A 55252-nucleotide genomic window follows, 5' to 3' on the forward strand; every position below is an offset into this window, starting at 1 on the left:
CCCCCCCCCCCCCCCCCCCCCCCCCCCCCCCCCCCCCCCCCCCCCCCCCCCCCCCCCCCCCCCCCCCCCCCCCCCCCCCCCCCCCCCCCCCCCCCCCCCCCCCCCCCCCCCGGGGAGGGACCCCGGCGGGTCAGGCCGGCTGCGGCCCGTCGTCCTCGGTGGTGCCGGCCGCGCTGGCCAGGCCCGGTTCCTCGTCGACGACGTCGAGCAGCTGCACGATGTTCGTCGTCTCGATGAGGAACTTCACGACCGCCGGCGGCCGGATGAGCGTCACCCGGTGCGCCTTGGAGCGCGAGGCCAGCCGGGCCAGGAACGCCAGGCCCGTCGAGTCCATGAAGGTGACGTGGTGGGCGTCGACCTGCAGCGGGCGCCCCGAGCTGAGCGCGTCCTCGGCGGCCTCCAGCAGGTCCGGTCCGAGCTCGGCGTCGATCTCCCCGGTGAGCACGACGCGGGTGGCCCGCGGTTCGTACAGGACGTGCACCGAGCCCGGGTCCACCGAGCGCACCTGCGGCACCCGGGGCGCCTCGCCCGGCGGTGTGGCGTCGTTCGTCATGGATCCTCCGCAGTACGTGCGCTGCATCACCGCGCCCGGCTCCCACCGGCAGCGGATGTCCGTCCCGCACGGCCTCGTTCCGCACGGGTGGGCCGCCGCACCGGCGCCACCCTCGACGCGCGGTCCGGTGGACCCCCCTGCATGCTAGCCACGCCGGGACCGCGCCGACCCCCGCAGGTCGGCGCCCCCGCGACCAGCGGCGGCCGCCTCGGCCGCCCGCGACCCCGAGGAGCCCCGTCCCGATGCCCGGCCGCACTCTGCAGGCGCTCGCCCTGCGCGAGCCCGCCGCCGCGCTGCTCCTGCGCTCCACCCCCGGCCGGCCCGCCGGCGCCGTGCTGGCCGTGGACGACGCCGGCCGCGCGCGGGCGGGGCTGGGGGCCACCGACCCGCTGCCCGCCGACCTCGACGCCTTCCGCGCCCGGGCCGCGCTGCCGCCCGCCCCGGCCTGGGAGCGGGTCGCGGCCGGGGGGACGGTCGCCGGGGAGCTGCTGCCCGGCGACCTGTGGCTGACCGCTGACCGCGTGCCCGGGCGCGACGAGCTGCTCGTCGTCCTCGCCGGTGTCGCCTCCGGGGTGGAGCACCCCGGCGGGCCCGGCGCGGGAGCCGTCGTGGCCGCCGGGCCCGGGGTGGCGCTGTCGGCGGTCCGCGACGGCGGCCTCGTCGTCGACTGGGCCGACGGCGGGTACGCCCGCACCACCGGCACCCCCGTCGCCGAGGTCCTCGGGCGGCCCTTCACCGACCTGCTGCGCAGCGCCGACGACCAGGTCCTGACCGCGCTGCGGCACGACCTCGACCGCGGGCTGCCCGCCACCGCGACCGTCCTGGACCACCGCGCCGACGGCCCCGACTTCCTGCACCAGGTCAGCGCCGTGCCGCTGCGGGACCGGACCGGGGCGGTGTCCCACGTGCTGTCCCGGCACAGCGACGTCACCCGCCGCACCGCCCTGGACGGCACCGCCGGCGCCCGCCTGGACGCCCTGACCCGCCTGGACGCCCTCGGCGACGGCCTCGGCGACCTCGGCGGCGACGACCCCGGCGAGGCCCTGCGCGCCGTCGTGCGCGTCCTGGGCGACCAGCTCGTCGCCGCCGCGCTCGTCGCGCAGGTCCACGAGCGCCCCGGCGGCGGCCCGCGGGAGCTGCAGGTGGCCGCCGCCCACGGCCGCCACCTGCACGAGCTCGTCGGCCGGCGGCTGCCGCTGCCGCGCCAGCGGAGCGGGCCGGACCCCGTGCTCGACACCGGGCCCGGGGAGCTGCTGGCGCTGGACGGCCCCGCGGCCCCGCCGGGGTCGGTCACGCACTGGCTGCGGGAGCTCAGCGGCCCCGACCACGACCCCGCGGGCACTCCGGCGCTGTCCGTGGCGTTGCGAGGACGGGAGGGCGTCCTGGGCGTCCTGCTGGTCCGCCCGCACCCCGCGGGGCTGAGGGCGCAGGACCGGGCCGTCATCGCGGGCGCCGCCCGCCGGACGGGACTGCTCATGGAGAACGCACGACTGCACGCACGGGAGCACGCCTTGGCAGAGACGTTGCAACGCAGCATGTTGCCCGACTCGACGGGTCTGGAGGGCATCGACGGCCTCGACGTCTGGACGTTCTACGCCTCCAACGCCGACCACGCCCAGGTCGGTGGCGACTGGTTCGACGTCCTGCCACCCGCCGCCCACGGCGGGCAGGTCGCCGGCGTCGTCGTCGGCGACGTCGTGGGCCACGACGTCGAGGCCGCCGCGGCGATGGGCCAGATCCGCTCCGTCGTGCGCACCGCCGCCCACGAGTTCGACGACCCCGGCAGCGTGCTCATGCGCGTGGACCAGCTCGCCGGCGGCATGGGCATCGGCCGGATGGCCTCGCTGGTGTTCGCCACCCTGCAGCGCCTGGAGGACGGCGAGTGGGAGATGGCCTGGTCCAGCGCCGGGCACCTGCCGCCGCTGCTGCGGCGCGGCGCGCACGTGGAGGTGCTCAGCGAGGCCACCGGCACCCTCGTCGGCCTCGGTGAGCGCCCCCGCCCGACCCGCGAGCGCGCGCTGTCGCCCGGCGACGTCCTCGTCCTCTACACCGACGGCCTCATCGAGACCCGCTCGCGGCCCATGCGCGACGGCCTGGAGGTCCTCGTGGAGGTCCTCGCCACGTCCCGGGCCCGCGACGCCGCCGGCATCGGGGAGGAGCTGCTCGCCGGGCTCGGCGAGACCCCCGAGGACGACACCGCCATCGTCGTGGTCCGGGTGCCGGAGGAGTCCGAGCTCGGCGGCGACCCGCTGCCCACGGCCGACACCCCGCGCCGCCGCCGCTGGCAGCTGCCGTCCGAGCCGTCCTCCATCGGCAAGGCCCGGCACGCCACGCTGCGCGCGTGCGCCGTGTGGGGCCTGGACTGCGGCCCGAAGGCCGAGATCGTGGTGTCCGAGCTCGTCGCGAACGCCGTCCTGCACGGCTGGGGGACCGTCGGCCTGCGGCTGTTCGACCTCGAGGGGCAGCTGCGCATCGAGGTCGAGGACGACAGCCCGGAGGAACCCCGGGTCGTGGAGGCCCGGCCCGACGGCGCGGGCGGGCACGGCATGCGCCTGGTCGCCTCGCTGGGGCGGTGGGGCAGCACCCGCACCCGCCGGGGCAAGATCGTCTGGGTCGAGATCAGCCACTGACCGGCCGCTGACCGGCCACCGAGAGGAGCACCCGTGACCACCGGGACGAACCTGCTGGGCGGGCCCCCGCCCACCCACCTGCCCGCCGACGCCGCGGTCGACGCCGCGCTCGCCGCCGGCACCGACCCCGACGCCGTCGCCGCCGCGCACCCCGCGGCGTCGCTGCCCTGGGCCCTGCTGGCCGAGGGGGCGCTGGAGGAGGGCCGCACGATCACCGCCTACGCCTTCGCGCGCACCGGCTATCACCGCGGGCTCGACGCGCTGCGCCGCGCCGGGTGGCGCGGGCACGGCCCGGTGCCGTGGTCCCACGAGCCCAACCGCGGGTTCCTGCGGGCGCTGGCCGTCCTGCAGCGGGCCGCGCAGGCCATCGGCGAGACGGAGGAGGCGGTGCGTTGCACCACCTTCCTCAACGACTGCGACCCCGTCGCGGCGCGCGAGCTGCTGCCGTGACGACCCCGACCCCCGAGCGGCCGGTCCTGGTCGTGGGCGCCGGGATCTCCGGGCTGGCCTGCGCCCGGGTGCTGGCCGACGCCGGGGTCCCCGTCCGCGTCCTGGACCGCGGCCGGCGCATCGGGGGTCGCATGAGCGGCCGCCGGGTCGAGACGAGCGCGGGGACCCGCGTCGCCGACCTGGGGGCGTCCTACTTCACGGCGTCGGGGACCGGCGGGTTCGCCGACGTGGTCGCCGACTGGGAGCAGCGCGGCCTGGCCCGGCCGTGGACGGACACGTTCGCGGTCGTCCGCGACGGGCACCTGGCGGGGACGTCGCAGGGGCCGGTCCGCTGGGGCACCCCCGGCGGGCTGCGGACCCTGCTGGACGACCTGGCCGCCCCGCCGGGGCGGGCGCCGCTGGACGTCGTGACCGGGATCGAGGTCGACGCGGTCTCCGCCGGCCCCGAGGGGCCCGCGGTCGACGGCCGCCCCACCCCCGCGGTCGTCCTGGCCATGCCGGACCCGCAGGCCGCGGACCTGCTGCCGCGGATGGTCGCCACCCGCCTGGACGTCTCGGCGCGCTGGAACTGGCGGCCGTGCATCGCCGTGTACGCGGCCTGGGAGCAGCGGTGGTGGCCCGACGTGAAGGCCGCGTTCGTCAACGACTCCGACCTGCTCGTCTTCCTGGCCGACGACGGCTCGCGCCGCGGCGACGGGGCACCCGTCCTGGTCGCGCACGTCGGCCCGGACCGCTCGGCCGACCACCTCGACGCGCCGGTCGAGGTCGTCCCGGAGGTCCTCGCGGCGCTGGGGCCGGTGCTGACGTCCGCCCCGACCCCGCAGGCGCAGTGGGCGCGGGCGCACCGCTGGTCGCTGGCGCAGCCGCTGCGCCAGCACGCCGACGACGCCTTCGGGTGGGACGAGGAGACCGGCATCGGGGTGTGCGGCGACGCGTGGGGGCAGCGCTCGCGGGTGCAGACGGCGTGGGAGTCGGGCACGGCGCTGGGCCGGGAGCTGCTCGGGCGGTTCGCGCGCTGAACCCGGGGCAGCCGTGAGCCGGTAAGCTCCCCGGTGGTCTGCGGCGACCGCCCCCGCGTGCCGGAGCGTTTTGCGGGTGCGTGGCCCGCGGCGCCAGCAGCACCCGGACCGTCACCGCAAGTCACCAGGAAGCAGGGGATCTCATGCCCGCGATCGTGCTCGTCGGCGCCCAGTGGGGGGACGAGGGCAAGGGCAAGGCCACCGACGCCCTCGGCGCACGCGTGGACTACGTGGTGAAGTTCAACGGCGGGAACAACGCCGGCCACACCGTCGTCGTCGGCGACGAGAAGTACGCCCTGCACCTGCTGCCCAGCGGCATCCTCACCCCCGGGGTCACCCCGGTCATCGGCAACGGGGTCGTCGTCGACCTCAGCGTGCTGTTCGAGGAGATCGACGCGATGACGGCCCGCGGGGTCGACTGCTCCAAGCTCCTGGTGTCCGCGTCCGCGCACGTCATCGCCCCGTACCACCGCGTGCTGGACCAGGTCACCGAGCGGTTCCTGGGCAAGCGCAAGATCGGCACGACCGGCCGCGGGGTGGGCCCGTCCTACGCGGACAAGATCAACCGCGTCGGGATCCGGATCCAGGACCTGTTCGACGAGTCGATCCTGCGGCAGAAGGTCGAGGGCGCCCTCGACCAGAAGAACCACCTGCTGGTCAAGCACTACAACCGCCGCGCGGTGTCGGTCGACGAGACCGTCACGACGCTGCTGTCCTACGCCGACCGCCTGCGCCCCATGGTGACCGACGTGTCCCTGGAACTGTCCCGCGCGCTCGACCGCGACGAGATCGTGCTGTTCGAGGGCGGGCAGGCGACGATGCTCGACATCGACCACGGCACCTACCCGTTCGTGACGTCCTCGTCCGCGACGGCCGCCGGGGCCTGCACGGGCGCGGGGATCCCGCCGAACCGCGTGGACCGGATCGTCGCCGTCGTGAAGGCGTACACGACCCGCGTGGGCGAGGGCCCGTTCCCGACCGAGCTCCTCGACGCCGACGGCGAGAAGCTGCGCCAGGACGGCGGTGAGTTCGGCACCACGACCGGCCGTCCCCGCCGCACCGGCTGGTACGACGCGGTGATCTCCCGCTACGCCGCCCGCATCAACGGGGTCACCGACTTCGTGCTCACCAAGCTCGACACCCTCACCGGCTGGGAACGCATCCCGGTGTGCGTCGCCTACGACGTCGACGGCGTCCGGCACGACGAGATCCCCATGTCGCAGACGGACTTCCACCACGCCAAGCCGGTGTACGAGTTCTTCGACGGCTGGACCGAGGACATCTCCGGGGCCCGCACGACGGCCGACCTGCCCAAGAACGCCCAGGCGTACGTCGAGGCGCTGGAGGCGATGTCGGGGGCGCGGATCTCCGCCGTCGGCGTCGGCCCGGACCGCGAGCAGACCGTCGTCCGGCACGACCTGCTGGGCTGAGCGGCCCGTGACGACGACCGTGGTGCGGGAGGCGGCCCTGGCCGACCTCCCGCCCGCGACGCTCTACGCGCTGCTGCGGCTGCGGGTGGACGTGTTCGTGGTGGAGCAGGAGTGCGCGTACCCCGAGCTCGACGGCCGGGACACCGAACCGTCGTGCGTGCACGTGTGGGCCGAGTCCGGTGGCGTCCCGGTGGCGACGCTGCGGGTGCTGCGCGACCCCGACGGCCGCGGCCGGATCGGCCGCGTCGCCACGGCGCGGGAGTTCCGCGGGGCCGGGGTCGCGGCGGTGCTGATGGGCCGGGCGCTGGAACTGCTGGCGGGCTCGGAGGTCGTGCTCGACGCGCAGGCCCACCTCACCGGCTGGTACGCGCGGTTCGGTTTCACCCCCCGCGGTGAGGAGTTCTCCGAGGACGGCATCCCGCACCGGACGATGGTGCGCCCGGCCTGACCCGCTCCCGCCGCCGGCCGCGGTGGGCCCGGGACCGACGGTGGCGTCGGTCCCGGGCCCCGCGGGTCAGGAGCGCGAGGGTTCCTCGTCGGGGTCGCGGCGCACGGCCCCGCCCAGCCGCACCTCGACCTCGCGGTGACCGCCCTCGGGGACGTCGACACCGGTCGCGACGGGGGAGTACCCCGCCGCCGTCAGCGTGTACCGGCCGGTGGACAGGTCGTCGAAGGCGAAGGCCCCGTCGCGGTCGGTGGTGGCCGCGTCGACGACCGTCCCGCCCTCGTCCGCGAGCGTCACCGACGCCTCGGGCACGGCGCTGCCGTCGGAGGCGGCGCTGACGGTCCCCACGAGCCGGCCGCCGCGGCTGAGGTCGACGTCGAGCTCGACGTCGCCGTGGCCGACGTCGAGGTTCTGCGCGACCGGCCGGTACGACTGCGACAGCACGCTCAGCACGTACGACCCGGCGACCAGGTCGCCGAAGCGGTACCGGCCCGCGCCGTCGGTCCGGGTGGTGGCGACCACCGCCCCCTGCACGTCCAGCAGCGTCAGGACGGCCCCGCCCACGGGGTCGGTCCCGCTGCGCAGCGTCCCTTGCAGCGCGGAGCTGCCCACCAGTCGCACGTCGTGCCGCACGGGGTGGTCCGAGACGGCCACGAGGTGCGCGACGGGCCGGGAGTCGGCGGCGGCCACGATGAGCACGAACGTCCCCCCGGCCTCCAGCGGCAGGCCGTAGGCCCCGGCGCCGTCGGAGCTGGTGCGGGCGACCTGCCGCCCGGCGTGGTCGGTGACGGTCAGGACCGCGCCGGGCAGCGCGCCGCCCGCCGGGTCGGTGACGAGCCCGACGATCCCCAGGCGCAGGTCGGCCAGCAGCCGGTCGACGCGCTGCTGGGCGCTGACCCCGTGCGGCGGCGCGTCCAGCGCCCGCTCGGGGTCCTGGCGGCGCTCGGCGCGCTGGGCGGGGACCGCCTGCTCGCCGCCCGCTTCGCCGCCGCCCGCCTGCTCGCCGCCCGCCTCGCGGGCGAGCACCGCCTCCAGGCCGCGGCCCTCGGCGTCGACGTTCGGCACGAGGCGCTGCATCCAGCGGGGCATCCACCAGGCGGCGTCCCCCAGCAGGGTCAGCGCCGCGGGCATGATGACCATCCGCACCACGAGCGCGTCGGCGAGGACCCCGACGGTCAGCGCCGTGCCGATCGAGCCGATGATCTGGTCACCGCTGGTGGCGAACCCGATGAAGACGCCGGACATGATGAGCGCCGCCGCGACGACCACGGGCGCCGAGCGGCGGAACCCCGACAGGATCGCGTCGACGGGCCGGCGGCCGTGGGCGTGCTGCTCGTGGATCGCCGAGACGAGGAACATCTGGTAGTCCATCGCGAGGCCGAACAGGATGCCGACCACCAGCACCGGCATGAAGCTCAGCAGCGGCCCGGGCTGGGCGACCTGGAAGACGTCCGAGAGCCACCCCCACTGGTAGATCGCGACGACCGAGCCCAGCGAGGCGCCCAGCGACAGCAGGAACCCGACCGTCGCCAGCAGCGGCACCGCCAGCGAGCGGAACAGCATGATCAGCAGGAGCAGCGCCAGGACCACGATGAGCGCGATGTACACCGGCAGCGCGTCGTTCAGGGAGTCGGTGACGTCGATGTCGAGCGCGGTCTGGCCGGTGACGTAGACCTCGGCGCCGGTGGTGCCGTCGGTGGCCGAGCGGATGGCCCGCACCAGGTCCGACGTCGCCTCGTCGGTCGGGCCCGAGCCCGGGACGACCGTGATGAGCTGCGCGCTGCCGTCCGGGGCGGGCACGGCGGGGGTGACGGCCACGACGTCGGGCAGGCCCTGGACCGTCGTGGCGACCTCGCCGGCGACGGCCGCGGAGTCCGGGCCGTCGACCAGGACGACGAGGGTGGACTGCGAGCCGGGGCCGAACCCCTCCACGAGCAGGTCGTACGCCTGGCGCTGGGACGTCGCGGGGTCGGCGTTCTCGGCCGACGGCAGCGCGGTCCGCATCGAGGCGACGGGGATGGCCACGACGCCGACGGCGACGATCGCCAGGAGCAGCGCGACGACGGGGCGCGCGGTGACGGCGCGCGCCCAGCGGCCCAGCGGGCCCTTCCCGGCGAGGTCGACGGTGGCGTGGTCGTCGCTGTCGGCCACGGCGCGCAGCCCGGCCCGGTCGCGGTGCCGCTCCCCCTTGGGCAGCACCCGCAGGCCCAGCACCTTCAGGAACGCGGGCACCGCGGTGAGCGCCACGAGCACGGCGACGGCGACGGTGGCGGCCGCGCCCAGGCCCATCTGGGTCAGGAACGGGATGTCCACGACGGCCAGGCCCACGAGCGCGATGACGACGGTGGTCCCGGCGAACACGACGGCGGTCCCGGCGGTGCCGGTGGCCTTGGCGATGGCCGCGTCGAGGTCCTCGCCGCGGCGCAGCTCGGTGCGGGCGCGGGCGAAGACGAACAGGGCGTAGTCGATGCCGACGGCCAGGCCGAGCATCCCGGCCAGGGCGGGCGTGGTCGTCGACAGCGACACGACCTTGCCGAGGGCCAGGATGCCCAGGGCGCCGGCGCCGACGCCGAGGCCGGCGGTCAGCAGGTTCGCGCCGGCGGCGGCGAGGCTGCCGTAGGTGAGGATCAGGACGAGGAACGCGACCGCGACGCCGATGGCCTCGCTGACGTGGCCGGCCTCGGTGGTCTGGGCCTGCGAGCTGACCTCGACCCGGACCGGCCCGCCGTCGGCGGTGGCCTCGGCGAGGGCGTCGAGCTGCTCGGTGGTGACGTCCCCGATCCCGCCGTCGAAGGTGGCGGTGGCCGCGGCGATGCGCTGGTCCTGCGACACCATCGGCATCTGCGGGGCGAACGGGTCGCTGACCGAGGCGATGCCGTCCACGCCCCGGACCCGCGCGAGGACGTCCTGCACGGCGGTCGCGTTGCCCCCCGTCAGCGTCTGGCCCTCGGGGGCCTGGAACACGACGGTGGCGGTGGCGTCGTTCGCCCCGGCGGAGAACTTCTCCGCCAGCAGTTCCAGGCCGTCGCTGGCCTGGGTGCCGGGGATGGAGAAGCTGGTGTCCTGCGCGGCGGTGCGTTCCAGGCCGACGGCGAGGCCGCCGAGGACGGCGAGCAGCAGCGCCCAGACGGACAGCACCAGCCAGTGCCGGCGGGCGCTGAACCTCCCGAGTCGGTAGAGCAGGGTGGCCATCGGGGCGGGCTCCTTCGCGGTGGGGGGCCGTGGGGTCCGTCGGCACCGGTGGCGACGTTCTGGGTGGGCGCCGGGCGTGCTGCCGGCTCGTCGAAGGTACCCCGGCGGGGAGCGCCTGCCAACGGTTCGGCACTAGTCGATCGGCTAGTTGTAGCCGGCCCTGAGGTCCGTCGGAAGTCGTAGCGCCGGGTTAGAGTGCGAGGACACCGCGAGCGAGGAGACCCATGACGACGGTCGAGGAGGCGCGGCCGGCCGGTCCCGGGCGGCAGCGGCTGCACGAGGCCGCGGTCCGGCTCTTCGTCGAGCACGGCGTCAGCGGCACGTCGCTGCAGATGATCGCCGACGAGATGGGCGTCACCAAGGCCGCCGTCTACTACCACTACCGCACCAAGGACGAACTGGTCGTCGGGGTCGTCGCCCCGTTCATCGACCGGGCCTTCGAGGTCCTGGACGCCGCCTCGGCGCGGCGGGGGCGGCGGGCGCAGGTCGAGACGCTCATCGACGGTCTCGTGGACGTCATCGTCGACGTGCGCCGGCTCTACGTCGTGGCGGCCGTCGACCCGGTCATCGCCCACCTGCACGAGAACTACCCGCGCCTGCGCGAGCTCGGGGACCGCATGAAGGACCTCCTGGCCGGCCCGGACGCGGACGACGAGCGCCGGGTCGCGGTCGTGTTCTTCCTGTCCGGGCTCGTCGGGCCGATCGGCGACGAGTCCTGCCGGGGAATCGCCGACGACCGCCTGCGGGCCCTGCTGTCGACGATGGGGCGACGCTTCCTGCTGCCGCGCAGCAGGTCCCGGCCGGTCACCTGATGGACTGGATCCTGATCGCCGGTGCGTTCCTCGCCGTCGTCGACTACGCCGTGAAGATCGTCGCGATCGGCGTGGTGCCCGAGGACCGCCGCCCCGGCTCGTCCTCGGCGTGGCTGCTGCTCATCCTGTTCCTGCCCGTCGTGGGGGTCCCCGCGTTCCTGCTGCTCGGCAGCCCGTTCGTCGCCGGCCGCCGCCACCGCGTGCAGCAGCAGGCGAACCTCGCCATCGCCGAGGGCGTCCTGCACCTGCCGGCGGTCCCCGAGGGCCTCGTCGCCGACGACCACCTCGCGTCGCTGCTGACGCTGAACCGGCGGCTGACGTCGCTGCCGTGCGTCCTGGGCGAGCACCGCCGGCTGCTGCCCGACGGGCGGTTCGTCGCCGCGCTCGTCGACGCCGTCGACTCCGCCGTCCGCACCGTGCACGTCGAGTTCTACATCGCCGCCCTGGACCCCACGACCGAACCGTTCTTCGACGCCCTGGCCCGGGCCGTCGCCCGCGGGGTGAAGGTGCGCTTCCTGTACGACCACCTCGGGGCCCGCGGGTACCCCGGGCACGCGCGGATGAACGAGCGGCTCACCGCCGACGGCGTCGAGTGGCACCGCATGATGCCCATCGACCCGCTGCGCCGCCGGTGGCGGCGGCCGGACCTGCGCAACCACCGCAAGCTCGTCGTCGTCGACCGCCGGGTGGGTTTCTGCGGGTCGCAGAACCTCATCGACCCCGGGTACCTGAAGCGCCGGCACACCCGGCGCGGCCGGCGCTGGGTCGACCTCAACGTCGAGCTCACCGGGGCGGTCGTGCAGACGCTGGAGGCGGTGTTCGAGACCGACTGGTACGCCGAGACCGGCGAGGTCGTGGGGGAGGTGTCGATCCCCGCGCTGGAGGCGGGCCCGGGCGGTTCCCCGGGGGCGTTCCAGGTCGTCCCCTCCGGCCCGGGTTTCCCCACCGAGCCGAACCTGCGGCTGTTCACCGGGCTGCTGCACTCCGCGACGGTGCGGGTCTCGATCGTCAGCCCTTACTTCGTCCCCGACGAGGGGCTGGAGCAGGCCATCACGACCGCGGCGTACCGCGGGGTGCAGGTCGAGCTGTTCGTGTCCGAGCGGGCCGACCAGTTCATGGTCCACCACGCGCAGCGGTCCTACTACGGCTCGCTGCTGCGGGCCGGGGTGCGGATCCACATGCTGCCCGAGCCGCTGGTCCTGCACAGCAAGCTGCTCGTCGTGGACGGCCGGTTCGCGGTCATCGGGTCCAGCAACATGGACATCCGGTCCTTCAACCTCGACTACGAGGTCTCCCTGCTCGGCCTCGAACCGCGGTTCGTCGCCGACCTCGACGCCGTCGTCGACGACTACCGCTACCGGTCGCGGGAACTGACCCTGGCCGAGTGGGGGCGGCGGCCGCTGCACCAGCGGTACCTCGACAACGTGATGCGCCTGACCGCCGCCCTGCAGTGACCCGGCACGACCCCGGGTGACCCGGGGGCCGCTGCGCGCCGGTCAGGGGGTCTCGGCGACCTTCACGGTGAGGTTCTCCAGGTAGGACCGCACGTTCGCCCGGACCTGCTCGACGTTGTCGCCGCCGAACTTCTCCAGGACCGCGTCGGCCAGCACGAGGGCCACCATGGCCTCGGCGACGACCCCGGCCGCCGGCACCGCGCACACGTCCGACCGCTGCGCGATCGCCTGCGCCGCACCGCCGGACGCGGTGTCGACGGTGTCGAGGGCGCGCGGGACCGTGGAGATGGGTTTCATCGCCGCCCGCACGCGCAGGACCTCGCCGTTGGTCATGCCGCCCTCGATCCCGCCGGCGCGGTCGGTGCGGCGGCGGACGGTGAACCCGTCCCCGCCGTCCCCGCCGTCCTCGACGCGCTCGATCTCGTCGTGGGCGGCCGACCCGCGGCGGCGGGCGGTCTCGAAGCCGTCGCCGACCTCGACGCCCTTGATGGCCTGCACGCCCATGAGGGCGGCGGCCAGGCGCGCGTCGAGCTTGCGGTCCCAGTGCACGTAGGACCCCAGGCCCGGCGGCAGGTCGTGGACGACGACCTCGACGACCCCGCCGAGGGTGTCGCCCTCGGTGTGGGCCTGGTCGATCTCGGCGACCATGCGGGCGCTGGCCTCGGGGTCGGCGCAGCGGACCGGGTCGGCGTCGACGGCGTCCCGCGCGCCGCGGCCCGGCACGGTGCCCTCGGCGACGGCCTGGGTGCCGATGGAGACGACGTGCGAGAGGACCTCGGCCCCGACGGTCTGGGCCAGGAACGCGCGGGCGACCTCGCCGAGGGCGACGCGGGTGGCGGTCTCGCGCGCCGAGGCGCGCTCCAGGACGGGGCGGGCGTCGGTGAAGCCGTACTTCTGCATGCCGGTCAGGTCGGCGTGCCCCGGGCGCGGCCGGGTCAGGGGGGCGCCGCGGCCGCGGGCCGGGATCCGGCCCGGTTCGTCGTAGCGGCGGCCCTCGGCGTCGGCCGGGTCGGCGGCCATGACCTCCGACCAGCGGGGCCACTCGCTGTTGCCGATGCGCAGCGCGACCGGCCCGCCCTGGGTGACGCCGTGGCGGATGCCGCCGATGACCTCCAGCTCGTCCTGCTCGAAGTTCATCCGCGCGCCGCGGCCGTGCCCGAGGCGGCGGCGGGCCAGGGCCTGCCGGATCCGGGCGCTGTCCACCTCGACGCCCGCGGGCAGCCCTTCGAGGATGCCCGCCAGCGCGGGGCCGTGCGATTCACCAGAGGTCAGCCAGCGCAACACGGAGCCGATTCTGCCGTACCCGGCGGCCCCGCCCGCGCGGGCGGTCAGTCGGCGAGGTCGCTCAGCAGCGGGTCCACCCGGTACGGGACGAGCTCGCGCATCGCCAGCGACGTGCGGGTCCGGACGACGCCGGGGATGGCCAGCACGCCCTGCCCGACCCGGTACAGGTCGTCGGCGTCGCGGGCCACGATGCGGCACATCAGGTCGCCGTCACCGGTGATCCCGTGCACCTCCAGGACCTCCGGGGTCTCCCGCAGCCGGCGCAGCGTGTCCTCCTGCTGGCCCTGGTGGATCTCGATCATCACGAACGCCGACACCGAGAACCCCAGCGCGGCCGGCGCCAGCCGGCGGGAGAAGCGGTGCAGCACGCCGTCGGACTCCAGGCGCTCCAGGTGGGCCTGCACCGTCCCGCGGGCCAGCCCGAGCCGGCGGGACAGGCCGAGCACGGTCGCACGCGGGTCCTCGTCCAGGGCGAGCAGGATCCGGGCATCGATGGTGTCGAGACGGCGCACGGACGCCATCTTGGCGCATCGGCGGCCGGGTGCGGCGGACAATGTGCGCACCCGCGTGTGGCTTCCCTGTGCACCCGGCGGCCCGCGGGGGCGTCCGGTGCCGCGCGCCGCCGCGCCGGGCCCGGGCCTGTGGTTCGCTGGCCGCCGTCACGCACCCGTGACGGGTCGGGCGGCGGGGAGGGGTCGGGGAGCGTGGTGCCGGAGGGGCCGGGGAGCACCGGGGAGCTGTCCCGGCGGCTGGGGACGTCCGACGCGGTCGTCGTCGGCCTCGGGTCGATGGTCGGGGCGGGGGTGTTCACCGTCTTCGCGCCCGCCGCCGCCGCGGCCGGCCCGGCCGTCCTGCTCAGCCTGGGCCTCGCCGCCGTCGTCGCGTTCTGCAACGCCACGTCCTCGGCGCGGCTGGCCGTGCGGTACCCCTCCTCCGGCGGCACCTACGTCTACGGCCGCGAACGGCTGAGCCCGTTCTGGGGCTACCTGGCGGGCTGGGGCTTCGTCGTCGGCAAGACCGCCTCGGCCGCGGCGATGGCGCTGACCGTCGGGCTGTACGCCTGGCCGGAGCACGCCCACGCCGTCGCCGTGGCCGCCGTGGTGCTGTTGACGGCCGTGAACTACGTCGGGGTCCAGCGCTCGGTGCAGCTGACGAAGGCCGTCGTCGCGCTGGTCCTGCTGGTCCTGGCCGGGGTCGTCGCCGTCTGCCTCACCTCGGGGCGGGCGCCCGGGACCGCGCCGCTGACCGGCGGCGGGGGAGCGGGCGGGGTCCTGCAGGCCGCGGGGCTGCTGTTCTTCGCCTTCGCCGGGTACGCGCGGATCGCCACGCTCGCCGAGGAGGTCCGCGACCCCGCGCGCACCGTGCGGGTGGCCGTGCCGCTCGCGCTGGGGCTCACCCTGCTCGTGTACCTCGCGGTGGGGGCGGCGGTCCTCACCGTCCTGGGCGGCGGCCTGGCCACCTCCGGCGCGCCGCTGGCCGACGCGGTCACCGCGGCCGGGCACGGGCCGTGGGTGCCGGTGGTGCGGGTGGCCGCCGCGGTCGCGGCGCTCGGCGCCCTGCTGGGGGTGATCCTCGGGATCTCCCGCACGACGCTGGCGATGGCCCGCGACGGGCACCTGCCGTCCGCCCTGGCCGCCGTGCACCCCCGGTTCGGGGTGCCGCACCGCGCGGAGCTGGCCGTGGGGGCCGTCGTGGCCGTCGTCGCGGCGGTCGCCGACGTGCGCGCCGTCATCGGGTTCTCGTCGTTCGCGGTGCTCGTCTACTACGCCGTCACCAACGCCAGCGCCTGGACGCTGCGCCCCGACGAGGGCCGGCCGCCGCGGGTCGTGCCCGTCGTCGGGTTCGCCGGGTGCCTGGCGCTGGCGTTCTCCGTCCCCGCCGGGTCGCTGGTGGCCGGGGCGGCGGTCCTGGCGGCCGGCGCCCTCGTGCACGCCGTGCGCCGCCGGTCCCGCCGCCCCTGACCCCTGCTGCTCCTGACCCTCGCTGCCCCTGACCCCGGTCTCAGAGGGGGGTGACCGTCACCGGGGTGTCGAGGCGCCGGCCGGCGCCCACGACCCGCCGCGGCCCGGTCACCTCGACCGTCCCGGCGAGCGGGGCGAGCGCCGACGTCCCGACGAACAGCTCCACCTGCCCGGGGTCGACGACGCGGTCCCCGGAGCGGTCGGTGAAGGCCAGCCGGTCGGCGTGGACGCGGAACTCGACCCGGGCCGAGCTCCCGGCCGCCAGCGGCACCCGGGCGAAACCGGTGAGCTCGCGCACGGGGCGCGTCACCCGGGCGACGACGTCGTGCGTGTAGAGCTGCACGACCTCGGCCCCGTCGCGGTCCCCGGTGTTGCGGACGACGGCGCTGACGAGCAGCTCGCCGTCCGAGGCGACCTCGGCGGCGAACTCGACCGCGCCCACCTCGAAGGTGGTGTACGAGGTCCCGTGCCCGAACGGGAACGCCGGGGTCGGGTCGAGGTTGGAGATCCCGTGGCTGTCGGCGGCCAGCGGCGGCGCCAGGTACGTCCCGGGCTGGCCGCCGGGCCCCTGCGGCACCTGGACGGGCAGCTTGCCGGAGGGGTTGACCCGCCCGGACAGGACCCCGGCGAGGGCGGTGCCGCCCTCGACGCCGGGCATGAACGCCTGGAGCACCGCCCGCGGCGCGTTCTCGTGCGCCAGCAGGTCCCCCAGCGCGTACGGGCGGCCCGACACGACGACCAGGACGACGGGGCGGCCGGTGCCGAGCAGTTCGGCGACGAGGTCCTGCTGGACCCCCGGCAGCCGCAGCGACTCCGCGTCGCAGCCCTCGCCGGAGGTGCCGGCCCCGAACATCCCGGCGCGGTCGCCCACGGCGACGACCACGACGTCGGCCGCCTGCGCGGCCCGCACGGCCTCGGCGAAACCGCTGCGGTCGTCGGTGCGGACGTCGCACCCGGGCGCGAACCCGACGGTCGAGCCGGTGGCGGTGAACTCCTCCCGCACCTCGTCGAGCAGCGTCGGGACGGGCATCCCCAGCCCGAGGTCGGGGTAGCGCGGCAGGACGTGGTTGGCGAAGGCGTAGCAGCCCATGAAGGTGTTCGGGTCGTCGGCGCAGGGGCCGACGACGGCGATCCGCGGGGCCCGCAGCGGCAGCGTCCCGTCGTTGGCGAGCAGGACGACCGACTCCTCGGCCAGCCGGCGGGCGAGGGCGCGGTTGGCGGGGGAGTCCAGGTCGCGCCCGGCCCCGGCGGCGACGGAACCCTCCGGGGTCCAGCCCGGGTCCAGCAGCCCCAGCTCGGCCTTGTGCCGCAGGTGGCGGCGGGCGGCGCGGTCGACGAGCTCCTCGGCGACGCGGCCGGCGCGCACGGCCTCGACGAGCCGGTCGCCGAAGCACAGCGTGTCGGGCAGTTCCACGTCCAGGCCGGCGGTGAGGGCCTGCACGCCCGCGTCGGTGGGGTCGGTGGCGGTGCGGTGCATGGTCTCCAGGAACGCGATGGCGGAGTAGTCCGACACGACGGTCCCGGTGAACCCCCACTCCCCGCGCAGCAGCTCGTCCAGGAGCCACTCGTCGCTGGCGGCGGGGACCCCGTCGACGTCGGTGTAGGAGTTCATGACCGACCGCGCCCCGCCCAGGCGCAGCGCCGCCTCGAACGGCGGCAGCACGACGTCGCGCAGTTCCCGCCGACCCATCGAGACGGGCGCGTGGTTGCGCGCCGCGCGGGAGGCCGAGTACCCGGCGAAGTGCTTGAGGGTGGCGATGATCCCGGCCGACTCCAGGCCCCGGACGTAGGCGGCGCCGAGGGTGGCGACCAGGTGCGGGTCCTCGCCCATGGTCTCCTCGACGCGGCCCCAGCGGTAGTCGCGCACGACGTCCAGCACCGGGGAGAGGGCCTGGTGGACGCCGACGGCGGCCATGTCGGCCCCGATGGCGGCGGCCATCTCCTCGACCAGCTCCGGGTGGAACGTCGCGGCCCACCCCAGGGCCGCGGGGTAGCAGGTGGCGCCGTAGGCGGTGAACCCGGTGAGGCACTCCTCGTGCACGATCGCCGGGACCCGCAGCCGGGTGCGCTCCACGATCGAGCGCTGGAGCCGGACGACCTCGGCGCGGCCCTCGTCGACGGTCACCGGACGCGACCCGTAGACCCGGGTGAGCTGGCCCAGGCCGTGCCGGCTGGCGTCCTCGAACTCGAGGGCGCCGCGGGAGAACACGTCCTGCAGCGGGGCGACGTTCCCGGTGCCGGTGACCTGGGCGTCGGACCCGCCGCCGTCGCCGGCGTCGCCGCCGTGGCTGTTGCCCACCCACCGGGACCCGAGCTGGGCGACCTTCTCCTCCAGCGTCATCGCGCGCAGCAGCGCCTCGACGCGCTCGTCCAGCGGCAGGGTGACGTCCTGCCAGGGGCCGGGCGGTTCGGCCGTGGGCGGGTTCTCGGTGAGGTTCTCGGTCACGTGGTTCTCCTCCGGGCGCGGGGCGGGGTGGTCGGCGAGGCCGGCCGGTGGTGGGCCGGGACGGCGCGCCGGCGGCGGGGACCCGCGGGTCGGGCACGCCCCGGTCGGCCGCCTCTGGCTCCTCTGCCGTCGGACCACCGCCGGGACATCGCGGTTATATCGATACACGGACCGTACGGAACCGTGCTGCGAACGTCAACGCCGTCCCCGGACGGGGACGGCGCCGACCGCTCGCGGGACGACGGGGTCAGCGCGGGCGGGGGGTGCCGACCTCGACGACCACGTCCCCGTCGACCACCTCGACCAGGTGCGTCCGCACGGGCGTCAGGGCCGGCGGGCTCGACGGCACCCCGGTCCGCAGGTCGAACGCCGACGCGTGCCGCGGGCACTCCACGGCGCAGTCCTCCACCCACCCGTCGGCGAGGGACTCGTCGGCGTGCGTGCAGGTGTCGTCGATGGCGAACAGCTCCCCGTCGACGTTGAAGACCGACACGGGGGCGGGCAGCTCGGGGCGGTCCACGCGGACCACCTCACCCGGCGGCAGGTCGGTCGCGGCGCACGCGACGACCCTGGTCCCGGAAGCCATCGCGGGGTTCCTCTCGTCCCGGGGCCGGCGGATCGGCCCCTCGGCCCGCCATGCTGCCACCGCCGGGCCGGACGGCACCCCGGGCCCTCAGGCGCTCTTGCGGGTCCGCGTCGTCCCCTTCGCCGCGGTCTTCCCGGCCGGGGCCTTCTTCGCGGCGGTCTTCTTCGCCGCGGTCTTCTTCGCCGCGGTCTTCTTCGCGGCGGTCCCCTTCGCCGCCCCCTTCGCGGGGGCCCCCTTCCCCGCGGTCCCCTCGGTCGCCGTCCCCGACCCGCCCCGGGCCCGCTCCACCGACCGCTGCAGCGCGGTCAACAGGTCCACCACCTCGTCGCCGGCGTCGCCGCCCCCGCCGTCGGCCGCGAGGGAGGAGGGGGCCGCCCCGGCGTCCTCCAGGCGCGCCTCGACGAGCTCCTTCACCGCGACCGCGTACTCGTCCTCGAACTCCTCGGGGTGGAAGTCGCCGGCGAGGGACTCCACCAGCGAGGCCGCCATCTTCAGCTCCTGCGGGCGCAGGGCCACGTCGGCCTCGAGGACCTCGAACTCGGCCGGGCGGACCTCGTCGGGCCACAGCAGCGTCTGCAGCACGATCGCCTTGTCCCGCACCCGCAGCACCGCGATCGACTCCCGCTGGCGCAGCGCGACCTTCACCACGGCGACCCGGTCGGTCTCGGCGAGGGCCTCGCGCAGCAGGACGTACGGCTTCGCGGCGCGCGCCTCCGGTTCCAGGTAGTACGGCTTGGACAGCAGCAGCGGGTCGACCTGGTCGGCGGGCACGAACTGCACCACGTCGATCTCGTGGCCGCTGGCCACCGGCAGCTCGTCGAGGTCCTCGTCGGTGAGGACGACGAGCTTGCCGTCGGCGCTCTCGTACCCCTTGGCGACCTCCTCGTAGGGGACCTCCTCGCCGTCCACCGAGCAGGTGCGGCGCAGCTTGATGCGCCCGCCGTCGCTACGGTGGACCTGGTGGAAGCGGATGTCGTGCTCGCCGGTCGCGGCGTACAGGCGCACCGGGACGTTGACCAGGCCGAAGGACACAGCGCCCTTCCAGATGGCGCGCGGCATGACGTACCCCTCCCTGAGGTCGGGTCCCCACGGTACGGCGCGGACCCCGTCCCCGCACGGGAGCCGTCGGGGGTCCCGCCGACCGTGCTGCCCGCCGCCGAGTGGCGGGCCCGCGCGCACGCCCACGCCGAGCGCGCCCGCGCCCTGACCGGGGACGCCGCCGCCCGCCGGGCCCGCGGCGAGGCCCACCCCGTCGAGGACTTCCTCTACACGTACTACAACTGGGCCCCCGGCAAGCTCCTGCGCTGGCACCCGGGGGTGGGGGTCGTGCTGGCCGGCGCCGACGAGCGGGCCGGCTGGGCGCACTACGTCGCGGTCCCCGGCGGGGTGCGGGTCGACGCCGCGGCCCTGGCCGCCCAGCGGCGCGCCACGATCACCCTCGCGCGCGACGTCCTCGCCGCGACCCGGACCCGGGCCCCGCAGCTGGCCTGCTTCGGCCTGCACGAGTGGGCCATGGTGCACCGCACCCGGCCCGAGCAGGTCCGCCACGCCGGGCTGCCGCTGCGCCTGGGCCACGCCGGGACCGACGAGGTCGTCGAGTCGCACCGCATCCGGTGCAGCCACTACGACGCCTTCCGGTTCTTCACCCCGACCGCGGTGCCGCGCAACGAGCTGCAGCCCACCCGCACCGGTCAGCCCGGCCAGGAGCAGCCGGGCTGCCTGCACGCCACGATGGACTGCTACCGGTGGGCCATGAAGCTGTCCCCGGCGGTGCCGGGGGACCTGCTGCTCGACTGCTTCGAGCTGGCCCGCGACGTGCGGGTCCTGGACATGCGCGCCTCCCCGTACGACGTGTCGTCGCTGGGGCACGCGCCCGTCGCGATCGAGACCCCCGAGGGCAAGGCGCAGTACGCCCGCGCCCAGCGGGAGTTCGCCGAGCGGGCCGACCCGCTGCGCGCGGCGCTGGTGCGGGTGTGCGAGGCGCTGCTCGCCGCCTGAGGGGACCTGGGGCCCGGCTCGTCGCCCGGCCCCCGCGCTCAGACCCCGGCGGTCGCGTCGTCGCTCTCGGTCGCGGCGGCCCAGTCCTTCTTCTCCGAGCGCCACCCCTCCTCGGTGCGCCCGCGGCGCCAGTAGCCCGAGGCGGACAGCAGCTCCCGCGGGACGCCGAGGTCGGTGCGGGCCCAGCGGCGGACGGCGCGGACGGTGTCGGCCTCGCCGTGGACGAAGGCGTGCGGCGCCCCCTCGGGCAGGTCCAGGCCGCGCAGGAACCCCAGCAGGGCCTCGGGGTCCGGCGCGGTGCGGTGCACCCAGTGCAGCCGCAGGTCGCCCGGGCAGGTCAGGGGCAGTTCCTCGGCGGGGGAGTGGACCTCCACGACCGCGACGGCGACCGCACCGGCCGGGACCCGCTCCAGCGACGCCGAGATCGCCGGCAGCGCGCTGGCGTCCCCCACGAGCAGGTGCCAGGGGGCGTCGGCGCGGGGGGTGTACGCCCCGCCGGGACCCATGATCCACAGCTGGTCGCCGGGGGAGGCCGTCGCGGCCCAGGGACCGGCGAGCCCCTCGTCGCCGTGCACGACGAAGTCGACGCTCACCTCCCCGCCGGCGACCGAGCGCACCGTGTAGGTGCGCTGCGCGGGCCACTCCTCGCGCGGCCGGGTCTTGCGGATGCGGTCCACGTCGAACGGCCCGTCGTGCACGACCCCGGGCAGCGGGAAGACGAGCTTCACGTACGAGTCGGCGTGCTCGACGCCGAAGTCGGCGAGGTCGTCCCCGCCGAACACCACGCGCACCATGTGCGGGGCGAGCCGCTCCACGCGCTGCACGACACCGAGGCGCTGGCGCCGCGGCGCGGGCTCGGGCTTCCTGAACGGGTTCCGCACGTCCTGCTCCACCTCACTCACCCTCGGCGCGACCCTCGCGCCAGTACCCCATGAACGCCACCGAGGTCCGCGGGACGCCGACCTCGCGCACCAGGTGGCGCCGCAGCGACTTCACGACCCCGGCCTCCCCGGCCAGCCACGCGTACAGCGCCTCCGGCCCGGCGGCCTCGGCGTGCTCGGGCACCTCCCACAGGATCCCGGTGTCGAGGTCCACGTCGTCCAGCGCGTCGTCCAGCGCAGCGTCCAGGGCGTCGTCGAGGGGGCCGGACACCTCGTCGACCAGCGCCGACGCCACCTCGTGCACGCGCCGCTGGAGCAGTTCCCCCGGGGCGTGGGACCCGTTGCGCGGCAACCACTCCACCGTCAGGTCGGCGGCCGAGGGCAGGTCCAGCAGGTCGAGCGCGTCGGGGACCTCCAGCAGTGCCGTGGCCCGCACCCCGGCGGGCAGCCGCTCCAGGATCGCCGCGACCGCCGGGACGGCCGTCTCGTCCCCGGCCAGCAGCAGCGTCCGCGCCTCGGCCGGAGGCGCCCACTCCACGCCCCACATCCGGCCGGTGCCGGGGGAGGAGGGGCCCACCACGCCGAGCCGGTCACCCACCGCGGCCCGCGCGGCCCACTGCGAGGCCGGGCCCGGGCGCCCGCCGTGCACCCCGTGCAGGACGAAGTCGACGTCCAGCTCGGCCCATGCACCGGCGGTGGCCGGCCGGAACGCGCGGACGGTGTAGGTGCGCATCACGGGGCGGACGTCGTCGGGCAGCTCGCGCCACCACGAGTACCAGTCGCCCGCGGGCGGGTCGTAGTCGGCCAGCGGGCGGTCCAGCAGCAGGACCTTGAACCGCTGGTCGTAGCCGCCGGCGCCGAAGCCGCCGAGCTCGGGCGAGGTCAGCGTCACCCGCGCGAAGCTCGCCCCGACCCGCTGCACGGCGGCGACCCGCACCTCATGGAGGGCGTACGCGGCCCGCGCGAGCGCCGCCCGCGTCGCCGTGCCGGTGTCGGTCGTCATGTCCCCAGAACCCCTCCGTCGATGTGAGGCCAGCCTAACCAATGGAAGGGGGTCCTCGGCAACGCCGCGGTGGCCCGCACCCCCGCCCGGCGCCACAGTGGTGACGTGCTCCCCATGCTGGCGACCGCCGCACCGGCCGCCGACGAGGTGCCCGCCGACGGCGAGCGCTGGGCCTACGAGGTCAAGTGGGACGGCATGCGCGTCCTGGCCGACGTCCACGACGGCCACCTCGCCCTGCGCTCGCGCACCGGCCGCGACGTCTCGGCCACCTTCCCCGAGCTCACCGCCCTCACCGACGCCCACGCCGACGTCCACCTCGACGGCGAGGTCGTCGCCCTGCACGACGGGCTGCCCTCGTTCTCGGCGCTCGCCGACCGCATGCACGTCACCGACGCCCGCGCCGCCGCCCGGGCCGCGGCCCGCACCCCCGTCACCCTCATGGCCTTCGACGTCCTGCGCCTGTACGGCGTCGACCTGGTGGACCGGCCCTGGCAGGAGCGGCGCGAGTCCCTGGACCGGCTCGTCCCGTCCGGGCGGGCCTGGCAGGTCTCACCCGTCTACCCCGACGCGGCCTCGCTGCTGGCCGCGACCCGCGAGCAGGGCCTGGAGGGGGTCGTGGCCAAGCGCCGCGCCTCCCCGTACCAGCCGGGCCGGCGCAGCCCCGACTGGGTCAAGCACGCCCACCGCCGCCACCAGGCGTGCCTGGTCGTCGGGTGGCGGCCGGTGGTGGGGACCCCGGCGCGGATGGGGGCGCTGCTGCTGGCCGTCCCCGCCCCCGGCGGCCGGCTGCGGTACGTCGGGCGGGCCGGCAGCGGGCTGGGCGCCGGCGCGGAGGAGGAGCTGCGCGCGGCCCTGGCCGGGTGCGAACGGCCCCGCCCCGTCGTGGACGTCCCGCGCCCCGACGCCGCGGGGGCCACCTTCACCGAGCCCGTCGTCGTCGTGGAGGTCCGCCACCTCGGCCGCACCACCGGCGGCCGGCTGCGCCAGCCCACCCTGCGCGGCCTGCGCAGCGATCTCGCCCCCTCCGACGTCCGGGAGGAGTGAGGTGGCGCAGCGCCCCGCGCAGGACCCCGGCCACGGGGACACCGTCGTCGACGTCGAGGGGCGGCGGCTGCGGCTGCGCCGCCTGGAGAAGGTGCTCTACCCCGCGACGGGCACCACGAAGGCCGAGGTCCTCGCCTACGTCACCGCGGTCGCTCCCGCGCTGCTGGCCCAGCTGCGGCAGCGGCCCCTGACCCGCAGGCGCTGGCCCGACGGGGTCCGGGGCCCGTCCTTCGTGGAGAAGAACGTGCCCCGCGGGGTGCCGGACTGGGTGCGCAGCGTGGAGCTGGAGACCCCCGGCAGCACCCGGGACCGCGAGACGGCCCGGTACCCGCTCGTCGACGACCTCGCCGGGCTGGTCTGGCTGGTGAACCTCGCCGCCCTGGAGCTGCACGTCCCGCAGTGGCGCGTCGGGCCGCGCGGGGGCACGCGCCACCCCGACCGCCTCGTCGTCGACCTCGACCCCGGCGAGGGGGCCGGGCTGGCCGAGTGCGCCGCGGTCGCCCGCGCCGTGCGGGCCCGGCTGGCCGCCGACGGGCTGGAGTGCCACCCCGTGACGTCGGGGTCGAAGGGCCTGCAGCTGTACGCCGCCGTCTCCGGGGAGCAGTCCGCCGACGTCCTGCGCGGCTACGCCCACCGGCTGGCCGAGGAGCTGGAGCGGGACCGGCCCGACCTCGTCGTCAGCCGCATGACGAAGGCGCTGCGCGGCGGGAGGGTCCTGCTGGACTGGAGCCAGAACAACGCCGCGAAGACGACCGTCGCGCCGTACTCCCCGCGCGGGCGCGAGCGCCCCTGCGCCGCCGCGCCCCGCACCTGGGACGAGCTGGCCGACCCGGCGCTGCGGCAGCTGACGCTCGCGGAGGTCGCCGACCGGTACGCCCGCGAGGGGGACCTGCTGGCGGCCCTGGCCCCCGGCGCCGACCCCGGGCCGCGGGTCCCCACGTCATGACCCGGGTGGCACGACCCGCGCGACCCGCAGCTGGTCGCGGTGCAGGCTGATCCGCGGGGAGTAGCCGAACAGGGCCGTGGCGGTGAGGAACTCCTCGGGCCCGAAGTCGACCGACGTCAGGCTGACCTGCAGGTACCCGCGCAGCCCCACGAGGTGCTCGTCGGCGACGACGGCGTACCAGGGCCGGTTGCGACGGCTCATGAGCTGCACGTCCGCGTCGCACCAGCCCGCGTCGAGGGTCCGGTGCCGCCCGTTGACCAGCCCGATGCCGGCGTACCGGCGCAGCTCGGCGTCCAGGTGCAGGTTCACGCTGCACGTGGGGGCCGCGGCGTCGTTGACGTCCTGCACGGCGGTGACGAGCCAGTCCGCGAGGGCGCCGGCGGGCACGTCCTCGACGTCGGCCTGCGGGACCAGCCGTTCCAGGCAGGCGTGGTCCACCGCCCCGGCCAGCGACAGCAGGGCCTCGGTCTCGGCGCGGGTGACGTCGTCGAGGTCGCCGCGGCGCACCGGGACGGGGTCGCCCGCGGCGCGGACCTGGGTGCGGGGGTCGACGTCGCCGGGCACGGTGTCCCCGTCGTCCCACAGGCTGAAGGCGCTGTGCCGGTGGACGTCGCCGACGTGCTCACCGTCGAGGGTGATCGTCTCGCCGCGACGGGACAGGACCTGCGGTTCGCTCTCCATGGCGCCGCCGATGGTAGGCGGCCACCGGGCCCGCGGGCCATCGGCTTCGGCGGAACGGGCCATCGGCTCCGGCGGAAACCGGTTGACCCCCACCCGGCCGGACCGGTCGACTCACCGGGTGCTGGAGACCAGGACCCGACTGTCCGAGGACGACCTGCGCGCCGTCGCCGCCCTGGAGGCGGCCGTCGTCGCCCACGACGGCGGCCGCCTGAAGATCGAGTGGGGCGACCTGCGCGACCGCTCCGGCGACCACGTGAACGACCTGCTGTGGACCGAGGGCGGGCGGGTCGTCGGGTTCGCCGGGTTCGACTCCTACGACGGCCGCGTCGTGGAGGTCGTCGGGATGGTCGACCCCGCCGCGCGGGGCCGGGGGATCGGCGGGGCCCTGCTGGACGCCGCGGTCGACGTGTGCCGGCAGCGGGGGTTCGCGCAGGCCCTGCTCATCGTCCCGCGCCCCAGCGCCGCCGGGGCCCACCTGGCCCGGCGCCGCGGCGGGGTCCTGGAGCACTCCGAGCACGCGCTGCGCCTCGACGTCCCGCCGGCACCGGTGGCGCCGGACCCGGCGACGGCGCTGCGCGCGGCCGACCGGGGTGACGTGCCCGTCCTGACGGGGCTGCTCACCGACGCGTTCGGGAGCGCGCCCACGCACCTGGAGGCGGGGTTCGCGACGGGCCGCACGCTCGTCGTCGAGCACGCGGGGGAGCCGGTGGGGACCGTCCGGCTGCAGCGCGAGGGGGACAGCGGCGGCGTCTACGGCTTCGCCGTGGCCCCGCGGTGGCAGGGCCGGGGCATCGGCCGCGACGTCCTGCACCGGGTGTGCGCGCAGCTGTTCGACGAGGGCGTCGCGTCGGTCCGGCTGGAGGTCGCCGTCGGCAACGACCGCGCCCTGGGGCTGTACACGTCCCTGGGTTTCACGCCGGTCCAGACCGAGGACTACCACGACCTGCCGCTGGACCTGCCGCTGGACCTGCCGCTGGACGTCCCGCCGCGGACGTGAGCGCGCCCGGTGGCGGCCGCCCCGCGGGGGCGGCCCCCACCGGGCGCGGGGGGAACGGGATCAGTAGACGCCGAGCTGCTCGACGTGCTTCCGGCGGGCGGCGACCGCGCCGCCGAGGATCACGGCGAACAGCGCCAGGTGCAGCCAGTTGCTCGCCGCGTTGACGGGCAGGTCGTCGCGGACGGCGTTCACCATCAGCCCCGCCCCGCCCAGCCCGGCGCACAGGTACGTCAGCGCCACCCACACGACCGTCTTGTGCGCCTGCCGCGCCGACCCGGAGAACGTCAGGATCGTCACGCCGAACAGGATCTGCGCCGACGCCACGACCACCGAGGTGCGGAACAGGCCGAACAGGTTCGCGCCGGAGTCGTAGAACCCCATCTCGGAGTAGTTCGAGGTGATGCCCGGGACCAGCCCGAGGACACCCAGACCGAGGGTCAGCAGGGCGACCAGGCGGGCGAAACCGGCGATGGGACCACCGGTCTCGGCGGGGTTGGGCGACTCGATCGCGGCGGGCGCGAGGGAGGGAGCGTTCATGCCCGCCATCATCGCGCACGGGCCGGACCCGCCCCCGGGGCCCTCGGCGGTCCCCGGCGGCCCCCGGCGGCCCTCAGCGCGGCAGCAGCCGGTGCGCCTCCTGCGCCGCGACCCCCTGGGCCTGCAGCAGGTCCACCACCGCCGAGCGCAGCTGCGCCACCACGACCGTCGCCGACAGCGACTCCGCGCCCAGCGTCCGCGGCCCCAGCGTCACCGCCAGCTCCTGCAGGCCCGCCACCGACGGCGGCAGCGCCTCCCCCGGGTAGGCCGGTTCGCCCAGCGAGCGGACCGCCGCGGCCATCCCCTCCAGCGCCCCCGCCAGGGAGTCCGGCATCTGCTCGTCGTGCTCCAGCGCCGTGCTGACGCGGCGCAGCGCCACCCGCAGGTTCCGCGTCGCCCGGTCCATCCCGGCCTGCAGCTTCTTCTGCTGCACGATCTCGCCCCGGCCGCGGCGGCGCAGCGGGGACAGCCGGTGCACCTCCTGCCCGGCGTTGACCGACTGCGACCAGCCGTCCAGCTCCGTCTGCGTCGCCCGGGCCCGCGCGAGCACCTCCGCGGCCTTGGTCGCGTCGTGGTCGCGGATCGCCCCGGCCGCGTCCTCCAGCAGGTCCGCCAGCTGCCCCGCGTACGCCCGGGAGCGCCCCCGCACGTCCCGGCGCGGGTCCGGCGGCAGCAGCGCCGCCACCGCCAGCGCCACCACCACGCCCGTCATCGCGTCCAGCCAGCGGTCCGAGCCGCCCCCGCCGGGCATCGGCGGGTACGCCACGATGAACGCGGCCTGCAGCGCGGCCTGGTTCACCAGCAGGATCCCCGAGTCCAGGAACCGCGCGATGAACATCGCCGCGGCCACGATCGCGGTGATCTGCAGGGGCCCGCGCCCCACGAGGTGGACGATCAGGGTCCCCAGCAGCACGCCGATCGTGACCCCGACGCCCAGTTCCCCGACCCGCCGCAGCCGCTGGTTGTTCTGCACCCCCAGGCACACCACGACGGCCACGCACGCGAACACGGGGTACGGCTGGTCCCACAGGGCCTGCGCCAGCAGCCAGGCGGTCCCCGCGCCCACGCCGCACTGCATGATCTGCCACCACGACCCCTGCCAGCGCTGCCAGCCCGTGCGGAGCCGCCGGCGGGCGGAGAGGGCGAACGGGATCGTCCGGGGCACGGGGGTGATCCTCTCCCACGTCGTCGGGGCGGGCACCGGGGAACCTCTACGCTCGACCCCCGTGGACGTCCTCGTCATCGGTTCCGGTGCCCGCGAACACGCCCTCGTGCGTGCCCTGCTCGACGACCCGGGGGTGGACCGCGTCGTCGCGGCCCCCGGCAACGCCGGCATCGCGCTCGTCGCCCCCGTCGAACCGGTCGAGGCGACCGACCCCGCGGCCGTGGCGGCGCTCGCGCAGCGGCTCGGCGCGGACCTCGTCGTCGTCGGCCCCGAGGCGCCGCTGGTCGCCGGGGTCGCCGACGCCGTGCGCGCCGCGGGCGTGCCCGTCTTCGGCCCCTCCGGGGAGGCGGCCCGGCTGGAGGGCTCCAAGGCGTTCGCCAAGGAGGTGATGGCCGCCGCGGGCGTGCCCACCGCGATGGCGCACCTGTGCACCACCGAGGAGGAGGTGGCCGCCGCGCTCGACGCGTTCGGCGCCCCGCACGTCGTGAAGGACGACGGGCTCGCCGCGGGCAAGGGCGTCGTGGTGACGTCCGACCGCGAAGCCGCGCTCGCGCACGCCCGCACCTGCCTGGCGCACGGCCCGGTCGTCGTCGAGGAGTTCCTCGACGGCCCCGAGGTCAGCGTCTTCTGCCTCACCGACGGCACGTCCGTGGTGGCGCTGGCCCCCGCGCAGGACTTCAAGCGGGCCCTGGACGGCGACGAGGGCCCGAACACCGGCGGCATGGGCGCGTACTCCCCGCTGCCGTGGGCGCCCGAGGGGCTGGCCGCGGAGGTCGTCGAACGCATCGCCCAGCCCGTCGTCGACGAGATGGCCCGCCGCGGGACCCCGTTCAGCGGCGTCCTGTACTGCGGCCTGGCGCTGACCTCGCGCGGGACGCGGGTCATCGAGTTCAACGCCCGCTTCGGCGACCCGGAGACGCAGGTCGTCCTGGCCCGGCTGGCGACGCCGCTGGGGCCGGTCCTGCACGCGTGCGCCACCGGCACCCTGGCCGACCAGCCGCCGCTGCGCTGGCGCCCGGACGCGGCCGTCACGGTCGTGCTCGCCTCCCCGGGCTACCCGGAGGCACCGGTCACCGGCGGGCTGCTGCGCGGGCTGGAGGAGGCCGACGCCCTCGCCGGCGCCAGCGTCCTGCACGCCGGGACGGCACCGGCCCCCGACGGGACGGGCATCGTCAGCGCCGGCGGCCGCGTGCTGTCGGTCGTGGGGGTGGGCGAGGACCTGCACGCCGCGCGGGCCGCGGCCTACGAGGCCGTGGAGCTCGTCGACCTCGAGGGCGGCCGGTTCCGCCGCGACATCGCGCTGAAGGCGGCGCAGGGATGAGCGCCCCCGAGCTCGACGGCTGGACGCACACCTACTCCGGCAAGGTCCGCGACCTGTACGTGCCCGCCGCCGGGGACGACGGGACGGTCCTCGTCGTGGCCAGCGACCGGATCTCGGCGTACGACCACGTGCTGCCCACCACGATCCCCGGCAAGGGCGCGGTCCTGACCGCGCTGTCGCTGTGGTGGTTCGGCCAGCTGGCCGACCTCGTCCCGAACCACGTCGTGTCCACCGACGTCCCCGCCGCCGTCGCGGGCCGGGCGATGGTGTGCCGGAAGCTGGAGATGTTCCCCGTGGAGTGCGTCGCCCGCGGGTACCTCACGGGGTCGGGGCTGGCCGAGTACCGCGAGGACGGGACCGTGTGCGGGGTGCCGCTGCCCGCGGGGCTGGTCGACGGCTCCCGCCTGGCCGAGCCGATCTTCACCCCCGCCACCAAGGCCGAGGTCGGCGAGCACGACGAGAACGTGACGTTCGAGCACGTCGCGGCCACCGTGGGCGCCGAGGCGGCCGCGCAGCTGCGGGACCTGACCCTCGCGGTGTACCGCCGCGCCGAGCAGGTCGCCCGCGAGCGCGGGATCGTCCTGGCCGACACGAAGCTGGAGTTCGGCCGCGCCGGGGGCGAGACGGTCCTCGGCGACGAGGTCCTCACCCCCGACTCCTCCCGGTTCTGGCCGGCCGAGAGCTGGGAACCGGGCCGCGCCCAGCCCAGCTTCGACAAGCAGTTCGTGCGCGACTGGCTGACCTCGCCGGCCTCCGGCTGGGACCGCCGCGGCACCCAGCCGCCGCCGGACCTGCCCGCCGAGGTCGTCGAGCGGACGCGGCAGCGGTACGTCGACGCGTACGAGCGCCTCACCGGGCAGGTCTTCGCGGGGTGAGGTCCCGGCTGCGGACCCTGTTCCACCTCGACCTCGTGCGCAGCGCGAAGGCCGTGCAGCACCTCACGACCTTCGTCGTCGCGGCGATCTCGACGATCCTGATCACGCGGTTGTTCCTCGCCCTGTCGGGGTACCCGCAGATCGGGGGCGACACCGGGCTGCACGTCGCGCACGTGCTGCCGGGTGGCCTGCTGATGCTGGTGGCGATGTGGCTGCAGCTGTCCTTCATCGGCCCCGGCCCGCGCTCGGTGGCAGCGCTGGCCGGCGGGATCGGCTTCGGGTTGTTCATCGACGAGGTCGGCAAGTTCGTGACCTCCGACAACGACTACTTCTTCGAGCCCTCCGCGGCGATCATGTACGTGGTGTTCACCGGGTTCGTCGTGGGGGCGCACGTCTGGCGGCGGCGGGTGCCGCCCGCCGACGACGAGCGGGTGGCGAACGCCGCGCACGTCCTCGTCGACGGCCTCGCCGGCCGGCTGTCCGAGCACCGGCGGGCCGAGGCGCTGCACTCCCTCGAGAAGGTCGGCGACGTGCCCGGCGCCGCGCAGGTGCGCGACCTCCTGCGCACCGTCCCGACGCGGGAACCGGCTGTGCCGCAACGTCTCGAAGGGCTCTGGCTGCGCGTGGCCGAGGGGTTCGGCCGAGTGTCGTCGTCCCGCTTCGCGCTGCCGGTCATGGGGTTCCTGCTGTTCACCCAGGTCGCCTGGGCGCTGCTGGTGCTGGTCTGGCTGCTGCGGTCCGGCACCCCGCACGGCGTGTCCGTCGCCGGGGTCCTGCTGGGCACCGCGGCGTCGGTGGTGTTCACGACGACGGGCCTGTGGCAGGGGCGGCGGCGGGGCCGGCGGGCGGCCGTGGAGTCGTTCCAGCGGTCGGTGCTGACGTCGCTGCTGCTGACGCAGGTGTTCCTGTTCGCGGCCTCGCAGTTCGCGGCGACGGCCGGGCTCGTCGGGGACCTCGTGCTGCTGGGCCTGGTCAACGCCGACCTGGCGCGGATGCGCCGCGCGCACGGCTGAGGCCCCCCGCCGCTGCCTGGCAGGGTGGTCCCGTGCCCCGACGCCCCCCGTCCCCCCTGCCCGACCTCGTCGCGGCCGTCCCCGGCCTGCCCGCCGGGCGGCTCGTCGCGCCCGCCGGGATGCGCGGGGCCGCGCCGGTGGTGTGGGTCAGCGACGCTCCCGCCGCCCCCGGCGACTGGGCCCGGCTGGCCGGGCAGCACCCCGCGACCGGGGTGTGGCCCGTCCTGCTGGAGGGCCTGGTCCCCGGCGACCCCGAGCGCCCCTGGTCCGTGGGGGAGTTCTCCGGGCCCTCCGAGGTCGTCCCCCTCGACGTCGAGGGGTTCCTCGCCGCGCAGTACGCCGGCGACTCCGAGGACTCCGAGGACCCCGAGGACCCCGAGGACCCCGAGGACCCCGAGGACCCCGAGGACCCCGAGGAGCACCCCGCCGGGCCGCGACCGGCCTGGCCGGGCCTCTCGCCCGCCCTGCCGGCGGTCACCGACCCCCTGACCGCCGCGGAGCGCTCCGCCGCCGACCTGCTCGACCACGGCCGGTACCACCTCGGGCTCGTCGCCGCCGACCGCGGCGCCGACGTCCTCGCCGCGATCGGCTGGCTCGGGGCCGTCAACTCCGACGTCGCGCCCGCGACGCTGTCCGCCGTGCTGCGCAGCTGGGAGGACCGCTTCGGCGCCCGCCTCGTCGCGCTCGGGTTCGACACCGTGCGCCTCAGCGTCGCGGCCCCGCCCACCTCGGCCGCGCAGGCGCTGCCCGTCGCCGCCGAGCACCTGGCGTTCTGCCCCGACGGGGTCGAGCAGGACGGCCCCGGGGACGTGGCCGCGTACGCCGGGCTGCTGGTGGGAGCGCGCGGGTGGAGGTTCTGGTGGGACTGACCCCCGCGGTCCCCGGGCGCGCGCCGACCGTCCTGGCCGCCCTCGCGCTGCTGCTCGGCCTGCAGCTGCTGGGCACCGTCCTCGTCGACGTCACGGGCCTGCCGGTCCCCGGCGCCGTCGTGGGCCTGGCCGTGCTGCTGGGTGTCGGGGCCCGGTTCCCCGGCCTCGCGCGGCGGGCCGAACCGGCCGCCGACCCCCTCCTGAAGCACCTGCAGCTGCTGTTCGTGCCGCCGGGCGTCGGCGCCCTCACCCAGCTCTCCACGCTCGTCGAGCAGGCCGGCCCGCTGGCCCTGGCCGTCGTCGGGTCCTTCGCCGCCGGGCTCGTCGTCGCCGGCGTCCTGCTCCAGCGGCTGCTGCGCCGCCGGGTCGCCGCGTGAGCGCGCTGGTCCACGCGCCCGGCTTCGGGCTGGCCCTCACCCTCGCCGCGTACCTGGGCGCCGGTGAGCTGCACCGGCGGCTGGGCCGCCCGGCGCTGCTCGCGCCCGTGCTCGTCGCGATGGTCGTCGTCTCGGTGGCCCTGGAACTGCTGGGCATCGGCTACGCGGAGTACCTGGCGTCGGTGTCCGTCCTGACGCTGCTGCTGGGACCGGCGACCGTCGCGCTGGCCCTGCCGCTGCTGCGGTCCGGGCGCGCGCTGCTGGCCGACCGGCTCGCCGTGCTGGTCACCCTCGTCGTGACCGGGGTGGTGAGCGTGGGCGTGACCGTCGGCTCCCTGGTCCTGCTGGGCGCCCCCGACGACCTGGTCCTCACCACGCTGCCGCGGTCGGTCACGACACCGGTCGCGCTGACCGTGGGGGAGGCGATCGGGGCCAACACGACGCTGGCCGTCGTCCTCACCCTCGTCTCCGGCGTGCTGGGGGCGACCGTCGGCCCGTGGCTGCTCGACCGCGTCCGCGTCTCCGACCCGCGGGCCCGCGGGTTCGCGATCGGCGCGGTGTCGCACGGCATCGGGACGTCCCGGGCGCTCGCGGAGTCCGACGTGGCCGGGGGCTGGTCGAGCGCGGCGATGGTGCTGAACGCCCTGGCGATGACGGTCGCGCTGCCCGTCGTCGCCCGGGCGTTCAGCTGAGGTCAGGCCCGGGCGCGTGCGAGGCGCACCCAGGACGCGACCGCGACCGCGCCCAGGACGAGCGCCGTGAGGGCGCGCCACCACCACCCCGCGTCCCCGTCGAGCAGCGCGAGCGCGAGGTTCACCAGGGCGAGGACCGCGACCAGGGTGGTGACCACCGCCTGCCCGGTCGCCCGGCGGCGGCGGGGTGCGTCGTCGCCGTCGGTGAGGACGACGGCGTACGCCTCGGGCGTCCCGAACTCCTCGCGCGGGTGCGAGGCGCCGCTCGCGGTCCAGAACGCGCGGGCCTCGGCGGCCTCCCGGCGGGCGGTGGCCGACGGCACGAGGTGACGGCCGCGCAGGACCTGCTCGAGCCGGGTGAACCACTGCTCGGGCGCGACCTCGGGGACCGCCGGGAGCGGTGCGACCGGCCGTCGGGCGCGCAGCCCGGCCCCGACCGCGACGACCGCCACGGAGGTGAGCAGCGGCACCAGCACCGGCACGTCGAGGCGGGCCGGGTCGTCGCGCAGCAACCGGGCCGCGCCGATCCCCGCGACCGCCGTCACGACCGCCCACGCCCACGCGGACCGGCTGCCGCGCAACCGGCCCGCGCGACGACGGCGCAACGCCTCCGACCCCAGGAGGAACGTCCCGAGGACGGCCGCGAGGAGCGCGGCGTGGGCGTACCCGCCCTCGGCCGTCCACCCCTCGCGGGCGGCGGTGCCGATCGAGACGAACAGCGCCGCGCCGCCGAGCCGCAGGAGGAGGCCGGGGGCGTCGGGGGCGTCAGGCGCGCCGTCCCGGTCGTACCGGGCCCGCAGGTCGGGGTCGAGGGACTCCTGCGGACGTTGCCGCACGTACTCCTGCGGCGTCCCGAACACCTCGGCGGCCGGGCGCCCGGAGTCCGCGCACACCGCGCGGGCGTCCTGCAGGACGGCGTCGGCCAGCACCGCCGGGACGTCCTCGCGCAGCAGGTCCGCACGCACCCGCCGGGCCCAGCCCTCGTCGGCGGCCGTCGGCCAGGCCCGGCCCGTCGCGGTGCGCTCGTCCTCGTCCGGTGTCACGTCTCCCCCTCGCGCGCTGCACGGGCACCCGCCCTGGGGACCACCTTGGAGACGTCTGTGCAGGAAGTCAACTAGTTCGGGATCCGACTAGTCAGGGCGTGAGGAGGCCGGCGGCCCCGGCGGGTCAGGCGGTGGGCTCGGCGGTGAACTCGGCGGGACGCTCGCGCGGGGCGGCGGCCAGGGCCTCGGTGATCCCGTCCACTCCGGCCTCGGCGCCGTACACGGGGGTCCCGGGCTGCTGCCGCCAGGACTCGGCCAGGGGACCGGCGTCGACGCCGTCGAACCCCATCCGGTCGAGCAGGGCAATCACCGTGGCCTTCGCCTCGGCGTCGTCCCCGGCCACCGGCAGCGCCCGGCGCTCCATGTCGCCCGGCTGGCGGGCCGCGGTGATGAGGTGCTCGGCCTGGATGCCGTTGAACGCCTTCACCCACCGCAGCCGCCCGCGCGGGTCGAGGTGGCGGGCGGTCCACACCGTCTCCGGCGTCCCGTCCTCGATGCCGTCGATCCGGCCGTCGCGCTCGCGGGGGTAGTAGTTGCCGGTGTCGATCACGACGGTCCCGTCGGGCAGCGCGTCGAGCAGGCCCGCGGGCAGGTCCGGGACCCGCTTCTGCGGGACCGTGACGACGACGAGGTCGGCGCCCCGCGCGGCCTCGGCCGCGGTGACGGGGGTCGCGCCGGTCTCCTGCGCGAGGTCGGTGAGCGTCTCGGGCCCGCGGGAGTTCGCGACCCGGACCCGGTGCCCGAGGGCGGTGAACGCGCGGGTGAGGTTTCCGCCGATGTTGCCGGCGCCGATGATGCCGATGTCCATGCGGGCACGCTAGGTCCGTCGCCGCGGTGCCGCCTCCCGGGCCGCGAACCCCTCCGGAGGGGTTGCACTCGCCGCGGTCGAGTGCTAACTAAGGAGGTGTGGCACCGGCCCCGCCGGTGACCCGATCGGCAGCGCATCTCCTTCTCTCGCACTGGAGGTGGTGGCAATGTTGATGCGCACTGATCCCTTCCGGGAACTCGACCGGCTCACGCAGCAGGTCCTCGGGACGACGTCTCGGCCGGCCGTCATGGCGATGGACGCCTGGCGCACCGGGGACGAGTTCGTCGTGGAGTTCGACCTCCCCGGCGTCGACCCGTCCAGCATCGAGCTGGACGTGGAGCGCAACGTCCTGACGGTCCGGGCCCAGCGCCCCGTCCACGAGGACACCGGGGAGATGATCGCGGCCGAGCGTCCCCGCGGGGTGTTCAGCCGGCAGCTGATCCTCGGCGACAACCTCGACGTCGACAAGACCGCGGCGAACTACGCGTCCGGCGTGCTGACCCTGCGGGTGCCGGTCGCCGAGCGGGCCAAACCCCGCCGGATCACCGTGGAGACCGCCGACCGGCCGCAGGCCATCACGTCGTAGGGGGACGGCCGTGGACCGCTTGCTCGCGCGGCGTCCACGGCCCGGTGACGGCGGACCCGCCGACCCGCTGGCGGGGTGGTCGCAGGAGCAGGTGGACGAGGCGTTCCGCGCCCTCGTCGCCACCCTGACCCGCCTCCCCCCGCCGGCCCCGGCGGTCCCGGCCCGGCCCGCGCCGCGGGCCGGGGACCAGGACGCGAACCGCCGGCCACCGCGCCGTCAGCGCTCGCCCCCGCGGTAGGGGTGGACCGGCCGCACCCGTGAGGTACCGGGTGCGGCCGGCCCGCCGGTCAGGAGCGGCCCGCGGCGCGGGTGTGCTCGAAGATCAGGCTGGTCTCGGTGAGGCCCACGTCGGGGTCCCGGGACAGGTGCTCGGCGACGAAGTCGCGCAGCGCCTCGGTGCTCTCCACCGCGACGTGCAGGAGGTAGTCGTCGGCGCCGGCGACGAAGTAGACGTCGAGGACCTCCGGCTGGCGCCGCATCCGCGCCACGAACGGGCCCATGCTGCCGCGCGCGTGCGCGGCGAGCTTCACCGCGATCATCGCCTGCAGGTCCAGGCCCAGGGCGGCGGGGTCGACGTCGGCGTGGAACCCGCGGATCACCCCCGACTCCCGCAGGGCCCGCACCCGCAGCAGGCAGGTGGAGGCGGCGATGCCGACCTGCTGGGCCAGGGCGGCGTTGGTGATGCGGGCGTCCTCGGACAGGACGTGCAGGATGGCGCGGTCCACCGGGTCGACCACCCGGTGCAGCTTCTTCGGTCGGACGGGCCCCTCGGCCCCGTTCCTCGAACGATCTTCCACCGGTCGATGCTCCCACGAATCTCCTGCGACTCCCTTGCTGCTGCACCGAACCCTGTTCACCCTGGGAGGAGAACCGGCCCCACCCCTGGAGGAGTGAGCAGATGCGCATCGGCGTCCCCACCGAGGTCAAGAACCGCGAGTACCGCGTGGCGCTGACGCCCGCGGGCGTGCACGAGCTCGTCGGCCACGGCCACGAGGTCCTCGTCCAGTCCGGCGCCGGGCTCGGCAGCTCCCTGCCCGACGCCGAGTACGAGGCGGCCGGCGCGAAGGTCCTCACCGACGCCGACGAGGTGTGGGGCGCCGCGGACCTGCTCCTGAAGGTCAAGGAGCCGATCGCGCAGGAGCACCACCGGCTGCGCCGCGACCAGGTCCTGTTCACCTACCTGCACCTGGCCGCCTCCCGCGAGTGCACCGACGCCCTCCTCGCCGCCGGCACCACGTCCATCGCGTACGAGACCGTGCAGCTGCCCGACCGCTCCCTGCCGCTGCTGGCCCCCATGAGCGAGGTCGCCGGCCGGCTCGCCCCCCAGGTCGGCGCCTACTCCCTGATGCGCGCCGCCGGTGGCCGCGGCGTCCTCATGGGCGGCGTCCCCGGCGTGCGGGGCGCCGACGTCGTCGTCATCGGCGCCGGGGTCTCGGGCCAGAACGCCGCCCAGATCGCCCTCGGCATGGGCGCCGAGGTCACCGTCCTGGACCTGTCCCTGCCGAAGCTGCGCGAGGTCGACGTCCGCTTCGGCGGCGCCGTGCGGACCATCGTGTCGAACTCCTACGAGCTGGCCCGCGCCGTGCGCTCGGCCGACCTCGTCATCGGCGCCGTGCTCGTGCCCGGCGCCAAGGCGCCCAAGCTGGTCAGCAACGAGCTCGTCGCCCAGATGCGCCCCGGCTCCGTCCTCGTCGACATCGCGATCGACCAGGGCGGCTGCTTCGCCGACTCCCGCCCCACCACCCACGACGACCCCACGTTCACCGTGCACGGCTCGGTGTTCTACTGCGTCGCCAACATGCCCGGCGCCGTCCCGCACACCTCCACCTACGCGCTGACCAACGCGACGCTGCCGTACGTGGTGAAGCTCGCCGACGCCGGATGGGAGTCCGCGCTGGCCGCCGACCCCGCCCTCGCGCAGGGCCTGTCCACCCACGCCGGGTCGCTCGTCAACGCCGAGGTCGCCGCCGCGCACGGCCTGTCCGCGCGCACCCTGGCCGACGTCCTGGCCTGACCCCGGACCGCGCCCCTCCCCGGCCGGGGGAGGGGCCTCAGGGTTCGCGCAGCTCCGCGACGAGCGAGTCCACGACGTGGTGCAGCGGGCTCGCCTCGCCCCGCGCGCACGCCGCCTCGAACGTCGCGCGCTGGCGCTGGTAGCTCGCCCCGCGCCGCGGGACCTCCGCCACCAGGGCCAGGTCGCCGGCGCAGTCCAACTGCCGCGCGACGGGTTCGAGCCGGTCCAGCCACTCGTCGAGGTCGTCGGTGACGAGCCGCTCCCGGCCCCGCGCGTCGACGATGATCTCCGCGTCCAGCCCGTACCGCGCCGCCCGCCACTTGTTCTCCTGCACGTGCCACGGCGGCAGCGTCGGCAGTTCCTCCCCCGCCTCCAACCGGGCGTCGAGGTGGACGACGAGGCAGTGGATCAACGCCGTCACCGCCCGCAGCTCCCGCAGGGTCGGGGTCCCGTCGCAGACCCGCACCTCGATCGTCCCGAACTTCGGCGAGGGCCGGATGTCCCAGCGGACGTCGGAGAGGCCGTCGATGACCCCGGTGACGAACATGTCGTCCACGTAGTCCTCGAACTCGCCCCAGCTCCCGAACTGGAACGGCAGACCCGCCGTCGGTAGCTGCTGGAACATCTGCGCCCGGTTGCTGGCGTACCCGGTGTCGAAACCCGTCCAGTACGGCGAGCTCGCCGACAGCGCCTGCAGGTGCGGGTAGTGGTTCAGCAGGGAGTTCAGGATCGGCAGGACCTTGTGCACCGAGCTCACCCCGACGTGCACGTGCACGCCCCAGATCAGCATCTGCCGCCCCCACCACTGGGTGCGTTCCAGGAGTTCGGCGTAGCGGGCGTCGGGGGTGACGAGCTGCTCGTCCCAGCGGGCGAACGGGTGGGTCCCCGCGCTCACCAGCTCCAGGCCCAGCGGGTCGGTCACCCGGCGGATCGCCGAGACCGTCTCGGAGATGTCCCCGACGGCCTCCCCGACCGTGCCGCAGACGCCGGTGACGACCTCGAGGGTGTTGCGCAGCAGCTCCTTGGTGACCCGCGGCCCCGTCGCGGAGGGCTCCCGCTCCACGGCGCCCATCACCTCCGCCGCCCGGGGCGCGAGGTCGCGCGAGGCGCGGTCGACGAGCACCATCTCCCACTCGACGCCGAGCGTCGGGCGGGGGGAGGCGTTGAACTCCACGGACCGTCGACCCACGCCACGATCAGACCACACCGGTGCCGCCCTCGCCCTCCTGTCCCCCCGACCGTTACCGTCCGGGCGTGAGCGCTGAGCGGGAAGTGGACGTCGTCGTCGTCGGAGCCGGACCGGTCGGGGAGAACGTCGCCGACCGGGCCGGGCGGACCGGGCTGGAGGTCGTGGTCGTCGAGAAGGAGCTCGTCGGCGGCGAGTGCTCCTACTGGGCCTGCATGCCCTCCAAGGCGCTGCTGCGCTCGGGGCAGGCCCTCGCCGCCGCGCGCCGGCTGCCCGGGGCGGCCGAGGCGGCCACCGGGACGCTGGACGCGGCGAAGGTGCTGGAACGGCGCGACCGCTTCACCAGCGGGTGGGACGACAGCGGCCAGGCGGGCTGGCTGGAGTCCGCCGGCCTCGGCCTGCTCCGCGGGACCGCCCGCCTCGACGGGCCCCGCCGGGTGTCGGTCGAGACCGCCGACGGGACGGTCACGCTGCGCGCCCGGCAGGCCGTGGTGCTCGCGACCGGTTCCGTGCCCGTCCTGCCCGACGTCCCCGGGCTCGCCGACGCCCGCGCCTGGACCAGCCGGGAGGCCACCAGCGCGAAGACCGTGCCGGGGCGCCTCGTCGTCCTGGGCGGCGGGGTCGTCGGCTGCGAGCTGGCCCAGGCCTGGGCCCGCCTCGGCTCCCGCGTCACGCTGCTCGCCCGCTCCGGCCTCCTCGCGGGCCAGGAGGACTTCGCCGGCGAGCTCGTCGCCGACGCGCTGCGCGCCGACGGCGTCGACGTGCGGACCGGCGCCGGGCTGCGCGCGGTCTCCCGCGACGACGCCGGCGTCCACGTCGAGCTGACCGACGGCTCCACCGTCGACGCCGACGAGTTCCTCGTCGCCACCGGCCGCAGGCCCACCACCGCCGGGATCGGGCTGGAGAGCGTCGGGCTGGAGGACGGCGGGTCCCTGGAGGTCGACGACACCGGTCTGGTCGCCGGGGTCGAGGGGGGCTGGCTCTACGCGGCCGGGGACGTGTCCGGGCGCCCGAAGCTCACCCACCAGGGCAAGTACGGCGGGCGCGCCGTCGGCGACGCGATCAGCGCCCGGGCCTCCGGCGCGCTGGGCGCCGACGCCCCCGCCTGGTCCCGGTACACCGCGACCGCCGACCACACCGCCGTCCCGCAGGTCGTGTTCACCGACCCCGAGGTCGCCCAGGTCGGGCTGACCGCCGCCCAGGCCCGCGAGCGCGGGATCGACGTGAAGGTCGTCGACTACGCGATCGGGGACGTCGCGGGCGCCTCGCTGGTCGCCGACGGCTACGCCGGGAAGGCGCGGATGGTCGTCGACGAGCAGCGCCGGGTCGTCGTGGGCGTGACGTTCGTCGGCCAGGACGTCGCCGAGCTGCTGCACTCCGCCACGATCGCCGTCGTCGGGGAGGTGCCGGTGGACCGGCTGTGGCACGCGGTGCCCAGCTACCCCACGATCAGCGAGGTGTGGCTGCGGCTGCTGGAGACCTACGGCCTGTAGCGGCCGGACCGCACCACCTGCCGGACCACCTGCCGGACCACCTGCCGACCGTCAGTCGTGGACGGTCAGCAGGTGGTGCAGCAGCGCGGCCTGCGCCGCCGCGTCCACCGGGCGGGCCACCCCGTCGAGGCTGCGGACCGGCGCGGACAGCCGGCCGCTGGACAGCAGCCACAGCCCGTCCGCCGCGGCCAGGTCCGCCACGGTGAGCCGGTCCACCTCGGCCCGGTCCCCGCGGGCGCGGGCGAACGCGAGCGCGCGGCCCACGGTCGTGCCGTCCAGCAGGCCCAGCTCCGGCGGCGGCGTCACCCAGCGGTCCCCGCAGCGGGCCAGCACCGTGGAGTTGGGGCCCTCCAGCACGTCGCCGTCGGAGGAGACGAACACGACGTCGTGCGCCCCGTGGGCGCGGGCGTGCCGCAGCGCGGCCGTGTTCAGCGCGTAGGACAGCGTCTTGGCGCCCTGCAGCAGCCACGGCGCGCGCGTGGTGACGTCGGCGGGGTAGGCGCGGTCGAGGACGAGCACGTCGATCCCCTCGGTGCGCTCGCGGACGTGGTCGGCGGGGACGAAGGCGTGCGCCCAGCCGGTCGGGGTCGTCCCGCCCTCGACCCCGCGGGTCAGGACCAGCTTCACGAGCAGCTCCGGAACGGGGTCGTGCGCGGCCACGACTGCGCGCACGGCGTCGGCCCACGCCGCCGCGTCGGGCGCGGGCAGGTCCAGCGACGCCGCCGAGCGCGCGAACCGCTCGAGGTGGTGGCGCAGGCTCTGCGGGTGCCCGCCGACGACGCCGACCGACTCGAACACGCCATCGCCGCGGGTGACGCCGAGGTCGTCGACGCGCACGTGCGCGGCGGCGGGGTCGGCGGGGGTGAACGTCGCGCGCCCGTCGGGGGCGATCGCGGCGAGGAGGAGGACGGGGCTGCTGGGCACCGGGACATCCTGCCGCCCCCGCCGGCGCGGGCGGGGACGGGGCGCGGACCCGAGCGGGGTCAGAACTCCAGCGGGGTCGTCCCCTGCGGTTCGCGCAGGTCCAGGCCCCCCAGGGTCCGCACCTGGTTGCCGTACACGGTGCGGCCCGGCGCGGACAGGATCGCCTCGTGGATGGCGACGCCCGTCGCGGCGCCCACGGCGCGGGCGAACTCGACGGTCTCCTTCAGCGCCGCCCACGGCGCGGCGACCGGCACGGCGAGCACGTCGACGCCCGCGGGGACGGTCTCGTAGGAGTCGCCGGGGTGGAACAGGGTCGGCTCGCCCTCGGCGGACAGCAGCAGCCCCACGTTCCCGATGCGGGGCAGGTCGGCGTGGATGACGGCGTGCCGGCCGCCCGCGGCCTCGACCCGCGCCCCGGCCAGCTCGACGTGCTCGCCCGGGTGCAGCGGCCGGGCCGTGATCCCGGACTCCTCCAGCGAGGCGGCCGTGGCGGGTTCGGCCGCCAGCAGCGCGCCGTCGTTGGCCTCCAGCAGCACCCCGAGCCGCTCGACGTCCAGGTGGTCGGGGTGGGCGTGGGTGACCAGGACCGCGTCGAGGCCGGTGAGCTCCTCGAAGCCGTGGCTGAAGACGCCGGGGTCGAGGAGGACGCGGGCGGCCGCGGTCTCCACCAGCAGGCACGAGTGGCCGAAGTGCGTGACGCGCATGGTCCCCGAACCTACCGCCGGGGACCGCCCCCGTCCGCCCCCGGACGCCCCGGGGTCCCCGCGCTCACGACCCCCGCAGCGCCACGACCGGTTCGATGCGCGAGGCCCGGCGGGCGGGGAAGCCCCCGGCCAGCACGCCCACCACCCCGCCGAGGACCACCCCGCCGACCGCGACCAGCGGGTTCACCACCGGGGCCCAGCCCTGCACGAGGGAGACGGCGAGCAGGGCCAGCACCCCCACCGCGGCCCCCAGCAGGCCCCCGAGGAGCCCGACGACGACGGACTCGGTCATGAACTGCCCGGCGATCTGGCGCGGGGTCGCCCCCAGCGCGCGGCGCAGCCCGATCTCGCTCGTGCGTTCCAGCACCGACAGGGTGGTGACGCTGGCGATGCCGACCGCACCGGCCAGCAGCACGACGCCGGAGAGCACGAGGAACACGACGTTCACGTCGGCCTCGACGTCGCGGGCCAGGTCCGAGCGCCCCGCCGGGGCGCGGACCTCCAGGCCGGCGGGGTCGTCCGGGGCCAGGGCCAGCGCCACCTGCTCCCCGACCTGGGCCCCGGAGTCGACGACGACGCGGGCCCGCACCTCACCGGGCACGGGGAGCCGGAAGTCCTGCCGGGCCGCGCCGGTGGGGATCACGACGCCGTCCAGGAGCTCGGCCCGGGCCGCGACACCGTCGAAGATCCCGACGACGGAGTAGGCGAGACCGTCGACGAAGATCGACGGCTGGGTGTCCACCCGGCTCACGCCGAGGCGTTCGGCGGCCCGGGCGCCGAGGACCGCGACCCGGTCCCCCCGCCGGTCGTGCCCGGCGTCGAAGGTCCGGCCCGTCGTGACGGTGCCCTCCACGGTGTCCAGCAGCCGCGCCGAGGCGGCGAACAACCGCGGCGGTGCCGCCGGTGCCTGGGAGGGGTCGTTCACGGGGACCGCGGTGATGGTGGCGCCCTCCGGCAGGGTGACCTCGGCGACCACGGCCGCCGCCTGCACCCCGGCCAGGCGTTCCACGCGGTCCACCGCGTCCCACGGCAGCCGGCTCGTGGCGACGCTGCGGCTGCCGACCTGCGCCTCGGCCGGGACGACGACGAGCTGGGTCGCGGCGAACGCGTTGAACTGCTGGGCGAGCTGCTGGGCCGTCGTCTGCGCGAACCCCACGGTCAGCACCAGCGCGGCGATCCCGATCACGGTGCCCAGCAACGTCATCACCAGCCGGCCGGGGCGGCTGCTGAGGTCCGCGGTCGCCTCCACCAGCAGGTCGCCCGCGCTGAACCGGTCGGCGCGGGCCACGGGCGCGACGGGGGGAGCGGGGCGCGCAGCGGCGCGCGGCCTCGTCCGGCCCGCGCTCGGCCCGGGGCTCACCGCACCTCGCTCAGGCGCCCGCCGGCGATCCGCAGCGCCCGGTCGGCCCGGTCGGCCACCTCGGCGTCGTGGGTGATGACGACGACGGCGATGCCGTCGTCGTGCAGCTCCTCCAGCAGCGCCATCACGTCGGCCGTCGTGGCCTCGTCGAGGTTGCCCGTCGGCTCGTCGGCCAGCAGCAGGGCCGGGCGGGTGGCCACGGCCCGGGCCACGGCGACCCGCTGCCGCTCCCCGCCCGAGAGGGTCGCGGGGCTGAAACCCAGCCGGTGGGACATCCCCACCCGGTCCAGCGCGGCCCGGGCCCGGGCCTCGCGCTCGTCGCGCGGGGTCCCGCTGTAGAGCATGGGCAGCATCACGTTCTCCAGGACGTCGCGGCGCGGCAGCAGGTGGAAGGCCTGGAAGACGAACCCGATCCGGGTGGCGCGCAGCGCCGAACGGCCCACCTCGTCGAGGTCGCCGGTCCGGGCGCCGTCGAGGTGGTACTCGCCCACGCTGGGCCGGTCGACGAGGCCGAGGATGTTCATCATCGTCGACTTGCCCGACCCGCTGGGGCCGACGATGGAGACGTAGTCGCCGGCGTGCACCGTGAGGTTCACCGACTTCAGCGCCTGCACCTCCGGCGGCCCGGGGAAGGAGCGCGTCACGTCGCGCAGCTCGACCAGGGGGGTGCCCACTCAGCGGCCCACCACGACGAGGTCGCCCTCGGACAGCTCCCCCTCCAGGGGGCGGACCTCCACGGCCCCCTCGGCGGCCAGGCCCGTCTCCACCACGACCAGCCGGGTCTCGGCGTCCTCGCCGTCGCGGGGGTCGCCGTCGACGACCTCCACCCGGTTCTCCCCGCCGGACCCCGCGGACAGGGCGGCGAGCGGGACCGCCAGCACCGGTCCCTGGGTCGCCCCGACCGGGACGGAGACCCGCAGGTTCGACCCCTGCAGCTCGGTGACCTGCTCCGGGGTCAGGGGGTCGGGGGTGAGCCCCACCGTCCAGCGGGCGGAGTCGCCCTCGCCGGGCGCCAGGGTCGCGATGACGGCGCGGTGGCGGTCCCCGCCGGGCAGGTCGAGGAACGCCTCGCCGCCGACGGCCAGCAACCGGGCGTTGGCCTCGGCCGCGGAACCGGTGACCTGCAGCGTCGCCCCGGAGACCGTCATGGCCGGGCCCTCCAGGACGCTGCCCCGGGTGGCCGTCACCGCGTCCACCCGCCGCGGCAGGTCCGCGAGGTACAGGACCTCCCCCGCGGGCAGGTTCGGCAGCGCCTGCTCCCGGGCGGTGGCCAGCCCGGTGCGGGCGTCGTTCAGCTGCTGCTCGGCGCCGGTGACCGCGGCGCGCTGGGCGGTGGTGTCGGCCGGCGCATCCAGCTGGGCGCGGCGCAGTTCCGCCAGGCCCAGCGCGTCCTGCAGGTCCGCGACCCGGTTCGGGTCCAGCGGTTCCTCGGCGCGGGCGGCGTCGAGCTCGCGGCGGGCGCTGTTCACGGCGTTGTCGGCCTCGCGGACCGCCACGGCCCCGGCACCCCCGCGCGCACCCTGCAGGTCGGCGCGGGCCGCGGCCAGGGCCTGCTCGGCGCCCCGCACGGCCTCCTGGGCGGCGCGCACGCCCTCGGCGGCGCCCTCCGGCGGGGCCGGGGCCGGGTACCCGGCCTCGTCGTAGAGGGCGGTGACGGCGGCGGCCGCCCGGGCGTCGAACACGTCGTTCTCGGGGTTCCCGCCGTCGAGGCCGACGGCGCGCAGCGCCTCCTTGAACTGCACGACGTCCGGGCCGGACACCCCGACCTGCAGCGTCCGGTAGGCGGGCAGCGCCCCGGGCAGGACGATGACGGGCCGCCCGGCGACCTCGAGGGCGATCGAGAGCCCGGCGAGGGGGTCGCCCACGGCGGGCACCCGCCCGGTCACCACCGCCGGGCCGGAGAACGCGGAGGCGTCGATGCGGACCTCCACCGAGTCGGAGTACGCCACCTCGCCGCGGAGGGTGACGTCGTTGCTCAGCGCCTCGAGCTGCACGGGCGCGGTGACCAGACCGGGCTCGGGGACGGTGTCCTCCGCCGTCGCGCCGAAGGCGAAGCGGCCCAGCAGCAACCCCGCGACCAGGCTCACGACGGCGGCGGCGGCGACGACGAGCAGGACGCGGTTGCGTCGCAGCACCGCGGCCCACCGGTTCGGGCGGGCCGCGCGGCGGGCGGCGCCGCGGCGCGCGGGCGAGTCCGCGTCGGGCACGGGGCCGGGGAGGAGTTCTTCCTCGGGAGAGGTCTGTTCCTGCTGCGGTGCCACGGGGTCAGCTCCTCTGTTCCGCGGCGGCCTTCAGCGCGTCGAGCTCGGTCTTGTGGTCGTCGACGAACCGCTGCTCCTGCTCGAAGGCGGCGTCCTCGGCCTTGGCGCGGTAGTCGGTCTCCTCGCGGCAGTCGAGGTCGGCCAGGGCCAGTTCGACCTCCTCCTTCCCGAGGGCGTCGATGGCGGCCTGGTCGACCTCGCCCTCGGGGTCCATCGACTCGTAGATCTTGTTCAGCTCCTCGTTGAGGGAGTTCTGCGCGTCGCTCTGGGCGGCGAAACCGCCGTGCCCGGCCTCGGACATGCAGCTCGACCACGCCGCGTCGGCCTCGGCGACCCCCGGCCACGACGACTGACCCTCGTAGAAGGTGCTGATCTCCTCCATCAACCCCTTGAACTCGTCCGCCTGCGTCGGGTCGTCACCGGCGACCTCGTGCTGGGCCTGGCCGTAGCAGCCGTTCTTGGTCCAGTCCCACTCGTAGGAACCGTCCTCCATGGCCGCCATGTCCTCCTCGGAGGGGGCGGGGCCGGACAGGGCCTCCTGGTAGGCCACCTGCTCGGACTCGCTGAGGCTGGCGACGAGGTCGGCGTTGGGGTCGACGTACTCCTCGGTGGGAGCCTCCTCGGCGTTCTCCGACCCGGGGGACTTCACCATCCCGTAGCCGTACTGCGACACCCACTCGCGGGAGTCGGGGTTCCATTCCTCACCGCTGCTGAACGAGACCGACGAGCTGGCGGTGTTGGGGGTGTACTCGAAACCCTGCTCGCTCATGCACCGGGCGACGAGCTCCTCCGTGCGCTTGTTCTGCTCCTCGTACTTCGCCTGCTGCTCGGCCTCACTGCCCTCGGTGCCGTAGAAGGACTCGAAGTACGCCGCCAGGGGCGGTGTGCGCTCCTCCTCCTCCCGGCCCTCGGCCGAGGACGCCGAGCAGGCGGTCAGCAGGCAGGCTGCCGCCAGGGGCAGGGTGAACAGGGCGCGACGGGTTCGGGGCATGGCTCTCTCCTCTGTGTACTGGCTGCGACAGTAGCGACACGGAGAACGGTCGCGGGTCGTTCCTGAGGATGAGATCCGGGTGTCCCGGGGATGAGATCCGGCGGGAGACGGTGCACCGTCCGGCCCCGGTGGCGGGACGCCGCGGTCCTGTCCCCCTTCCGGGGGACACGATCGCGGGCCGGTCCCGGGTGCCACCGCCAGGGGTGGCGCGAAACCCCGGTCGGCCGGGACGCGGAGCGGGGTTCAGCTGAGGAAACCGCGCAGCAGGGCGGCGCTGCCCTCCACGTGCCGCAGCATCTGCGCGCGCGCCCGGTCGGGGTCGCCGGCCAGCACGGCCGCCACGATGCGCCGGTGCTGGGCGTTGGAGTGCTGCAGGTTCGCCGCCAGCAGCGGGATGCGGTCGAGCAGGTCGTTGAGGCGGGTCCGGGCGTCGGCGACCACCGCCACCAGCGACGGCGAGCCGCTGGCCTCGGCCAGCGCCAGGTGCAGGCGCGAGTCGCAGCGGCGGTAGTCCTGCGCGGGCGCGGTGACGGCGGCCCGCAGGTGGGTGTCGAGCTCCTGCCGCCGGGCGGCGCTCAGCTCGCGCCCGGCGGCGACCTCGACCGCCCCGACCTCCACCACCCGGCGCAGGGCCAGGACGTCCTCGACCTCGGCGGGCGAGGGCGCCGGTCCCGGGCCGGGGACGGGGGAGGGGACGCGCACGAACGTGCCGCCGCTGCGACCGCGGCGGACCTCGACCCAGCCCGCCGCGTGCAGGGCCGTGAGCGCCTCCCGCAGCGTCGTGCGCGAGACCCCCAGCTGCAGGGCGAGGTCGCGCTCGGCGGGCAGCCGCTGCCCCGGCGGGACGAGGCCGAGGCGGACCGCCTGCAGCAGCCGCTCCACGGTCTCCTCGAAGGCGTTGCCGGTGCGCAGCGGGCGCAGCACCACCGGCACCGCTCCCGGTCCCTCCGGCGCGGCCGTCACGGGGGTCCCGCGCTCACCGCGGCGCTCACAACGGGGTCACGTAGGCGCTGGAGATCCCGCCGTCGACGAGGAACGTGGAGGCGGTGACGAACGAGGAGTCGTCGCTGGCGAGGAACGCCACGGCCGCGGCGAGCTCCTCGGGTTCGGCGAAGCGCCCCACCGGGACGTGGACCAGCCGGCGCGCGGCGCGCTCGGGGTCGGCGGCGAACAGCTCCTGCAGCAGCGGCGTGTTCACCGGCCCCGGGCAGAGCGCGTTGACGCGGACGCCGTCGCGGGCGAACTGCACGCCGAGCTCCCGGCTCAGCGCCAGCACCCCGCCCTTGGAGGCGGTGTAGGAGATCTGCGAGGTCGCCGAGCCCAGGACCGCCACGAACGAGGCGGTGTTGACGATGGAACCGCGCCCCTGGGCGCGCATGTACGGCAGCGCCGCCTTGCAGCACAGGTACACCGACGTCAGGTTCACCTCCTGCACCCGCTGCCACGCCTCCAGGCCGGTGGTGAGGATGGAGTCGTCGTCGGGCGGGGAGATCCCGGCGTTGTTGAAGGCGACGTCGACGGAGCCGTAGGTGCGGTGCGCGGCGGCGAACAGCTCCTCGACCTGCACCGCGTCGGTGACGTCGGTGGCGACGAACAGCCCGTCGACCTCCTGCGCCGCCGCCCGCCCCGCGGCCTCGTCGACGTCGGCGACGACGACGTGCGCGCCCTCCGAGGCGAGCCGGCGCACGGTGGCCAGGCCGATGCCGCTGCCCCCGCCGGTGACGACGGCGACCCGGCCGGGCAGCCGGCGCGACGTGGGGAGTTCCTGCGTGCTGGCGGTCACGGTGCAGCCTCTCGTGGGTGGGTCGGTTGGCCGGGTGGCTCAGGTGGTGGAGATGAAGACGTTCTTGACGTCGGTGAAGGCGTCCAGGGCGTGCGGGCCCAGTTCCCGGCCCAGGCCGGACTCCTTCACCCCGCCGAAGGGCGTGGAGTACCGCACCGAGGAGTGCGAGTTCACCGACAGGTTCCCCGCCTCCACGGCGCGCGAGACCCGCAGCGCGCGGCCGAGGTCGCGGGTCCAGATCGACCCGGAGAGCCCGTAGCGGGAGGCGTTGGCGATGCGGACGGCGTCGGCCTCGTCCTCGAAGGGCGTCACGGTGACCACGGGACCGAAGACCTCCTCGGTGGCCACCCGCACGCCGGGGTCCGGGGCGAGCACCACGGTGGGCCGGAACCAGAAGCCGGGGCCGTCCGGGGCGGTGCCGGTGAACGCCACCCGGGCGCTGCCGCCGAGGGCGTCCGGGGCGAGGAAACCCGCCACTCGGTCGCGCTGGGCGGCGGAGATCAGCGGGCCCATCTGGGCTCCGGGGGAGCGGGGGTCGGCGACCCGGACCGCCTGCACGGCCGGTTCGAGCAGTTCCAGGAACCGGTCGTGGACGCTGCGCTGCACGAGGATCCGCGACCGGGCGCAGCAGTCCTGCCCGGCGTTGTCGAACACCCCGTCGGGGGCGGTCGCCGCGGCGCGCTCCAGGTCGGAGTCGGCGAAGACGACGTTCGCGCTCTTGCCGCCGAGTTCCAGGGTGACGCGCTTGACGTGCTGCGCGGCGCCGGCCATGACGCGGCGCCCGACGGCGGTGGAGCCGGTGAACACCAGCTTGCGCACCGCGGGGTGCTCCACGAGCCGCTGCCCGACCACGTCGCCCCGGCCGGGCAGCACCTGCAGGACCCCCTCGGGCAGCCCCGCCTCCCGCGCGAGCTCGGCGACCCGCAGCGAGGTCAGGGGGGTCAGCTCGGCGGGTTTGAGGACGACGGTGTTCCCCGCGGCCAGGGCCGGGCCCAGGCTCCAGCCCGCGATGGGCATCGGGAAGTTCCACGGGGTGATGACCCCGACCACGCCGAGGGGTTCGTGGAAGGTGACGTCGAGGCCGCCGGCCACCGGGATCTGGTCGCCGAGGTGGCGTTCCACGGCGGCGGCGGAGTACTCCAGCACGTCGCGCAGGTTCCCCGCCTCCCAACGGGCGTTCCCCACGGGGTGACCGGCCTCGCGCACCTCCAGGTCCGCGAGGTGGTCCAGGTCGGCGTCGACGGCCGCGGCGAAGCGGCGCAGCAGCCGCGCGCGGTCGGCGGGGGCGACGTCGCGCCAGCCGGGGAAGGCGTCGGCGGCGCGCGCCACGGCGGCGTCGGTGCCGGCGGTGCCGGTCATCGCCACGGTGGTGAACACCTCCCCGCGGGCGGGGTCGACGACGTCGTGGGTGCCGCCTTCGCGCAGGTCCTCGCCCCGCGCGCTCACCGGGACACCGCCGCGGGGGCGTGCCGGGCGGCGGCGACCAGCGCCGCGAAGAGCCGGCGGTCGCCGGCGTCCTCCTCCGGGTGCCACTGCACGCCCAGCAGGAGAGCGGCGGCCGGGTCGGTGCCCTCCACCGCCTCCACGGTGCCGTCCTGCGCGCGGGCCGCGACCCGCAGCCCGTCGGCGAGCCGGTCCACGGCCTGGTGGTGGTAGCAGTGCACGGTGGTCTCCTCCCCGAGCAGCTCCCGGACCCGGGAGCCGGGTTCGGTGCGCACGGTGGTCGTCGCGAACTCGGCCGGTGCCCCCTGGTGCCGGCGACCGTCCAGCACGTCGGGCAGGTGCTGGTGCAGGGTGCCGCCCAGGGCGACGTTGAGGACCTGCGCCCCGCGGCAGATGCCCAGCACCGGCAGTCCCCGGCGCAGCGCGGAGCGGACCAGCGAGATCTCGTGGTCGTCGCGGGCCGGGTGCGGGGTTCCGGTGGTGCTCAGCGGCTCCTGCCCGTACCGCGCCGGGTCGACGTCCCCGCCGCCGGTGAGGACCAGGCCGTCGAGGTCGGCGAGCTCGGCGTCGGACCAGCCGGCGCCCCCCGGCTCCCGGGGCGGCAGCAGCACCGGCCGCCCGCCCGCGGCGCGCACCCCGTCGAGGTACACGGCCGGCAGCAGCGCGGAGACGACGTCCCAGATCCCGTGCCGGCTGGGTTCGAGGTAGGTCGTCAGGCCGATGAGCGGCCGGCGCCCCCCGGGGGCGCCCGGGTCAGAGGCGTTCGAAACCACGGGCGCGCTCCCAGTCGGTGACGGCGCTCTGGAACGCCTCCAGCTCCACGTGCGCGGCCCGCGCGTAGTGGTCGACGACGTCGTCGCCGAAGGCGCGGCGGGCGAGGCCGGAACCGGCGAACAGCTCCACCGCCTCCAGCAGGGTGACCGGCACCCGGGGCGCTCCGCCGGCGTAGGCGTTCCCGGTGGTCGCGTCCTCCAGCTCCAGCCCCTCCTCGATGCCGTGCAGGCCGGCCGCGAGGAGCGCCGAGACGGCCAGGTAGGGGTTCGCGTCCCCGCCCGGGACGCGGTTCTCCATGCGCAGGGACGGCCCGTGGCCCACGACCCGCAGCGCGCAGGTGCGGTTGTCGCGGCCCCACGCCACGGCGGTGGGGGCGAAGGACCCGTCGGCGAAGCGCTTGTAGCTGTTGACGTTCGGGGCCAGCAGCAGGGTCAGCTCCCGCAGCGCCGCGAGCTGGCCGGCGAGGAAGGACCGCATCACGGGGGCCATCGCGGACCCGTCCCCGCCGGGCTCGGCGAACACCGGGGTCCCGTCGAGGTCGGTGAGGCTGAGGTGGACGTGGCAGGAGTTGCCCTCCTTCTCGTCCAGCTTGGCCATGAAGGTGGCGGACATGCCCTCCTGCGCCGCGATCTCCTTGGCGCCCAGCTTGAAGACGGAGTGCTGGTCGCAGGTGGTCAGGGCGTCGGCGTAGCGGAAGCCGATCTCCTGCTGGCCGAGGTTGCACTCGCCCTTGGCGGACTCGGTGTAGAGGCCTGCGCCGTCCATCTCGTTGCGGATCCGGCGCAGCACCGGCTCGACGCGGCCGGTGCCCAGGAGGGAGTAGTCGATGTTGTAGGTGCTCGCCGGCCGCAGGTCGCGGTACCCGCTCGCCTGCGCCTCCTCGTAGGTGACGCGCAGCAGGTTGAACTCCAGCTCGGTCGCGACCAGGGCCCGCAGGCCGTGCGCCTCCAGCCGCTCCAGCTGGGCGCGCAGGACCTGCCGGGGGGAGGGGCGCACCGGCGCGGAGTCCAGCTGCAGCACGTCGCACAGCACCATCGCGGTGGCGGGGTGCCAGGGGATGCGGCGCAGCGTGGTGAGGTCGGGCCGCAGCAGGAGGTCGCCGTACCCCCGGGACCAGGAGGTGATCTCGTAGCCGTCGACGGTGTTCATCTCGACGTCGACGCCGAGCAGGTAGTTGCACCCCTCGGTCCCGTGCTCCAGGACCTCGTCGAGGAAGAACCGCCCGGTGACCCGCTTGCCCTGCAACCGGCCCTGCATGTCGGTCATGGCGACGAGGACGGTGTCGACCGCTCCGGAGGCGATGTCGCGGCGGAGTTCCTCCAGCGGCAGGGGCGCGGTCCTCCCGGTGCTCGTCCCGGTGCTGCTGCGCCTCACGGGGCCTCCTCGTGCTCAGCGGTGCCGAACCGTCCGGAATGGTCCAGCGGCGGACCATTCCGCCCATCGAAGTCCTCCCCGCCGACGGCTGTCAAGGCCCGTTGACGCCGCCGCGGGGCACGGGCATGCTCGACGTCCACCGGGAGTCCACCCGGGAGCGGGTCGACGGCGATCCGACGGTTCCACCTCGGGCACCACCCGGCCTCGGAGGTCCGCATGAGCGTGCAGCGCAACCCCTCGTCGTCGCGCGTCGACTACGACGACGTCTCGGTCGAGTACCTGCAGCAGAGGCAGTTGAAGCGCGGTGCCGCCGGCTGGGTGCTGCTGGCCGGCCTCGGGGTGGCGTACGTCATCTCCGGGGACTTCTCCGGCTGGAACCTCGGCCTCGCCGAGGGCGGCTGGGGCGGCCTGCTCATCGCCTTCGTGCTGATGGGGGTCATGTACACGTGCATGGTGTTCGGGCTGGCGGAGATGTCGTCGGCGCTGCCGGTGGCGGGTGCGGGCTACGGGTTCGCCCGGCGCGCCCTCGGCCCGCTGGGCGGGTACGCCACCGGCATCGCCATCCTCATCGAGTACGCCATCGCCCCGGCCGCCATCGCCACGTTCATCGGCGGCTACGTCCAGGCGCTGGGGTTCATGACGGACGCCAACCCCTGGCCCATCTACCTCGCCGCGTACCTCGTGTTCGTCGGCGTCCACCTGTGGGGCGTGGGGGAGGCCATGAAGGTCATCTTCGGCATCACCGCCCTCGCGGTGGTCGCGCTGGTGGCCTGGATCGTGGGGATGGTCGGGAAGTTCCAGTGGTCCAACCTCTTCGACATCGCCGCCGACGGCTCCGCCGGTTCCTCCTCCTTCCTGCCGTTCGGCTACGCGGGGGTCCTGGCCGCCTTCGTCTACGGGATCTGGTTCTTCCTGGCCGTCGAGGGTGTCCCGCTGGCCGCGGAGGAGGCCCGCGACCCGCGCCGCGACATGCCGCGCGGCATCATCGCGGCGATGCTGGTCCTGCTGGTGTTCGGCGCCGCGGTCCTCCTGCTCGCCCCGGGCGGGGCGGGGGCCTCGACGATGCAGGACTCCGGGAACCCCCTCCCCGAGGCCGTGCGCACCGCCTACGGCGAGGACAACCTGCTGGCGACCGTGGTGAACTGGGTGGGTCTGGCCGGGCTGGTGGCGAGCTTCTTCTCCATCGTCTACGCCTACTCCCGGCAGTTGTTCGCGCTCTCCCGCGCCGGGTACCTGCCGCGCTGGATGTCGGTGACGGGACGGCGCAAGACCCCCTACCTGGCGCTGATCGTCCCCGCCACCGTCGGCTTCGCGCTGGCCGCGACCACCGGGAACGGCGCGCTGCTCATCAACATCGCCGTGTTCGGCGCGACGGTGTCCTACGTCCTGATGAACCTCTCCCACATCGTGCTGCGCCGCAAGGAACCGGACCTGGAGCGCCCGTACCGCACCCCCGGCGGCGTCGTCACCACCGGCACCGCCCTCGTGCTGTCCGCGACGGCGGTGGTCGCGACGTTCTTCGTGGACGAGCTGGCGGCGGGGATCACCGCGGGCGTGTTCGTCGCGTTCCTCGCCTACTTCTGGTTCCACTCCCGCCACCACCTCGTCGCCAGCGCGCCCGAGGAGGAGTTCGCCGCGGTGCGGGCGGCGGAGGCCGGGTTGAAGTGACCCCCTCCTGGGAGGACTCCCGCCGGGCCTTCCGCGAGGGCGCGGCGTGGTTCGTCCGCACGGCGGCCCTCGTCGGCGAGCGGTGGGACGCCCCCGGCCTCGGGGAGTGGGACGTGCGCGCGCTCACCGGCCACACCAGCCGCTCCCTGACGACGGTCGAGGCCTACCTCGCGACCCCGGCCGCGGGGGTCGAGGTCGCGTCCGCGGCGGACTACTTCCGGGCGGTGAGCGCGGCGGCGGCCGCCCCCGGGGTCGCGCAGCGCGGGCGCGAGGCCGGGGAGGCTCTGGGGGCGGACCCCGCGGGCGCGGTGGCGGACCTGGCGGCGCGCGTGCTCGCGCTCGTCGACGGCTGCGACGGCACCGAGCTCGTGACGACCTTCGCCGGTGGGATGCGGCTCGCGGACTACCTGCCGACGCGCACGTTCGAGCTGGCCGTGCACACCGCGGACCTCGCCGCGGCGCTGGACCTGGCCCCCGACGTGCCCCCGGCGGCGGCGACCCAGGCGCTGCACCTGGTCACCGAGCTCGCCGTCGCCGCGGGCTCCGGCGGCGCGCTGCTGCTCGCGGCCACCGGCCGCCCGGGGCTCGCGCCGGGCTTCTCGGTGCTCTGACCGTCCCGCTCGCTCCCGCCCGCTCCCGGGCGCCCCCGGGCGCCCCCGTCGCGGGCCCGGGAATGGATCGGCACCCGGTGTCGGTTGTCGTCCCCGCCGCGTGGACGTGGAGCCGCGGGCTTCCGTGCGCCCGGTGGCCTCAGTCCCGCGACGGAAGAACCTCCATGACCGCACCCACGAACCTCCCGCCCGCCGACGGGGCGACGCCCCCCGCGCCCCCGCCCGCCCGGAGCATGGGGCGCACCGCCCTCGTGCTCGGCGGCTTCGTCGCCCTCGGGCCGTTGACCATCGACATGTACCTGCCGGCCCTGCCGACGATCGTCACGGAGCTGGAGACCACCGAGGCCGCGGTGCAGCTGACCCTGACCGGCACCCTCGTCGGCCTGGCCCTGGGGCAGCTGGTGCTCGGCCCGCTCTCCGACGCCCTCGGCCGGCGGCGGCCCCTGCTGGCCGGGACCGCCCTGCACGTCGTCGCCTCGCTGCTCGTGGTGCTGGCGCCGAACATCGCCGTCCTCGGCGTGCTGCGGGTGCTGCAGGGCGTGGGCACCGCGGCCGGCGCCGTCATCGCCCTGGCGATCGTGCGCGACCTCTACGACGGGCGCGCCGCGGCCACCATGCTCTCCCGGCTGTTCCTGGTGATCGGCGCCGCGCCCGTGCTCGCGCCGACCATCGGGGGCGAGGTGCTGCGGTTCACCTCCTGGCGCGGGATCTTCCTCCTGCTCGCCGTCTACGGGGTGGTCCTGCTGGCCGCGGGCGGCCGTGCGCTGCGCGAGACCCTGCCGCCGGAGGGCCGTCGCCCCCTGCGCGTGGGCGCCACCCTGGGGACCTACCGCGCCCTGCTGCGCGACCGCACCTACCTGGGCCTGGTCCTGGTGGCGGGGCTGGCCATGGCCGCCCTGTTCAGCTACGTGGCCGGCGCGTCCTTCGTCTACCAGGGCCAGTTCGGCCTGGACCAGCAGCAGTTCGGGCTCTTCTTCGGCGCCGGCGCGGTCTGGCTGATCGGGGCCACCCAGCTCAACCCGCTGGTCCTGCGCCGCTTCGCCCCCGCCCAGGTGCTGCTGGCCGCGACCCTCACCGGCCTGCTCGCCGGGGTGGTGCTCCTGGTGCTCGCCGCCACGGGCACCGGCGGCCTGCTCGGGGTGGCGCTGCCGCTGTGGGCGGTCCTGTTCTCCGCCGGCCTGGCCCTGCCGAACGCGCCGGCGCTGGCCCTGTCCCGCCACGGTGAAGCGGCCGGTTCGGCCGCCGCGCTGCTGGGGGCCGTCCAGTTCGGCGTCGGCGCCCTGGTCTCCCCCCTGGTCGGGGTGCTCGGCAACGACGCCCGCGCCATGGGCGTGGTGATCGTGGTCGCCCTGGCGCTGGGCAGCGCCGTGCTGGTGCTGCTCGTGAAGCCGTGGCAGCTGGTGGCCGAGACCGGGGCCCCCGTCGCCGTCGCTCACTGAGGAACCGGTGCGGGACCCGCGTCCCGCACCGGCCGGGCGGGGCCCCCCCCGCGGCCCCCCGCCCCGGGGGGCCGCTATAAAACCCCGGGGATAAACCCGTAAACAAACGGGAAAATACTTGGTAACCCC

52 protein-coding genes are annotated in these 55252 nt (G+C 76.0%); 25 read left to right on the forward strand and 27 right to left on the reverse strand.

Going from position 1 to position 55252, the window contains the following annotated elements; all coding sequences use genetic code 11:
- Window positions 1-130: 130 nt before the first annotated feature.
- Window positions 131-553 (reverse strand): STAS domain-containing protein, encoded by a 423-nt coding sequence (locus tag ACRYM6_RS17830; protein WP_432544223.1) that lies wholly within the window; start codon window positions 551-553, stop codon window positions 131-133.
- A gap of 242 nt (window positions 554-795) precedes the next feature.
- On the opposite strand from ACRYM6_RS17830, the gene ACRYM6_RS17835 reads away from it, so the two are divergent.
- The 5 genes from ACRYM6_RS17835 (at window position 796) to ACRYM6_RS17855 (ending at window position 6530) form a co-directional block, all read left to right on the forward strand.
- Window positions 796-3183, forward strand: coding sequence for an ATP-binding SpoIIE family protein phosphatase (locus ACRYM6_RS17835; protein WP_432544224.1), 2388 nt, complete (start codon window positions 796-798; stop codon window positions 3181-3183).
- A gap of 33 nt (window positions 3184-3216) precedes the next feature.
- On the forward strand, window positions 3217-3633 hold the full coding sequence (locus ACRYM6_RS17840) for a DUF3151 domain-containing protein (protein ID WP_432544225.1): 417 nt from the start codon (window positions 3217-3219) through the stop codon (window positions 3631-3633).
- The gene (locus ACRYM6_RS17845) at window positions 3630-4652 is read left to right on the forward strand and encodes an NAD(P)/FAD-dependent oxidoreductase (RefSeq protein ID WP_432544226.1); all 1023 of its coding nucleotides are present in this window, start codon (window positions 3630-3632) and stop codon (window positions 4650-4652) included. The genes ACRYM6_RS17840 and ACRYM6_RS17845 overlap by 4 nt, the downstream gene beginning before the upstream one ends.
- 143 nt (window positions 4653-4795) lie before the next feature.
- Entirely contained in the window at window positions 4796-6082 is a 1287-nt protein-coding gene (locus tag ACRYM6_RS17850) for an adenylosuccinate synthase (protein WP_432544227.1), read from the forward strand.
- Window positions 6083-6089: 7 nt separating this feature from the next.
- Window positions 6090-6530 carry a GNAT family N-acetyltransferase gene (locus ACRYM6_RS17855; protein WP_432544228.1) on the forward strand — a complete coding sequence of 147 codons (441 nt, stop codon included), beginning with the start codon at window positions 6090-6092 and terminating at the stop codon, window positions 6528-6530.
- A 66-nt stretch (window positions 6531-6596) separates the two neighbouring features.
- Here ACRYM6_RS17855 and ACRYM6_RS17860 read toward each other — a convergent pair whose 3' ends face one another.
- On the reverse strand, window positions 6597-9719 hold the full coding sequence (locus tag ACRYM6_RS17860; protein WP_432544229.1) for an MMPL family transporter: 3123 nt from the start codon (window positions 9717-9719) through the stop codon (window positions 6597-6599).
- Window positions 9720-9943: 224 nt separating this feature from the next.
- On the opposite strand from ACRYM6_RS17860, the gene ACRYM6_RS17865 reads away from it, so the two are divergent.
- Window positions 9944-10531, forward strand: coding sequence for a TetR/AcrR family transcriptional regulator (locus ACRYM6_RS17865; protein WP_432544230.1), 588 nt, complete (start codon window positions 9944-9946; stop codon window positions 10529-10531).
- Window positions 10531-11985: a phospholipase D-like domain-containing protein gene (locus ACRYM6_RS17870; RefSeq protein WP_432544231.1), complete on the forward strand. Its 1455-nt coding sequence runs from the start codon at window positions 10531-10533 to the stop codon at window positions 11983-11985. The genes ACRYM6_RS17865 and ACRYM6_RS17870 overlap by 1 nt, the downstream gene beginning before the upstream one ends.
- Window positions 11986-12027: 42 nt before the next feature.
- Here ACRYM6_RS17870 and aroC read toward each other — a convergent pair whose 3' ends face one another.
- Together aroC and ACRYM6_RS17880 are read right to left on the reverse strand one after the other, a co-directional pair.
- Entirely contained in the window at window positions 12028-13269 is a 1242-nt protein-coding gene (aroC, locus tag ACRYM6_RS17875) for a chorismate synthase (RefSeq protein WP_432544232.1), read from the reverse strand.
- A 44-nt stretch (window positions 13270-13313) separates the two neighbouring features.
- Window positions 13314-13790, reverse strand: a complete 477-nt coding sequence (locus tag ACRYM6_RS17880) for an Lrp/AsnC family transcriptional regulator (RefSeq protein WP_432544233.1) — start codon at window positions 13788-13790, stop codon at window positions 13314-13316.
- Between the two features lie 186 nt (window positions 13791-13976).
- On the opposite strand from ACRYM6_RS17880, the gene ACRYM6_RS17885 reads away from it, so the two are divergent.
- Entirely contained in the window at window positions 13977-15230 is a 1254-nt protein-coding gene (locus ACRYM6_RS17885; RefSeq protein ID WP_432544234.1) for an APC family permease, read from the forward strand.
- Between the two features lie 40 nt (window positions 15231-15270).
- Here ACRYM6_RS17885 and ACRYM6_RS17890 read toward each other — a convergent pair whose 3' ends face one another.
- From ACRYM6_RS17890 to ku, 3 genes are all read right to left on the reverse strand, one after another.
- The gene (locus ACRYM6_RS17890; RefSeq protein ID WP_432544235.1) at window positions 15271-17676 is read right to left on the reverse strand and encodes a glycoside hydrolase family 3 N-terminal domain-containing protein; all 2406 of its coding nucleotides are present in this window, start codon (window positions 17674-17676) and stop codon (window positions 15271-15273) included.
- Window positions 17677-17923: 247 nt separating this feature from the next.
- Window positions 17924-18262, reverse strand: coding sequence for a bifunctional 3-phenylpropionate/cinnamic acid dioxygenase ferredoxin subunit (locus tag ACRYM6_RS17895; RefSeq protein ID WP_432544236.1), 339 nt, complete (start codon window positions 18260-18262; stop codon window positions 17924-17926).
- Between the two features lie 87 nt (window positions 18263-18349).
- Complete coding sequence (gene ku, locus ACRYM6_RS17900; RefSeq protein WP_432544237.1) at window positions 18350-19321, reverse strand: non-homologous end joining protein Ku; 972 nt, start codon at window positions 19319-19321, stop codon at window positions 18350-18352.
- Between the two features lie 87 nt (window positions 19322-19408).
- Between ku and ACRYM6_RS17905 the strand changes: the two genes are divergently transcribed.
- Window positions 19409-20260 (forward strand): 3-methyladenine DNA glycosylase, encoded by an 852-nt coding sequence (locus ACRYM6_RS17905; protein ID WP_432544273.1) that lies wholly within the window; start codon window positions 19409-19411, stop codon window positions 20258-20260.
- A gap of 38 nt (window positions 20261-20298) precedes the next feature.
- Here ACRYM6_RS17905 and ACRYM6_RS17910 read toward each other — a convergent pair whose 3' ends face one another.
- Both ACRYM6_RS17910 and ACRYM6_RS17915 read right to left on the reverse strand, forming a co-directional pair.
- A complete protein-coding gene (locus ACRYM6_RS17910; RefSeq protein ID WP_432544238.1) occupies window positions 20299-21141 on the reverse strand; it encodes a siderophore-interacting protein in 843 nt (280 codons plus the stop codon).
- A gap of 13 nt (window positions 21142-21154) precedes the next feature.
- Window positions 21155-22144 (reverse strand): siderophore-interacting protein, encoded by a 990-nt coding sequence (locus ACRYM6_RS17915; RefSeq protein ID WP_432544239.1) that lies wholly within the window; start codon window positions 22142-22144, stop codon window positions 21155-21157.
- Between the two features lie 114 nt (window positions 22145-22258).
- Here ACRYM6_RS17915 and ligD (ACRYM6_RS17920) point away from each other — a divergent pair, with 114 nt between their 5' ends.
- Complete coding sequence (gene ligD, locus ACRYM6_RS17920; protein WP_432544274.1) at window positions 22259-23188, forward strand: non-homologous end-joining DNA ligase; 930 nt, start codon at window positions 22259-22261, stop codon at window positions 23186-23188.
- A gap of 1 nt (window position 23189) precedes the next feature.
- A complete protein-coding gene (gene ligD / locus ACRYM6_RS17925) occupies window positions 23190-24134 on the forward strand; it encodes a non-homologous end-joining DNA ligase (RefSeq protein WP_432544240.1) in 945 nt (314 codons plus the stop codon).
- Here the strand turns inward: ligD (ACRYM6_RS17925) and ACRYM6_RS17930 are convergent.
- On the reverse strand, window positions 24129-24815 hold the full coding sequence (locus ACRYM6_RS17930; RefSeq protein ID WP_432544241.1) for a hypothetical protein: 687 nt from the start codon (window positions 24813-24815) through the stop codon (window positions 24129-24131). The two genes, ligD (ACRYM6_RS17925) and ACRYM6_RS17930, sit on opposite strands and share 6 nt — an antisense overlap.
- A 118-nt stretch (window positions 24816-24933) precedes the next feature.
- Between ACRYM6_RS17930 and ACRYM6_RS17935 the strand changes: the two genes are divergently transcribed.
- Entirely contained in the window at window positions 24934-25812 is an 879-nt protein-coding gene (locus ACRYM6_RS17935; RefSeq protein ID WP_432544242.1) for a GNAT family N-acetyltransferase, read from the forward strand.
- A 60-nt stretch (window positions 25813-25872) separates the two neighbouring features.
- Here the strand turns inward: ACRYM6_RS17935 and ACRYM6_RS17940 are convergent, their stop codons facing one another.
- Together ACRYM6_RS17940 and ACRYM6_RS17945 are read right to left on the reverse strand one after the other, a co-directional pair.
- The gene (locus ACRYM6_RS17940) at window positions 25873-26349 is read right to left on the reverse strand and encodes a DUF4383 domain-containing protein (protein WP_432544243.1); all 477 of its coding nucleotides are present in this window, start codon (window positions 26347-26349) and stop codon (window positions 25873-25875) included.
- A 73-nt stretch (window positions 26350-26422) separates the two neighbouring features.
- Window positions 26423-27514 carry an FUSC family protein gene (locus ACRYM6_RS17945; protein WP_432544244.1) on the reverse strand — a complete coding sequence of 364 codons (1092 nt, stop codon included), beginning with the start codon at window positions 27512-27514 and terminating at the stop codon, window positions 26423-26425.
- A gap of 61 nt (window positions 27515-27575) precedes the next feature.
- Between ACRYM6_RS17945 and purD the strand changes: the two genes are divergently transcribed.
- The 6 genes from purD to ACRYM6_RS17975 are packed head-to-tail and all read left to right on the forward strand — an operon-like array spanning window position 27576 to window position 32661.
- On the forward strand, window positions 27576-28835 hold the full coding sequence (gene purD / locus ACRYM6_RS17950) for a phosphoribosylamine--glycine ligase (protein WP_432544245.1): 1260 nt from the start codon (window positions 27576-27578) through the stop codon (window positions 28833-28835).
- Window positions 28832-29710 (forward strand): phosphoribosylaminoimidazolesuccinocarboxamide synthase, encoded by an 879-nt coding sequence (locus ACRYM6_RS17955; protein ID WP_432544246.1) that lies wholly within the window; start codon window positions 28832-28834, stop codon window positions 29708-29710. The genes purD and ACRYM6_RS17955 overlap by 4 nt, the downstream gene beginning before the upstream one ends.
- Window positions 29707-30723 (forward strand): hypothetical protein, encoded by a 1017-nt coding sequence (locus ACRYM6_RS17960; RefSeq protein WP_432544247.1) that lies wholly within the window; start codon window positions 29707-29709, stop codon window positions 30721-30723. Before ACRYM6_RS17955 ends, ACRYM6_RS17960 begins: the two co-directional genes overlap by 4 nt.
- Window positions 30724-30755: 32 nt before the next feature.
- Entirely contained in the window at window positions 30756-31592 is an 837-nt protein-coding gene (locus ACRYM6_RS17965; RefSeq protein WP_432544248.1) for a DUF4253 domain-containing protein, read from the forward strand.
- Window positions 31583-31969: a CidA/LrgA family protein gene (locus tag ACRYM6_RS17970; RefSeq protein WP_432544249.1), complete on the forward strand. Its 387-nt coding sequence runs from the start codon at window positions 31583-31585 to the stop codon at window positions 31967-31969. The genes ACRYM6_RS17965 and ACRYM6_RS17970 overlap by 10 nt, the downstream gene beginning before the upstream one ends.
- On the forward strand, window positions 31966-32661 hold the full coding sequence (locus ACRYM6_RS17975) for an LrgB family protein (RefSeq protein ID WP_432544250.1): 696 nt from the start codon (window positions 31966-31968) through the stop codon (window positions 32659-32661). The genes ACRYM6_RS17970 and ACRYM6_RS17975 overlap by 4 nt, the downstream gene beginning before the upstream one ends.
- A gap of 2 nt (window positions 32662-32663) precedes the next feature.
- Here the strand turns inward: ACRYM6_RS17975 and ACRYM6_RS17980 are convergent, their stop codons facing one another.
- Window positions 32664-33704, reverse strand: coding sequence for a hypothetical protein (locus ACRYM6_RS17980; RefSeq protein WP_432544251.1), 1041 nt, complete (start codon window positions 33702-33704; stop codon window positions 32664-32666).
- A gap of 124 nt (window positions 33705-33828) precedes the next feature.
- Entirely contained in the window at window positions 33829-34512 is a 684-nt protein-coding gene (locus ACRYM6_RS17985; protein ID WP_432544252.1) for an NADPH-dependent F420 reductase, read from the reverse strand.
- A gap of 166 nt (window positions 34513-34678) precedes the next feature.
- Between ACRYM6_RS17985 and ACRYM6_RS17990 the strand changes: the two genes are divergently transcribed.
- Both ACRYM6_RS17990 and ACRYM6_RS17995 read left to right on the forward strand, forming a co-directional pair.
- Window positions 34679-35098: an Hsp20/alpha crystallin family protein gene (locus ACRYM6_RS17990; protein ID WP_432544253.1), complete on the forward strand. Its 420-nt coding sequence runs from the start codon at window positions 34679-34681 to the stop codon at window positions 35096-35098.
- 10 nt (window positions 35099-35108) lie between these two features.
- Complete coding sequence (locus tag ACRYM6_RS17995) at window positions 35109-35336, forward strand: hypothetical protein (RefSeq protein WP_432544254.1); 228 nt, start codon at window positions 35109-35111, stop codon at window positions 35334-35336.
- A 49-nt stretch (window positions 35337-35385) separates the two neighbouring features.
- On the opposite strand, the gene ACRYM6_RS18000 is transcribed toward ACRYM6_RS17995, so the two are convergent.
- Window positions 35386-35895: an Lrp/AsnC family transcriptional regulator gene (locus tag ACRYM6_RS18000; RefSeq protein WP_432544255.1), complete on the reverse strand. Its 510-nt coding sequence runs from the start codon at window positions 35893-35895 to the stop codon at window positions 35386-35388.
- 101 nt (window positions 35896-35996) lie between these two features.
- On the opposite strand from ACRYM6_RS18000, the gene ald reads away from it, so the two are divergent.
- A complete protein-coding gene (ald, locus tag ACRYM6_RS18005; RefSeq protein ID WP_432544256.1) occupies window positions 35997-37112 on the forward strand; it encodes an alanine dehydrogenase in 1116 nt (371 codons plus the stop codon).
- Between the two features lie 37 nt (window positions 37113-37149).
- Here the strand turns inward: ald and ACRYM6_RS18010 are convergent, their stop codons facing one another.
- Window positions 37150-38301, reverse strand: a complete 1152-nt coding sequence (locus tag ACRYM6_RS18010; protein WP_432544257.1) for a glutamate--cysteine ligase — start codon at window positions 38299-38301, stop codon at window positions 37150-37152.
- A gap of 65 nt (window positions 38302-38366) precedes the next feature.
- On the opposite strand from ACRYM6_RS18010, the gene ACRYM6_RS18015 reads away from it, so the two are divergent.
- Complete coding sequence (locus ACRYM6_RS18015; RefSeq protein ID WP_432544258.1) at window positions 38367-39791, forward strand: dihydrolipoyl dehydrogenase family protein; 1425 nt, start codon at window positions 38367-38369, stop codon at window positions 39789-39791.
- Between the two features lie 51 nt (window positions 39792-39842).
- Here ACRYM6_RS18015 and ACRYM6_RS18020 read toward each other — a convergent pair whose 3' ends face one another.
- The 11 genes from ACRYM6_RS18020 to ACRYM6_RS18070 all read right to left on the reverse strand — a co-directional run bounded on the left by ACRYM6_RS18020 (window position 39843) and on the right by ACRYM6_RS18070 (window position 51405).
- Entirely contained in the window at window positions 39843-40715 is an 873-nt protein-coding gene (locus tag ACRYM6_RS18020; RefSeq protein WP_432544259.1) for an aminotransferase class IV, read from the reverse strand.
- 59 nt (window positions 40716-40774) lie between these two features.
- Window positions 40775-41419 (reverse strand): MBL fold metallo-hydrolase, encoded by a 645-nt coding sequence (locus ACRYM6_RS18025; RefSeq protein WP_432544260.1) that lies wholly within the window; start codon window positions 41417-41419, stop codon window positions 40775-40777.
- A gap of 64 nt (window positions 41420-41483) precedes the next feature.
- The gene (locus tag ACRYM6_RS18030) at window positions 41484-42707 is read right to left on the reverse strand and encodes an ABC transporter permease (RefSeq protein ID WP_432544261.1); all 1224 of its coding nucleotides are present in this window, start codon (window positions 42705-42707) and stop codon (window positions 41484-41486) included.
- Window positions 42708-42775: 68 nt separating this feature from the next.
- On the reverse strand, window positions 42776-43453 hold the full coding sequence (locus ACRYM6_RS18035) for an ABC transporter ATP-binding protein (protein WP_432544262.1): 678 nt from the start codon (window positions 43451-43453) through the stop codon (window positions 42776-42778).
- Window positions 43454-45040, reverse strand: a complete 1587-nt coding sequence (locus tag ACRYM6_RS18040; protein WP_432544263.1) for an efflux RND transporter periplasmic adaptor subunit — start codon at window positions 45038-45040, stop codon at window positions 43454-43456.
- Between the two features lie 4 nt (window positions 45041-45044).
- Entirely contained in the window at window positions 45045-46031 is a 987-nt protein-coding gene (locus tag ACRYM6_RS18045; RefSeq protein ID WP_432544264.1) for a hypothetical protein, read from the reverse strand.
- 243 nt (window positions 46032-46274) lie between these two features.
- Window positions 46275-46994: a FadR/GntR family transcriptional regulator gene (locus ACRYM6_RS18050; RefSeq protein ID WP_432544265.1), complete on the reverse strand. Its 720-nt coding sequence runs from the start codon at window positions 46992-46994 to the stop codon at window positions 46275-46277.
- Between the two features lie 25 nt (window positions 46995-47019).
- Window positions 47020-47814, reverse strand: coding sequence for a 3-oxoacyl-ACP reductase (locus tag ACRYM6_RS18055; protein ID WP_432544266.1), 795 nt, complete (start codon window positions 47812-47814; stop codon window positions 47020-47022).
- Window positions 47815-47853: 39 nt separating this feature from the next.
- Entirely contained in the window at window positions 47854-49260 is a 1407-nt protein-coding gene (locus ACRYM6_RS18060; protein ID WP_432544267.1) for an aldehyde dehydrogenase family protein, read from the reverse strand.
- Window positions 49257-50030: a gamma-glutamyl-gamma-aminobutyrate hydrolase family protein gene (locus ACRYM6_RS18065; protein ID WP_432544268.1), complete on the reverse strand. Its 774-nt coding sequence runs from the start codon at window positions 50028-50030 to the stop codon at window positions 49257-49259. Before ACRYM6_RS18065 ends, ACRYM6_RS18060 begins: the two co-directional genes overlap by 4 nt.
- Entirely contained in the window at window positions 50011-51405 is a 1395-nt protein-coding gene (locus tag ACRYM6_RS18070; protein ID WP_432544269.1) for a glutamine synthetase family protein, read from the reverse strand. Before ACRYM6_RS18070 ends, ACRYM6_RS18065 begins: the two co-directional genes overlap by 20 nt.
- Window positions 51406-51621: 216 nt before the next feature.
- Between ACRYM6_RS18070 and eat the strand changes: the two genes are divergently transcribed.
- From eat to ACRYM6_RS18085, 3 genes are all read left to right on the forward strand, one after another.
- Window positions 51622-53073: an ethanolamine permease gene (gene eat, locus ACRYM6_RS18075; RefSeq protein WP_432544270.1), complete on the forward strand. Its 1452-nt coding sequence runs from the start codon at window positions 51622-51624 to the stop codon at window positions 53071-53073.
- On the forward strand, window positions 53070-53684 hold the full coding sequence (locus ACRYM6_RS18080) for a maleylpyruvate isomerase N-terminal domain-containing protein (RefSeq protein ID WP_432544271.1): 615 nt from the start codon (window positions 53070-53072) through the stop codon (window positions 53682-53684). Before eat ends, ACRYM6_RS18080 begins: the two co-directional genes overlap by 4 nt.
- A gap of 164 nt (window positions 53685-53848) precedes the next feature.
- The gene (locus ACRYM6_RS18085; RefSeq protein ID WP_432544272.1) at window positions 53849-55123 is read left to right on the forward strand and encodes a multidrug effflux MFS transporter; all 1275 of its coding nucleotides are present in this window, start codon (window positions 53849-53851) and stop codon (window positions 55121-55123) included.
- The last annotated feature ends 129 nt before the right edge of the window (window positions 55124-55252 follow it).

The sequence above is a fragment of the Kineococcus rugosus genome, assembly GCF_050871975.1.
Classification (GTDB): domain Bacteria; phylum Actinomycetota; class Actinomycetes; order Actinomycetales; family Kineococcaceae; genus Kineococcus.

Excerpts from the sequence above, each read along its gene's own strand:
- ACRYM6_RS17830 (WP_432544223.1), bottom strand. The coding sequence starts at position 553 with ATGACGAACGACGCCACACCGCCGGGCGAGGCGCCCCGGGTGCCGCAG.
- ACRYM6_RS17835 (WP_432544224.1), top strand. The coding sequence starts at position 796 with ATGCCCGGCCGCACTCTGCAGGCGCTCGCCCTGCGCGAGCCCGCCGCC.
- ACRYM6_RS17850 (WP_432544227.1), top strand. The coding sequence starts at position 4,796 with ATGCCCGCGATCGTGCTCGTCGGCGCCCAGTGGGGGGACGAGGGCAAG.
- ACRYM6_RS17860 (WP_432544229.1), bottom strand. The coding sequence starts at position 9,719 with ATGGCCACCCTGCTCTACCGACTCGGGAGGTTCAGCGCCCGCCGGCAC.
- ACRYM6_RS17865 (WP_432544230.1), top strand. The coding sequence starts at position 9,944 with ATGACGACGGTCGAGGAGGCGCGGCCGGCCGGTCCCGGGCGGCAGCGG.
- ACRYM6_RS17870 (WP_432544231.1), top strand. The coding sequence starts at position 10,531 with ATGGACTGGATCCTGATCGCCGGTGCGTTCCTCGCCGTCGTCGACTAC.
- ACRYM6_RS17880 (WP_432544233.1), bottom strand. The coding sequence starts at position 13,790 with ATGGCGTCCGTGCGCCGTCTCGACACCATCGATGCCCGGATCCTGCTC.
- ACRYM6_RS17895 (WP_432544236.1), bottom strand. The coding sequence starts at position 18,262 with ATGGCTTCCGGGACCAGGGTCGTCGCGTGCGCCGCGACCGACCTGCCG.
- ku (WP_432544237.1), bottom strand. The coding sequence starts at position 19,321 with ATGCCGCGCGCCATCTGGAAGGGCGCTGTGTCCTTCGGCCTGGTCAAC.
- ACRYM6_RS17915 (WP_432544239.1), bottom strand. The coding sequence starts at position 22,144 with ATGACGACCGACACCGGCACGGCGACGCGGGCGGCGCTCGCGCGGGCC.
- ligD (WP_432544274.1), top strand. The coding sequence starts at position 22,259 with ATGCTGGCGACCGCCGCACCGGCCGCCGACGAGGTGCCCGCCGACGGC.
- ACRYM6_RS17930 (WP_432544241.1), bottom strand. The coding sequence starts at position 24,815 with ATGGAGAGCGAACCGCAGGTCCTGTCCCGTCGCGGCGAGACGATCACC.
- ACRYM6_RS17940 (WP_432544243.1), bottom strand. The coding sequence starts at position 26,349 with ATGAACGCTCCCTCCCTCGCGCCCGCCGCGATCGAGTCGCCCAACCCC.
- ACRYM6_RS17955 (WP_432544246.1), top strand. The coding sequence starts at position 28,832 with ATGAGCGCCCCCGAGCTCGACGGCTGGACGCACACCTACTCCGGCAAG.
- ACRYM6_RS17985 (WP_432544252.1), bottom strand. The coding sequence starts at position 34,512 with ATGGACATCGGCATCATCGGCGCCGGCAACATCGGCGGAAACCTCACC.
- ACRYM6_RS17990 (WP_432544253.1), top strand. The coding sequence starts at position 34,679 with ATGTTGATGCGCACTGATCCCTTCCGGGAACTCGACCGGCTCACGCAG.
- ald (WP_432544256.1), top strand. The coding sequence starts at position 35,997 with ATGCGCATCGGCGTCCCCACCGAGGTCAAGAACCGCGAGTACCGCGTG.
- ACRYM6_RS18025 (WP_432544260.1), bottom strand. The coding sequence starts at position 41,419 with ATGCGCGTCACGCACTTCGGCCACTCGTGCCTGCTGGTGGAGACCGCG.
- ACRYM6_RS18045 (WP_432544264.1), bottom strand. The coding sequence starts at position 46,031 with ATGCCCCGAACCCGTCGCGCCCTGTTCACCCTGCCCCTGGCGGCAGCC.
- eat (WP_432544270.1), top strand. The coding sequence starts at position 51,622 with ATGAGCGTGCAGCGCAACCCCTCGTCGTCGCGCGTCGACTACGACGAC.
- ACRYM6_RS18085 (WP_432544272.1), top strand. The coding sequence starts at position 53,849 with ATGACCGCACCCACGAACCTCCCGCCCGCCGACGGGGCGACGCCCCCC.